This window comes from Methanobacterium paludis (genome assembly GCF_000214725.1).
Lineage (GTDB): Archaea > Methanobacteriota > Methanobacteria > Methanobacteriales > Methanobacteriaceae > Methanobacterium_C > Methanobacterium_C paludis.
Genome location: NC_015574.1, coordinates 2,215,416 through 2,273,086 on the forward strand (window position 1 = coordinate 2,215,416; position 57,671 = coordinate 2,273,086).

63 protein-coding genes (1 of these 63 only partly in view) are annotated in these 57,671 nt (G+C 37.1%); 24 read left to right on the forward strand and 39 right to left on the reverse strand.

Annotated elements, in window-relative coordinates; translation table 11 throughout:
* Positions 1-16 precede the first annotated feature (16 nt).
* The 3 genes from MSWAN_RS10500 to MSWAN_RS10510 all read left to right on the forward strand — a co-directional run bounded on the left by MSWAN_RS10500 (position 17) and on the right by MSWAN_RS10510 (position 2,491).
* Positions 17-1,237, forward strand: a complete 1,221-nt coding sequence (locus MSWAN_RS10500; protein WP_013826625.1) for an NOP5/NOP56 family protein — start codon at positions 17-19, stop codon at positions 1,235-1,237.
* Between the two features lie 158 nt (positions 1,238-1,395).
* Complete coding sequence (locus tag MSWAN_RS10505; RefSeq protein WP_394295789.1) at positions 1,396-1,686, forward strand: hypothetical protein; 291 nt, start codon at positions 1,396-1,398, stop codon at positions 1,684-1,686.
* Between the two features lie 139 nt (positions 1,687-1,825).
* Positions 1,826-2,491, forward strand: coding sequence for a fibrillarin-like rRNA/tRNA 2'-O-methyltransferase (locus MSWAN_RS10510; protein ID WP_013826627.1), 666 nt, complete (start codon positions 1,826-1,828; stop codon positions 2,489-2,491).
* Between the two features lie 98 nt (positions 2,492-2,589).
* Here the strand turns inward: MSWAN_RS10510 and MSWAN_RS10515 are convergent, their stop codons facing one another.
* The 19 genes from MSWAN_RS10515 to MSWAN_RS10605 form a co-directional block, all read right to left on the reverse strand.
* Entirely contained in the window at positions 2,590-3,249 is a 660-nt protein-coding gene (locus tag MSWAN_RS10515) for a hypothetical protein (protein WP_013826628.1), read from the reverse strand.
* Positions 3,230-4,984, reverse strand: coding sequence for a tetratricopeptide repeat protein (locus MSWAN_RS10520; RefSeq protein ID WP_013826629.1), 1,755 nt, complete (start codon positions 4,982-4,984; stop codon positions 3,230-3,232). The genes MSWAN_RS10515 and MSWAN_RS10520 overlap by 20 nt, the downstream gene beginning before the upstream one ends.
* Positions 4,985-5,052: 68 nt before the next feature.
* On the reverse strand, positions 5,053-5,718 hold the full coding sequence (locus tag MSWAN_RS10525; protein ID WP_013826630.1) for a hypothetical protein: 666 nt from the start codon (positions 5,716-5,718) through the stop codon (positions 5,053-5,055).
* A gap of 86 nt (positions 5,719-5,804) precedes the next feature.
* Positions 5,805-6,701 carry a hypothetical protein gene (locus tag MSWAN_RS10530; protein ID WP_013826631.1) on the reverse strand — a complete coding sequence of 299 codons (897 nt, stop codon included), beginning with the start codon at positions 6,699-6,701 and terminating at the stop codon, positions 5,805-5,807.
* 227 nt (positions 6,702-6,928) lie between these two features.
* Positions 6,929-8,101 carry a bifunctional phosphopantothenoylcysteine decarboxylase/phosphopantothenate--cysteine ligase CoaBC gene (gene coaBC / locus MSWAN_RS10535; RefSeq protein WP_013826632.1) on the reverse strand — a complete coding sequence of 391 codons (1,173 nt, stop codon included), beginning with the start codon at positions 8,099-8,101 and terminating at the stop codon, positions 6,929-6,931.
* A 153-nt stretch (positions 8,102-8,254) separates the two neighbouring features.
* A complete protein-coding gene (locus MSWAN_RS10540) occupies positions 8,255-8,752 on the reverse strand; it encodes a KH domain-containing protein (RefSeq protein ID WP_013826633.1) in 498 nt (165 codons plus the stop codon).
* A gap of 632 nt (positions 8,753-9,384) precedes the next feature.
* Complete coding sequence (locus MSWAN_RS10545; RefSeq protein ID WP_013826634.1) at positions 9,385-9,924, reverse strand: PsbP-related protein; 540 nt, start codon at positions 9,922-9,924, stop codon at positions 9,385-9,387.
* 71 nt (positions 9,925-9,995) lie between these two features.
* Positions 9,996-10,439, reverse strand: coding sequence for a hypothetical protein (locus tag MSWAN_RS10550; RefSeq protein ID WP_013826635.1), 444 nt, complete (start codon positions 10,437-10,439; stop codon positions 9,996-9,998).
* Positions 10,440-10,623: 184 nt separating this feature from the next.
* Positions 10,624-11,442, reverse strand: coding sequence for a prephenate dehydratase (gene pheA / locus MSWAN_RS10555; protein WP_013826636.1), 819 nt, complete (start codon positions 11,440-11,442; stop codon positions 10,624-10,626).
* A 71-nt stretch (positions 11,443-11,513) separates the two neighbouring features.
* Positions 11,514-12,728: an RNA ligase gene (locus MSWAN_RS10560; RefSeq protein ID WP_013826637.1), complete on the reverse strand. Its 1,215-nt coding sequence runs from the start codon at positions 12,726-12,728 to the stop codon at positions 11,514-11,516.
* A 39-nt stretch (positions 12,729-12,767) separates the two neighbouring features.
* Positions 12,768-13,574, reverse strand: coding sequence for a CBS domain-containing protein (locus MSWAN_RS10565; protein ID WP_265101170.1), 807 nt, complete (start codon positions 13,572-13,574; stop codon positions 12,768-12,770).
* 217 nt (positions 13,575-13,791) lie between these two features.
* On the reverse strand, positions 13,792-14,631 hold the full coding sequence (locus tag MSWAN_RS10570) for a CBS domain-containing protein (RefSeq protein WP_013826639.1): 840 nt from the start codon (positions 14,629-14,631) through the stop codon (positions 13,792-13,794).
* Positions 14,632-14,734: 103 nt separating this feature from the next.
* Complete coding sequence (locus MSWAN_RS10575; protein ID WP_013826640.1) at positions 14,735-15,685, reverse strand: CBS domain-containing protein; 951 nt, start codon at positions 15,683-15,685, stop codon at positions 14,735-14,737.
* Positions 15,686-15,866: 181 nt separating this feature from the next.
* Positions 15,867-16,682: a CBS domain-containing protein gene (locus MSWAN_RS10580; protein ID WP_013826641.1), complete on the reverse strand. Its 816-nt coding sequence runs from the start codon at positions 16,680-16,682 to the stop codon at positions 15,867-15,869.
* Between the two features lies 1 nt (position 16,683).
* A complete protein-coding gene (locus tag MSWAN_RS10585; protein WP_013826642.1) occupies positions 16,684-17,250 on the reverse strand; it encodes a CBS domain-containing protein in 567 nt (188 codons plus the stop codon).
* A gap of 11 nt (positions 17,251-17,261) precedes the next feature.
* Positions 17,262-17,963, reverse strand: coding sequence for a 7-carboxy-7-deazaguanine synthase QueE (locus MSWAN_RS10590; RefSeq protein WP_013826643.1), 702 nt, complete (start codon positions 17,961-17,963; stop codon positions 17,262-17,264).
* Between the two features lie 22 nt (positions 17,964-17,985).
* A complete protein-coding gene (locus tag MSWAN_RS10595) occupies positions 17,986-18,465 on the reverse strand; it encodes a 6-carboxytetrahydropterin synthase QueD (protein ID WP_013826644.1) in 480 nt (159 codons plus the stop codon).
* Positions 18,466-18,569: 104 nt separating this feature from the next.
* Positions 18,570-19,154: a DUF366 family protein gene (locus MSWAN_RS10600; protein ID WP_013826645.1), complete on the reverse strand. Its 585-nt coding sequence runs from the start codon at positions 19,152-19,154 to the stop codon at positions 18,570-18,572.
* 424 nt (positions 19,155-19,578) lie between these two features.
* Complete coding sequence (locus tag MSWAN_RS10605; RefSeq protein WP_013826646.1) at positions 19,579-19,956, reverse strand: PPC domain-containing DNA-binding protein; 378 nt, start codon at positions 19,954-19,956, stop codon at positions 19,579-19,581.
* Between the two features lie 33 nt (positions 19,957-19,989).
* Between MSWAN_RS10605 and MSWAN_RS10610 the strand changes: the two genes are divergently transcribed.
* The 8 genes from MSWAN_RS10610 (at position 19,990) to cas4 (ending at position 27,079) form a co-directional block, all read left to right on the forward strand.
* Complete coding sequence (locus tag MSWAN_RS10610) at positions 19,990-21,012, forward strand: DNA polymerase subunit beta (protein ID WP_013826647.1); 1,023 nt, start codon at positions 19,990-19,992, stop codon at positions 21,010-21,012.
* A 185-nt stretch (positions 21,013-21,197) separates the two neighbouring features.
* Entirely contained in the window at positions 21,198-22,481 is a 1,284-nt protein-coding gene (locus tag MSWAN_RS10615) for a homoserine dehydrogenase (RefSeq protein ID WP_013826648.1), read from the forward strand.
* A gap of 419 nt (positions 22,482-22,900) precedes the next feature.
* Positions 22,901-24,064: an ABC transporter permease gene (locus MSWAN_RS10620; protein ID WP_013826649.1), complete on the forward strand. Its 1,164-nt coding sequence runs from the start codon at positions 22,901-22,903 to the stop codon at positions 24,062-24,064.
* Positions 24,057-24,749 carry an ABC transporter ATP-binding protein gene (locus tag MSWAN_RS10625; RefSeq protein WP_013826650.1) on the forward strand — a complete coding sequence of 231 codons (693 nt, stop codon included), beginning with the start codon at positions 24,057-24,059 and terminating at the stop codon, positions 24,747-24,749. The genes MSWAN_RS10620 and MSWAN_RS10625 overlap by 8 nt, the downstream gene beginning before the upstream one ends.
* Before the next feature lie 73 nt (positions 24,750-24,822).
* Complete coding sequence (locus MSWAN_RS10630; RefSeq protein WP_227716959.1) at positions 24,823-25,185, forward strand: hypothetical protein; 363 nt, start codon at positions 24,823-24,825, stop codon at positions 25,183-25,185.
* Positions 25,186-25,395: 210 nt separating this feature from the next.
* Positions 25,396-25,683 (forward strand): ArsR/SmtB family transcription factor, encoded by a 288-nt coding sequence (locus MSWAN_RS10635; protein WP_013826652.1) that lies wholly within the window; start codon positions 25,396-25,398, stop codon positions 25,681-25,683.
* A gap of 26 nt (positions 25,684-25,709) precedes the next feature.
* Positions 25,710-26,006, forward strand: coding sequence for a hypothetical protein (locus MSWAN_RS10640; protein WP_013826653.1), 297 nt, complete (start codon positions 25,710-25,712; stop codon positions 26,004-26,006).
* Between the two features lie 260 nt (positions 26,007-26,266).
* Positions 26,267-27,079, forward strand: coding sequence for a CRISPR-associated protein Cas4 (gene cas4, locus MSWAN_RS10645; protein WP_048188106.1), 813 nt, complete (start codon positions 26,267-26,269; stop codon positions 27,077-27,079).
* Positions 27,080-27,157: 78 nt separating this feature from the next.
* Here the strand turns inward: cas4 and MSWAN_RS10650 are convergent, their stop codons facing one another.
* The 4 genes from MSWAN_RS10650 to hcp all read right to left on the reverse strand — a co-directional run bounded on the left by MSWAN_RS10650 (position 27,158) and on the right by hcp (position 30,044).
* Positions 27,158-27,481 (reverse strand): cupin domain-containing protein, encoded by a 324-nt coding sequence (locus MSWAN_RS10650; RefSeq protein ID WP_013826655.1) that lies wholly within the window; start codon positions 27,479-27,481, stop codon positions 27,158-27,160.
* 98 nt (positions 27,482-27,579) lie between these two features.
* A complete protein-coding gene (locus MSWAN_RS10655; protein WP_013826656.1) occupies positions 27,580-28,092 on the reverse strand; it encodes a DUF6448 family protein in 513 nt (170 codons plus the stop codon).
* 53 nt (positions 28,093-28,145) lie between these two features.
* Positions 28,146-28,334 (reverse strand): hypothetical protein, encoded by a 189-nt coding sequence (locus MSWAN_RS10660; protein ID WP_013826657.1) that lies wholly within the window; start codon positions 28,332-28,334, stop codon positions 28,146-28,148.
* Between the two features lie 219 nt (positions 28,335-28,553).
* Complete coding sequence (hcp, locus tag MSWAN_RS10665) at positions 28,554-30,044, reverse strand: hydroxylamine reductase (RefSeq protein ID WP_013826658.1); 1,491 nt, start codon at positions 30,042-30,044, stop codon at positions 28,554-28,556.
* Positions 30,045-30,506: 462 nt separating this feature from the next.
* On the opposite strand from hcp, the gene MSWAN_RS10670 reads away from it, so the two are divergent.
* The gene (locus MSWAN_RS10670) at positions 30,507-30,788 is read left to right on the forward strand and encodes a hypothetical protein (protein WP_013826659.1); all 282 of its coding nucleotides are present in this window, start codon (positions 30,507-30,509) and stop codon (positions 30,786-30,788) included.
* A 117-nt stretch (positions 30,789-30,905) separates the two neighbouring features.
* On the opposite strand, the gene MSWAN_RS10675 is transcribed toward MSWAN_RS10670, so the two are convergent.
* From MSWAN_RS10675 to MSWAN_RS12550, 4 genes are all read right to left on the reverse strand, one after another.
* Positions 30,906-31,562, reverse strand: a complete 657-nt coding sequence (locus MSWAN_RS10675; protein ID WP_013826660.1) for a DUF5612 domain-containing protein — start codon at positions 31,560-31,562, stop codon at positions 30,906-30,908.
* A gap of 141 nt (positions 31,563-31,703) precedes the next feature.
* Positions 31,704-32,201 carry a pyridoxamine 5'-phosphate oxidase family protein gene (locus MSWAN_RS10680; RefSeq protein ID WP_013826661.1) on the reverse strand — a complete coding sequence of 166 codons (498 nt, stop codon included), beginning with the start codon at positions 32,199-32,201 and terminating at the stop codon, positions 31,704-31,706.
* Positions 32,202-32,266: 65 nt separating this feature from the next.
* The gene (locus MSWAN_RS12975; RefSeq protein ID WP_013826662.1) at positions 32,267-32,410 is read right to left on the reverse strand and encodes a hypothetical protein; all 144 of its coding nucleotides are present in this window, start codon (positions 32,408-32,410) and stop codon (positions 32,267-32,269) included.
* A 167-nt stretch (positions 32,411-32,577) separates the two neighbouring features.
* Positions 32,578-33,198, reverse strand: a complete 621-nt coding sequence (locus MSWAN_RS12550) for an Hsp20/alpha crystallin family protein (protein ID WP_227716960.1) — start codon at positions 33,196-33,198, stop codon at positions 32,578-32,580.
* 908 nt (positions 33,199-34,106) lie between these two features.
* Between MSWAN_RS12550 and MSWAN_RS10690 the strand changes: the two genes are divergently transcribed.
* The 4 genes from MSWAN_RS10690 (at position 34,107) to MSWAN_RS10705 (ending at position 37,756) form a co-directional block, all read left to right on the forward strand.
* A complete protein-coding gene (locus MSWAN_RS10690) occupies positions 34,107-34,694 on the forward strand; it encodes a zinc ribbon domain-containing protein (RefSeq protein WP_013826664.1) in 588 nt (195 codons plus the stop codon).
* Positions 34,695-34,753: 59 nt separating this feature from the next.
* Positions 34,754-35,248, forward strand: a complete 495-nt coding sequence (locus MSWAN_RS10695) for a hypothetical protein (protein WP_013826666.1) — start codon at positions 34,754-34,756, stop codon at positions 35,246-35,248.
* 519 nt (positions 35,249-35,767) lie between these two features.
* The gene (locus MSWAN_RS10700; RefSeq protein ID WP_013826667.1) at positions 35,768-37,144 is read left to right on the forward strand and encodes a DASS family sodium-coupled anion symporter; all 1,377 of its coding nucleotides are present in this window, start codon (positions 35,768-35,770) and stop codon (positions 37,142-37,144) included.
* A 165-nt stretch (positions 37,145-37,309) separates the two neighbouring features.
* Complete coding sequence (locus MSWAN_RS10705) at positions 37,310-37,756, forward strand: universal stress protein (protein ID WP_013826668.1); 447 nt, start codon at positions 37,310-37,312, stop codon at positions 37,754-37,756.
* A gap of 42 nt (positions 37,757-37,798) precedes the next feature.
* Here MSWAN_RS10705 and MSWAN_RS10710 read toward each other — a convergent pair whose 3' ends face one another.
* A complete protein-coding gene (locus MSWAN_RS10710; RefSeq protein ID WP_083809386.1) occupies positions 37,799-39,598 on the reverse strand; it encodes a PAS domain-containing protein in 1,800 nt (599 codons plus the stop codon).
* Between the two features lie 371 nt (positions 39,599-39,969).
* On the opposite strand from MSWAN_RS10710, the gene MSWAN_RS10715 reads away from it, so the two are divergent.
* The 8 genes from MSWAN_RS10715 to MSWAN_RS10750 all read left to right on the forward strand — a co-directional run bounded on the left by MSWAN_RS10715 (position 39,970) and on the right by MSWAN_RS10750 (position 50,440).
* Entirely contained in the window at positions 39,970-40,602 is a 633-nt protein-coding gene (locus tag MSWAN_RS10715) for a TetR/AcrR family transcriptional regulator (protein ID WP_013826670.1), read from the forward strand.
* A complete protein-coding gene (locus MSWAN_RS10720) occupies positions 40,599-41,831 on the forward strand; it encodes a DUF116 domain-containing protein (RefSeq protein ID WP_013826671.1) in 1,233 nt (410 codons plus the stop codon). The genes MSWAN_RS10715 and MSWAN_RS10720 overlap by 4 nt, the downstream gene beginning before the upstream one ends.
* Positions 41,832-42,220: 389 nt before the next feature.
* Positions 42,221-43,591 (forward strand): polysaccharide pyruvyl transferase family protein, encoded by a 1,371-nt coding sequence (locus MSWAN_RS10725; protein ID WP_394295790.1) that lies wholly within the window; start codon positions 42,221-42,223, stop codon positions 43,589-43,591.
* Positions 43,588-46,602 carry an SDR family oxidoreductase gene (locus MSWAN_RS10730; RefSeq protein ID WP_013826673.1) on the forward strand — a complete coding sequence of 1,005 codons (3,015 nt, stop codon included), beginning with the start codon at positions 43,588-43,590 and terminating at the stop codon, positions 46,600-46,602. Before MSWAN_RS10725 ends, MSWAN_RS10730 begins: the two co-directional genes overlap by 4 nt.
* Positions 46,592-47,218, forward strand: coding sequence for an L-2-amino-thiazoline-4-carboxylic acid hydrolase (locus MSWAN_RS10735; protein WP_013826674.1), 627 nt, complete (start codon positions 46,592-46,594; stop codon positions 47,216-47,218). The genes MSWAN_RS10730 and MSWAN_RS10735 overlap by 11 nt, the downstream gene beginning before the upstream one ends.
* A gap of 108 nt (positions 47,219-47,326) precedes the next feature.
* A complete protein-coding gene (locus MSWAN_RS10740; RefSeq protein WP_013826675.1) occupies positions 47,327-48,613 on the forward strand; it encodes a GMC family oxidoreductase N-terminal domain-containing protein in 1,287 nt (428 codons plus the stop codon).
* A 115-nt stretch (positions 48,614-48,728) separates the two neighbouring features.
* Positions 48,729-49,502, forward strand: a complete 774-nt coding sequence (locus MSWAN_RS10745) for a flavodoxin family protein (protein ID WP_013826676.1) — start codon at positions 48,729-48,731, stop codon at positions 49,500-49,502.
* Between the two features lie 179 nt (positions 49,503-49,681).
* Positions 49,682-50,440 (forward strand): hypothetical protein, encoded by a 759-nt coding sequence (locus MSWAN_RS10750; RefSeq protein WP_013826677.1) that lies wholly within the window; start codon positions 49,682-49,684, stop codon positions 50,438-50,440.
* A 168-nt stretch (positions 50,441-50,608) separates the two neighbouring features.
* Here the strand turns inward: MSWAN_RS10750 and ehbP are convergent, their stop codons facing one another.
* The 11 genes from ehbP to ehbF all read right to left on the reverse strand — a co-directional run.
* Entirely contained in the window at positions 50,609-50,872 is a 264-nt protein-coding gene (ehbP, locus tag MSWAN_RS10755; RefSeq protein WP_013826678.1) for an energy-converting hydrogenase B subunit EhbP, read from the reverse strand.
* A 175-nt stretch (positions 50,873-51,047) separates the two neighbouring features.
* The gene (locus MSWAN_RS10760) at positions 51,048-52,037 is read right to left on the reverse strand and encodes a respiratory chain complex I subunit 1 family protein (RefSeq protein ID WP_013826679.1); all 990 of its coding nucleotides are present in this window, start codon (positions 52,035-52,037) and stop codon (positions 51,048-51,050) included.
* Positions 52,038-52,053: 16 nt separating this feature from the next.
* Positions 52,054-53,199, reverse strand: a complete 1,146-nt coding sequence (locus MSWAN_RS10765; RefSeq protein ID WP_013826680.1) for a hydrogenase large subunit — start codon at positions 53,197-53,199, stop codon at positions 52,054-52,056.
* Between the two features lie 81 nt (positions 53,200-53,280).
* Positions 53,281-53,727, reverse strand: coding sequence for an NADH-quinone oxidoreductase subunit B family protein (locus MSWAN_RS10770; protein WP_013826681.1), 447 nt, complete (start codon positions 53,725-53,727; stop codon positions 53,281-53,283).
* Between the two features lie 127 nt (positions 53,728-53,854).
* A complete protein-coding gene (locus tag MSWAN_RS10775) occupies positions 53,855-54,340 on the reverse strand; it encodes a 4Fe-4S dicluster domain-containing protein (protein WP_013826682.1) in 486 nt (161 codons plus the stop codon).
* On the reverse strand, positions 54,337-55,698 hold the full coding sequence (locus MSWAN_RS10780; protein WP_013826683.1) for a 4Fe-4S binding protein: 1,362 nt from the start codon (positions 55,696-55,698) through the stop codon (positions 54,337-54,339). The genes MSWAN_RS10775 and MSWAN_RS10780 overlap by 4 nt, the downstream gene beginning before the upstream one ends.
* Positions 55,699-55,931: 233 nt before the next feature.
* Positions 55,932-56,177 carry a hypothetical protein gene (locus MSWAN_RS10785; RefSeq protein WP_013826684.1) on the reverse strand — a complete coding sequence of 82 codons (246 nt, stop codon included), beginning with the start codon at positions 56,175-56,177 and terminating at the stop codon, positions 55,932-55,934.
* A 12-nt stretch (positions 56,178-56,189) separates the two neighbouring features.
* Positions 56,190-56,672: an MnhB domain-containing protein gene (locus tag MSWAN_RS10790; RefSeq protein WP_013826685.1), complete on the reverse strand. Its 483-nt coding sequence runs from the start codon at positions 56,670-56,672 to the stop codon at positions 56,190-56,192.
* Complete coding sequence (locus MSWAN_RS10795) at positions 56,673-56,951, reverse strand: hypothetical protein (protein ID WP_013826686.1); 279 nt, start codon at positions 56,949-56,951, stop codon at positions 56,673-56,675. It abuts the gene before it with no gap.
* Entirely contained in the window at positions 56,944-57,282 is a 339-nt protein-coding gene (locus MSWAN_RS10800; RefSeq protein ID WP_013826687.1) for a hypothetical protein, read from the reverse strand. The genes MSWAN_RS10795 and MSWAN_RS10800 overlap by 8 nt, the downstream gene beginning before the upstream one ends.
* 17 nt (positions 57,283-57,299) lie before the next feature.
* On the reverse strand, positions 57,300-57,671 hold the 3' end of the coding sequence (gene ehbF / locus MSWAN_RS10805; protein ID WP_013826688.1) for an energy conserving hydrogenase EhbF. It continues 1,122 nt past the right edge of the window; only the last 372 of its 1,494 coding nucleotides appear in the window; its start codon lies off the right edge, out of view; it ends in the stop codon at positions 57,300-57,302.

Below are 57,671 nucleotides of genomic sequence, written 5' to 3' on the forward strand. Positions count from 1 at the left end.
ATTACACATTAGATTTATGAAGTGTTATCTTACATGTTGTTTTGCAGGTTTTATAGTTCTTGATGAAAATTGTACCCTCATAGACTATGAACTTTTCCCACGGGGCAAACTTGCAGAAAGACTCACAAACGTACAAAATGGAAATTTAACCAAAGAAGAAGAGTCAGTACTAAAAAGAATCGTAAAAAAACATGACAAAGTTGTAATAGAAACCAACATTCCCCATTCAAGATATAAAAATCTCAAAGACAATCCTAAATTTGAATTTGAAACTCCTAACACTGGAGGGGAATTTTTAAGGTCAAATATAGTTGAAATCCTTCTTAAAGCTGGTTTTTTAGAGTCAGAAGATGATTTTGGCAGGATAATTCACGACCTTTCAATTGAACTAACCGAAGAAAAATTGAAGAAAGCTTCAGAAGCTGAAGACTTGCTTTTAATCCAGGCTATAAATGCAATAGACGATCTGGACGAGGCAACAGGTAAGTTAGTTGAGAGGTTGAGGGAATGGTATGCAGTACACTTCCCAGAATTTGGCAGGGTTAAAAACCATGAAAATTACGTCAGACTAATTGCAGACCACGGTCACAGAGACGCTATAATTGATTCGGGACTTTTAAATTCTGATATGGGATTTAAAAAAAGTATAGAAAGGAGTATGGGTGCTGAAATAAACGAACTGGACCTTTCTGTGCTCCAGGGTTTTGCAGCCTCGATAAAATCCACTCAAGAATCAAAAAAATCCATCACAGACTACGTTGATGCCAAGATGGAGGAAATTGCACCCAACTTACGGGATCTATGCGGTTCTTCCCTTGGTGCAAAACTCATAGCCCACGTTGGGAGTATTAAAAGGCTTTCAATGCTTCCATCCGGCACAGTTCAGGTTTTAGGAGCTGAAAAAGCTCTTTTCAGACATCTTAAGACTGGTGAGCGCCCGCCAAAACACGGGCTCATATTCCAGCATCCTGAAGTCAGGGGTGCCAAATGGTGGGTTCGTGGTAAAATTGCCAGAACTTTGGCATCAAAAATATCATTAGCAGTTCGTAAAGATGTTTTTTCAGGAGATTACGATCCCCAGATAAAGGAAAGTTTCCAAAAGAGGGTTGAAGAAATAACAAAGGCCAATCCATTCCCAAAAAGAAGTACTAAAAGCTTAAAACCGGATAAAAAAGAAAAAACAAAGAAAAGGAAGAAGAGAGACAAGTATAAAAAGAAAATCAGCGATTACTACTGAAATTGTAATTACCAGATTGCAGTGAAACTGGATTAACTCGTAGAAACTGCCTTTGTAATCTACGAATTCAACCTTTTCTTGATCTTTATACTTCAGTGGTGTATCTGTTTGAATCTTGTGTGCCAATATGGCAGTTCAAAGAATATTATTGAAAATAGGTGAGTGTATTGGTCGAGATCGTTATAATAGTATCAATTATATCAAGCATTCTTTCAATTATTCTGGCAGTTTTTGCAATCCTGTTTTCCAGGCGTGTTGAAAAACGGCTCAAGAAAAATTTCCAGAGGCTAAAATACATCATGGATGAGAACCATGAACGTACCAAAGAAGTCCTTGAAAACATAGATCAAGAAGCAGATGCCATCAAAAAAACTGTTTATGAATCTCAAAGGGAGCTTAGGGAAACTCTGGATGGTATAATGGAAAAATGTGGTATTATGAAGAAATAGCTGCATAAAATAAAATTTCAAAAACATGATACAAATCATGGACAAAAAAAGAGTAAATAAAAATTCTGTTATGGAACCATAAATAAATTTCATCTAAAAAAAGGATTTTTAAGAACTTATTCTAAAAGAGGAACTAGAAATGGATATAAAATACAAATTCCCTGGCGTATACATATTAGAGGATCATATAGCCACAGAAAACCTCAAACCAGGTATAAAGGTTTACGGTGAGAAGTTAATGGAGTTAGATAATAAAGAGTACAGGATATGGGACCCCAGAAGGTCTAAGCTTGCTGCAGCCATCCTAAATGGTATGGAAACTTTTCCGTTTAAAGAAGGTTCAAATGTTCTTTATCTCGGTGCATCAGCCGGTACAACACCTTCACACATCTCAGATATCACAAAAAATGGTCTGGTTTACAGTGTGGAATTTTCACCAAGGATGGTACGTGACCTGGTGGAACTGTGCAGAATCCGGGAAAATATGATTCCACTTCTGGACGATGCCACCAAACCTCGAAACTACATTCAGATGGTTCCAAAGGTGGACGTGTTATACAGTGACGTGGCACAACCCAAACAGTCAGAGCTTTTCCTGGACAACATGCACCTGTTTTTGAAACCTGAGGGAATAGGAATCATAATGATAAAGGCCAGAAGCATCGACGTTACCCAGAGTCCTAAAAAGATTTTCAAGGCAGAAGAATCCAAGCTAAAATCCGGAGGCTTCAGGGTGCTTGAGAAGATCAACCTCGAACCCTATGAAAAAGACCACATGGCCTTTGTGGGTGAGGCTGCGTTTTAATATTTTATAAAAAAATATTTTTTTTATTGATAAACTCAGCCAATTAGGCCCTGTTATACTTTCATCAGTGCTTATCGGGTTTCCATTACAACCATCATTCATGATGGCAGTAAAAACCAGCGGAAGTAAGTTATGTTAATCAGGAAATAAATTATTAGCGTCCAAATTATTATCCCACTATGCTTCTCTGCCCTAGGATGTTTTCCATTGACCATAAGGTATATTGGACCCAGTACTATGATTATAAGACCTAAAAATACATTTAATAAATATTTAAACCATATTACCACCACATAGAAGTCAAAATTTGCAATTGAAAACTTTATAAACATATCTATAATTGGAAAACCTATTATCCACGGAAGAAGGACAAATCCCACAATGAATATCAAAGATAACATCATATAAAACTTGATTTTTCCGGTTTTTGAATTTTTTATAATTTCATTCAAAAAAAAGTACACTATGAAAATAGGTGATAGAAAAACCGCCCCTAAAGACGTTTTCCATTCTACACTTGGGCGTTCCTTCCTTACAATATACATCGCTGAAAAAGCTAGACATGCTAAAGCAATGGTCCTTAAAATGGAAAGTGTATCTGAACTAAATCTTATATAATTTAAAATACCTGTTCCTAAAATTAGAATAAGAAATGCATAGGATATGATAGTTAATTTGGTGAATGGATAGGGCTGTATCTCATCAACATTGACCATTTTACCGTCTAAACCTTCTACTTTAGAATTTGTCGAACTCATACCTCACTTCCAATATTTTTTTGGCTTTTCTGGCAGTTTTATGGTAATGATTTATCTGCAAAGCTTTTTTGTAGCATTTCAATGCTTCTTCAGGATTTCCCATCTTCTCCATAACAACCCCTTTAGCATACAGGGATCTGTAACATTTTGGATCCAATTTTATAGATTTATTAAATAGTTTTAGAGCCCCTCCATATTGTTTCAAAGCACACAAAACCTTTCCCTTGTTGTAGTAATATTCTTCATCTTCAGTTTCCAGTTGAATGGCTTCATCAATGTACTTGAGGGCCTCATGATACTGCTTCATTTTCAGAAGAATCTCACCCTTTAAATTCAAAGCCCAATCATAATCAGCATCGATTTCCAGTGCTTTGTCCACATATTCTAAAGCTTCAGCATATTTACCAAGTTCTTCCAGAGCTGAAGCTTTGTTAGCCAGTGTATACTTATTTTCTGGATCTTTGGTGAGTTTTGCATCGTAACATTCGATTGCACGTTTAAAGTAGAATTTTGATTCATCCATTTTCCACATTTTTTCCAGTGTTAAAGCTTTAGAATGCCAATTGAGACCATTTTCTGGTTCAAGTTCTAGAGTTTTATTAAAACAGTTTAAAGCCTCATGATAATTTCCTAATTTATCCAAAACATCTCCTTTAGAACGGTATATAATTGAATCATCTTCTTTCAATTCAATTGCTTTATTAAAGCATTCAATTGATTTTTCATATTTTTTCAGTTCACTGAAGATCAGTCCTTTATCAACGTAGGCATGGTAATATCCAGAATCCAGTTCAATGGTTTTATCCAGCAGTTTCAAAGCATCTTCATATTCTTTTAAATGTTTTAATGTCCATGATTTAACAACCAAAAATTCAGGATCCTTTGGATCAATTTTTATTGCTTCATCATAAGCGTTTAGGGCATCATGGTATTTTTTAAGCATATCAAATGATAATCCCTTGAGATACCATGCAAAACCGCTCTTTGGTTCAATTTCTATGACCTTATCAAAGCACTCCACTGCTTTTTCATGCTCTTTTAACTCTCTTAAAAGAAATCCTTTATTATAATAAGCTTTTAAATAATTTGATTTGAAATCTAAAGCCCTGTTAAAACATGCCATTGCTAAATTATATTTTTTAAGGCTTTGAAGGGCATAGCCCTTGCCAATCCATGTATCCACATCCTCAGCATCCAGTTTCAAAGCCTCATCGAAACATTTCAGTGCTTCAACGTACCTTTCCAAGCTGTTAAGAGCAAATCCTTTGTATTGCCACGAATGGGCATATTTAGGGTCTTCTTTGATGGATTTGTCAAAGAATTCTAAAGATTCTTCATATTTCTCAAAAATATACAAAATTAAAGCTTTATTGTACAATTCCACACTATTATGAGGGTTTTTTACCAGATCTCTACCGTAAAATTTCAGTGCTTTTTTATAGCAAACATCTTTATCTTCATCATTACCCAATAATTGGTAAGTGTAAGCCTTACTATGCCATGCTCGTCCATTTTCAGGATAAAAATCTGTTAATTTATCAAGACATTTCAATGCATCCTCATATCTTTCCATTTTCTGATAAACATCACTTTTACCTTTCCATGCCCTGTAATTTTTTGGGTCGCTGGAAATCACCCGATTAAATAATTTCAAAGCCCTTTCTTGACTGTTCATTCCAGTAAATGTTTCACCCGCGGCCAGCAACAGTCCATTGAAACTTCTTGATAATCTCATAAACATCACCACCTTTAATTTAACAGATTGAAATTTCAATCTTAAAGTTCAAGAGCTTAATTAAGGTATTAACTCCCAAATAATCCTATAATAGTCAGGAGAATCCCAAAAATTAACACCAAAATTTCTCCATAAGATATTTTCCTCTTTGGTAGATTTCCCTGTTCCTTTTCCCAGTAACTGTTCAGTGTCTTTTGAGCCATAATTAATGGAATAACTACAGCAAAAGTTAATATCCATGAAACAATATCCATTGTGATACCATCGAAAACCCCTAATACACTGGACATATATTCAAAAATAGCCCATAATAAAAACACAAACCAAAATGAATAGATTTTAACTCCTGATTCTCGCGCATAATCATTGATATTTTTGAACTGGCTTCCAGCAAAAAACAGGTCAACTATAGGAACAAACATTGCTAAAGTTCTAAGCTTAACATGAATATTTAGGTTTTTATGGGCTTTAAGATCTTTCCAGTTACGATAAAACCAGTAAAACTCATAGAATCCTGCAGTTACGACCATGAAAAGAGTTAATCTGCCTACGGACTGAACATTGGAATATTTGATTTTATTATGGATGTTATTATCAACATTTTCTTCATTAAGTTCTCTTTTTATTTCAGATAGTGGTTTTCCAAATAATGCCCCGCAATGTTCACATCTATCCGAATCTTTTTTAATTTTTCCGCCACATTGAATACAGTAAAGCATATCATCATTAACCATTTTTTTCACCTTATTTACTAGGACAATATCCAAAAAGTTATTTAATATGGTTTGTGATTTGGTAGGATTAAATTAAAAATTCTCTTCTAGTTTGATCTCCGGTACATTCTGCTCTTTTTGTTCCAAAAAATAACCACTAAAAGTGCCAGAGCGTATAAAGCATAGATCAAAATATTCAAGAAAGGATTTAAGGTTGAATGAATTGTTAATATGGATGGTACGGTCTGAAGGCCGTAAGGGTTTGCTACCACTGATAGAAAGATGATAGTTCCAGTTTCTATTCCCACAACTGTTTCAAGCCTATTTTCCCCTAAAACTATTGTTCCCATGGCCATTACCCATATAAATGCCATTATAACACCGTTCAAAATGGAAACTGAATCAGACCCATAAGTTGAGAGGGCAGGGATGATAAGGATAAGTGAAGTAATCAATAAAGGCACTATGGGCTTTTTAGAAATCAGTCCAGCACCCTGCAGAAGATATCCTAGAAACAGTTTACTGGTAAAAGCCGTGATTGGGGCTATTATCAAAACTAGGGCTAAAATGAAAACAAAATTGTTTGGATTGAAGGTTACTTCAAAACTCCCTGGATCAATTATTGAATAGATCAAAGCCCCAAATGCCATGAGAACCAAGCTCAATCCAAAACCCTTTAATATTTTCTTCCAGCTGACATTTGAAGTCGTGTTTATCAGTGATATTAACTTTTTTCCATGAATGAACCTCATACAAAGATAAAAAATCATAAATGAAATGACCGTCAATACGAGACTTAATAAAATCCCAAAAAGGGGACTTAAAAAGAAATTAGATGTGGAACTTGCAACATCAGACCCTGTATAAAGAAGGGAGTCCAATATAATTGTAATCAGTACTGCCAAAACTATTGGACCAACCAAATTTATAATAATGGTTAAAATGTATCTCCACCAATCGTTCTTACCCTGAGAAGCATTATCCAAAAATGTTATCCTTGACATGAACATCACCCTTTTATTAACTGTTTTTTAACATGAATCAGGATTAGGACAATTCTTAAAAAAGGGATATGATTTGATAAAATTATTTTATGCAGAAATCAAAATTATTATAGAATTGCCCAGATCTCCCAAAATGTCTTAATTAACATCTCGTATTAAAAAGGCAATATTTAATACTTCCGATTTAATTCATAAAAAAAAGCAGTTAATAGTAAAATAAGAAAAAATTAAAGATTCTCAAGGATTTTGTCTAGTATTCTCTGGGCAATTTCAGATTTTGATGTTAAAGGAACAGTCAAAACATTTCCATCAAGGATTATGACCTCATTTTTATCTGATCCGAATCCTGCACCTTCTACTGCAACATCGTTTGCAATCATGAGGTCTGCACCAGATTCTTCCATTCTTTTACGGGCGGATTCTATTAGTTCCTCATTTGAAACATTGTACTCTGCTTTAAAGCCCACAAGATATATTTTAGGGTTAATTTCCTTTACAGAACTTATTATTTTAGGTGTTCTCTTGAGTTTAAGTATTAAATCTTCATCTGATGAGATTTTACCTGTAGATTCTGCAGATGAATCCACTGTGAAGTCTGAAACTGCTGCAGCTGATACAAATACATCAGTTTTAGGAAGGAGTTTTTGAAGCTCGTCCTGCATTTCAGCTGTAGATTCAACTTCAACCACGTCAAATAGCTTTGGAACACGTGTTTCCATTTTTCCGCAGAGCATCGTAACCTCAGCTCCACGTATGAATGCATCTTTAGCTATTTCAACTCCCATTTTACCTGAGCTGCGGTTTGTTATTCCACGAACAGGGTCTATTTCCTCGAAGGTCGCACCTGCACTTACAAGAACATTTTTACCCTTGAAGTTGGATTTCTGGCATTCAGGTGAGTTCAGGCAAAGTTCTCTGAGGGCTTGAAGGGTTATATCGTGGATATCAGGGAATTTAGCTTTTCCTTCCTCTTTTTTAGGTTCCAGGAAAATTATTCCCTCATCCTTAAGTTTCTGGATGTTTCTTTCAACTGCGGTGTACATGGATTCGTGCATGGATGGAACAAAAATAATTGGGGTTTTATGCCCAAATGCAGTTATAAGAAGTGTGTTTATAGGATTATCCGCAATTTTATAGGCAAACTTGCTTATAACGTTTGCTGTGGCCGGTGCAACAAGTATGAGATCTGTTTGCGCGTATTTAACGTGTTCAATCTCGCCTGTAAGCTCCACCACCACATCTTGGCCTGTTGCAAACTCCATTGCATGGGGGTGGATTATACCACATGCATCATCACTCATGAAGCATTTTACAGTTACTCCCTGCCTTTTAAGTTCTCTAGCAAGTTTTACAGATTCTATTGCAGCTATACTTCCTGTAACACAGAGCACGATTTCCATATGACCATCGTCCAATCAAATATTATTAAACTGAATTTTAATACAACTGAATTGTACTTTAAAATGCACAACCGAGTTTGTATTAGTTAATCCTTATGGTATGTAATTATTCCTGAGGGGTATGTAATTACTATAATTTATAAAAAATTATACTTAATCCCTGTCAACAACCACAAGGGTTTCTTCACCTGTCAACTGTTTTATGATGTCATTTAGAACATCCAGTCTTCCTGGGAGTTTCCTTGAATCTTCCCCCATAACCCTTATTTTGTATTTTTGATCCCCATCAGTTCCGTAAACTATGTTTATACCGGATATCCTTGCTGGGGCAAGTATGTCTCTTGCAACTGATCGGAGGTCTGAGTTTTCGCCAACAACCCTTATTTTCTTTCCAACGGTCCTGGAAATCTCCCTTACAATTTTTCCACTCTTTCCTATGAGTTTTCCGACCTGATCTTTCTCTGTAACGATTATGACGATATCTCCAATTTCGATGGTTCTTTTGAATCCAATCTTACCCTCACCGACTTTGAAAAGTATCTTTGCGATGTCCAAATCAAGCTGGGTTATCTCACCTGTCCTCAGCTTTTTCTCACACCCTTGACATAACATTCCACTTTTCAAACAGACATCGCATACTGGCAATACCATTTACATTCCTCCTTTCTTATTATTTTGATGATCATCAAAGTTTTTAAATTATAAACCCTCAAATTAAATTATAAACCGTGAAAGATGTCATGAACACGTTTTTCACTTAAAACTTGTCATCTATATTTAAAAGAATTTGTTCATGAGCTGCTTTCTGGATAGTTTATCCATGAAATAATAGTTTATTCAATTAAAGTCGTAGCAGAACCTACCTTAAACTCATTGAGAGTTCAGATATTCTTCATTTTGTACATCGCACGGATGCAGCTAAAATAAAAGCAGATTAATATGGGCTCTTTTAAAGACTCTTGCTCTTTCTTATAAAGATGTTATCTATAACAGATATAGTTGTATTGTCGCCACTAATATATAATTTTGCATGGTGATGGAAAAATATACCACGAACCTAATCAAGTATTAAAAAAATATTAGGAAACTATGTTAGTTTTAAGAAATTATGAACGACGTTTATTTTTAAATATTAAAAAAGGGGTTATTGGATTTTAAAAAATGAATCACAATAAAAGTTAAAATCCACTCAATAAAAGTTAAAAACCTAAAATCCCCCAATTAAACCTTCAATAAAAAAAATTAAAGGTTAAAAACCCTAAAAAAAATAAAATGGGTTTTTACTATGATGCTTTGAAGCTGTCTATGATAGTGTCGAAGTTAGACTGCTGATTCTGGAAGTCTGATGCCAGTGAACTGCACAGTATAACATAAATATTGTTGTTTTGTGAGATCCACACCGCCTTCATCTCCAGTTGAGCTCCAGTTGATGAGTTGGTTGTGTAAACGTTTTCAAGGGCATTTGATCCGCTAACAGTTATGTTTCCTTCAGACACCCGCTGGTAACTTGTGTTGTTGAAAAATGTTGCATAGTTTGAATTATAAATAGTTTGAAGGCTTGATCCAGTTGATGCGTTTGATTTCTGGATAACAACTAAGGTTGTTGGGACTTTGGTACTGCTATCAACAGTATTTGGATCTGCAACTGCTGCAACAGCATTTGGAGATGTTGCATTTGCAGTTTGCCACGACGATGGGTAGTTGAATGAAACATTATTTTGAGAGTAACTTGTCACGTTTGTCTGATTCTGGTTTGAAACGCATCCAGAAGCAGATACAACAACAATTAAAAGAGCTAATACTAAAAAAGGATATTTTTTCACTTTATTTCACCTTCTCTTACCTCAGAATTTTAGTAACTTGATCATGAAAGAATAAAAAAGGGGATTATTAATCACGGTTGAGGAGTACTATTTGTAGTTGTAGTTGTAGTTTTTGTGGTTCCACTATTTGATCCTGTGCCTGAATTCGTTGCATTTGTTGTGGCTATTTTAGTTGTGTTGGTCTTGGTCGTGTTGGTCTTAGTTGTGTTGTTGGTTATGACACTTGTTGTGTTGGTAGCCACCGGAAATGCGCTTGCATTTATAAACATTGAAACACTTGGGGTTTCTGCTGGGGATTTCATGAAATATACCCCTAAACTTGTGCCTACCAGGAAAGCTACAACCAAGAAAGCTATGGCAGCCAATTTTACCCTGGAAGTTTCCTTCTTTTTTGCTTTTTGGGCTCTTTTGCTCAGGGATCTTCTTTTAGAAGCCTTTGGTGAAGGCATTGTTACGAACTTCTCAATGAGTTCCTCTTTCTCCTCAATATCCTTCTTTTCTTTCTTCTGAGTCACCCACTGGTCAAGGGACTGTTCATTTTCATCTCCCTTTCCCTGAAGTTTTTTAACCCTTTCTACAGCAAGAACCGCACCTAATTTATCTTCTAAAACCTTTTTTTCGATAATATATTGCCGTTTAGATAATTTACCCTGTGTAAATTCTGTTTCAAGCTTTTTTAAGCTTTTAGTAAATTTTTCTTTATCTGAAACTATGTAAATCCTCTCCTTCTGTAGGATATGAACCTAATATTTTTATATATTCTACCTTGGATTTTATGATATTTAAAATATTCCCGATTTCAGGATCGGCTCTGTGGCCTTCAAAATCTATAAAGAAGATATATCTTCCCAATTTTTCTTTTGAAGGTCTTGATTCTACTTTTGTAAGATTTATATCCTTTCTAGAGAACTCTCCAAGTATTTCACATAGTCCTCCAGGCTTATCTTTCATAAGGGAGAAAACAACGGAGGTTTTATCCCTACCTGTCATGCTGTGGTCCCCGTGATCAATCACAACAAAGCGGGTTACGTTGTTTTTGTAATCTTGAACATCATCCTCTGCAATTTTCAAACCATATATCTGTGCCGCCCTCGCTGTTCCAATTGCTGCGGCATTTTTTTTACCTGAAACAAGCTCTGCAGCTGCAGATGTGCTTGGTGTTGCATGGGTCACAACCCCGAGCTTGTCCAGAAATTTCCTACACTGGGAAAGCGCCTGGATATGGGAGTAAACAATATCAACATCTTCCACCTTAACATCCGGGTTCACAAGAAGCTTATGACTTATGGGGATTGTTATTTCATTTCTTATCTTCAGATCGTAATCATGAACCATGAGGTCCAGCGTCATACCAACGGGGCCTTCTATAGAGTTTTCAATGGGTACAACACCCAGGTCAACCTCCCCTTTGTCAACGGCTTCAAGAACCCCGACTATGGAATCAAAAGCAACCAGCACCCCCCTGAGTTTGGAGGCCGCTTCCTCTGTAAAAGTCCCTGATGGACCTAAAAATCCTATTTTTTTGGATTTAAATCTATTTTGATAGTTAGAATTTCTTTCATCCGATGTTGCTATTGGTTTTGTAAGTATCAGTATAGGCCACCCCTAAGATAATTTGTTATCCTGTCAGTTGTAGATTGATGTATTCTCCTTATAACTGCTTTCCCATCCTCGAAGTTGTGAACGGTTGCAACCACTCCAAGGTCCTGAAGGTGGTGAACAAACTCTGCAGCCTCCTCGTAACTATCAACGTGAATGACCAGATCCTCCCCTGCCACCTTCTCCTTAGAAACATGTTTTATTGTATTAAGCATTGGGTACAAAATGGCTTCACCAAGTCTCTGAGCCCTCTTTTTAAGATCCTCTCCGGATTCGTCCAGTTCATAGGCTTGAAAACCTTCCCTTATCACTCTGCTGAAGAAAAATGGCCTTCCAAAGTCAAATGGATATGTGAATGCATATTTAAGCTCGTCTGCATGTGCATGTGATGATGTGTACTTCAAAGGAGGTATCTGCATCTGGGGGTCCTTCATAACCACGCCCTCTCTGTTTGTTTGTTCAAGGTTTTTTATGATACCCCCCACCTCAAAAACGGCTTCATCAACACCATAAATTCCAAAGAGTCTTACAGATGGCAGACCATATTTTTCAAGCATCCCCCTCTTGTCATGCAGGGACATTGGTTGGTTTGTTACCTTCTCCCTGAGATCAAATATCCTAAACCCCAGACTGCCAATCTCTTTGTAGTAATGTGTTACATAGGGATTTTCTGTTCCAACCATCTCACCACATATTACCAGTTCAGGATGATCCTTGAAAAAATCAGTCATATCCATGATTTCAGGTGCTTTTCGAGTGGTGTATGGACATATGTACCCTCCTCTGGTAAATGCAATTATTCTACCGTTTACAAGGGCTATTCTGACGTTGTACCCGTTCATCTTTTCTTCAACGGCCACTTCATCCGTAAAATGATCCTTCAAGGTAGGGGATAACATCAGAGTCCTTCTTATCTTTGGAAACCCTCTTATAACCTCAATTTCATCTCCAAAACATATCATGGTTCCGGATTCTATATTGTGTATCCTTTTTCGAAATTGAAGGGCATTCACACCTTGAGAATCGTAGAATTTTATATTTCCCCTTTGAAACGACCTTTCCAGCTGATGGGACTCTAAACCAACAATTTTTGAGAGTTCGGTTTTTACGAAGGAAGGTAAGGTATGGTCGTAGCTAAAGTTGCATGATCGACATTTAAAAAAAAAGTTTTTATGGGAGTTTGTTCTCCCAATCGTTACATCCATTTTGGAGTTACAGTTTGGACATTTTATCTGCGGTGAAATTCAGTAAACCTCCTCCATCTCCACGATAAGATTCATTAGATCCGTTTTTGTGATTATACCTGCGAGCCTGTTTTCACCGTCTGAAACTGGAATTCCACTGAAGTTGTTCTCAAGCATCAATTGGGATGCCTCTTCTATTGAAGCATCAGAAGTTATTGTTTTCAGGTTCTGGGTCATTACATCACCAACAAGAAGGTTTCTTATCCTTGCTGCTTGATGTTTGTCTGGAACGACTTTTCTAAATGAAACCATGGCATTTGCTATGTCTTTGGCAGTTACGATGCCTTCAAGTTCATTTCCTTCAGATACAGGTATTCTTCCTATTTCTTTGTCTATTATGCATCTTCTTGCGTGAACAAGCCTGTCTTCTGGGCTGACGGTTACAACGTCTTCTGTCATTCTGCTTGCAACATCTGTGTTGTTGAATGGTTTTCCCTGGCATATCTCTATGAAGTCTGTTTTTGTGAGTATTCCAACTATCTCACCGTCATCCACAACAGGCATTCCACCGATCTTATTCTCAATCATGGATTTTGCAGCTTTTCCTATGCTTCTGGCACTTTCAACTGTTACAAGGTCTGTGCTCATTACCGTTGAAACATGAAAATGGGATGGTGCAAGGTTGCCGTACCTTGATGAACTCAGGCGGATGGCTATATCCTTTTCAGTTAACATTCCCACAAGTTTTTTGACGTTGTCACTGTTGGTATTCACAACAGGCAGCCTTGAAACTTTATGTTTTTTCATGAGTTTCAGTGCATCGTGGATGTTTTGATCTTTATCTATAAGAAAAACTTTTTCTTTCATTATATCTTTCACATGCATCTTTATACCTCACTAAATTGTTTTAAAAGACTCCTGGTTTATTTTTAACGCTTTAAATTTTATTTTCATGATATACTTTCTTTAATGAACTTATTTTTATAATTAAAATTGTTTTTTACCTTTTTTAAGGCTTATTTAAAGGATAAAACATGAAATATCCCATCTTATGGGATATATCACTGAAATATCCTTCTCAATCTCACTGGATACCCTTAATTATGTCTGTTTTGGTTATTATCCCCACAAGAACATCCCCTTCAACAACAGGAACGCCACTTATATTCTTTTCATCCATTATATCTGCAGCTTTGGAGGCATCTTCATCTTTAGAAATTTTAACAAGATGATTTTTCATTATATCCCCTGCTGTGAGCATTGAAACCATTCTAACATTCTTTTTGCTTTTTCCTTCAGAATTTCTTATGAAGTAAATTTTTTCAACACTCATTCCCGTTTCAGGATCCTCCACCTGTGCAAATGATATATTTTCAGGCGTTATGATACCAACAGGTTCATTGTCACGGATTACAACAATTTTACCTATTTTATGTTCCTCCATAATACCTATAACATGTGCTATGCTATGATTTTCATTAACGGTTATAACATCAGGAGTCATAAGGTCAGAAACTTTCCAATGCCCGTTAAATTTATCAGTGTAGAATTTGAGAAGGTCTGTTTTGGATAGTATTCCCACAAGGCCTTCTTCATCCACAACAGGTATGGAACTTATGTCTTTTTTTAACATGAGTTCAACCGCATCCCTGAGTTCGTCCTCAGGCGTTAGTGTAACTGGGTCAGGGGTCATGACCCTCCTGATGGATATTTTATCTATAGGCCTCATTTTCCATTTTGGCCCGTTTCCCCTCATTTTTTTGGTTAAATCCCGCTCTGTAACCATTCCAACGGGTTTATCTTCGTTGTCAACCACAACAATTCTGCTAATTCCTTGTTTGAGCATGAGTTTTCTTGCATGTTCAACTTGATCGTTTTCCTGAACCACGCTCACTTCATCATTCATTACATCTTTAATTTTCATGATATCCTCCGCCTAACGGATTTAAATCCCATAAAAACATTTGATTGAATCTCTACTTGAAATTCAGTGAAAATAAAAGAATGAGGGCCCACCCTCAAACCTTTTATTCCCATTGCATGCTTAGGGCCTTCAGAATATCGCTCTCTGTTATTATTCCTATTAATTCTTCTCTCTGGACAACAGGCAGTCCTCCAATTCCTTCTTTTCCCATGGCATTGCAGAGGTCTCCAAGTCTCGTTCTTTCGGTGGTTGCTATGACATCTGTATGCATGATGTCTGTGATCGTTGTGTTCAAAATGTCCTCTGCGCTGTTTGAAACCATCCTGTTGATTAGGTTGTTTTTTCCGATTAATTCAAGAACATCTGTGGCTGTTACTATACCTACGATCTTATCCTTTTCAGGATGGGATGTTCTTCTTTCTTCTCCAACAACTGGGATTCTTCTCAACTTGTTCCTTACCATTATCTTTGATGCACCTTCTATTCTGGTTCCAGGGGTTGTTGTTATGACTGGTGTGGTCATGAAGTCTTCAACAACCTCGTCTGTGAGAACTCCTGCAAGTAAGGTTACGAAGTCTCTTTCTGAGACTATTCCAACAATTTTTTTGTCTGAATCAACCACAGGAAGTGCTCCTACACCTTTATCAATCATTTTGGTAATTGCATCATTTATAGAGCTTTTATAACCTAAGATTTCAACGTTTCGTGTCATTATCTCCTTCACGGATTCGTTAATAGCTCCCAAAAAGTTCCCCTGATACTTTTGCTCCACTATCTTGTACTTGTCGCCTCCTCCTAAAAAGTCCAGGATGTCCATGGATGTTACAAGTCCCAGGATTTTTCCTGTTCCAGGATCCGTTATTGGAAGCCTTCTGAACTTGTTTTTCACCATCGTTTCAGCGGCTTCTTTTATGGTGGTGCTTTGAGGGATTGTGACCACCTTTTTCTTTGCGATGCTCATGACATCGCCTTCGTGTTCTGAGGCGTGGGATTCAAACTCCACTGGGCCTCTGTCCATAGATTTTACTATATTTATAGTTTCTTTTTTTCTCATCAATACACCTCTTGTGAAAGATGAACGTCAATACCATTTACAGTACCAATTCTAATGAAACACTGTCTTACAGTACCATAGCATAGTCTTACAGTACTATGGCTAAAAAATCTAAAAAACGATCTGAAAATTCGAAAAATAGTTCGAAAAACGTGACGTGGTAACATGTTTATCGTGAAGATCAATTTAAGTACGATCCTAAAATATCTTCCCTTGAAACTATACCTACCAAATCGGCTTCTTTTGCCCGATTAGGCTCTTTTTTTACGTATTTTGGGTTTGTGACAACTGGAATGCGGCCAATATCATATTCCACAATGAGTTCGGCAGCTTCTTTAACTCCAGTTTCTGGTGTAACAACAACTGGTGGGGTTCTCATGACCCTTTCAACGCGGATGGATCTTTTGGACTCGTTGGATTCTTTATCTATCTTGACATGTCCTGAGTTCAGGATGTCCTTCCGGGTTATGATTCCTATCATCTTCTTCTTTTTAATGACTGGAAGCCCTGAAAATCCAGTTTCATCCATTTTGTTCCAAATCTTGGATAGAAAATCGTCATAATTACAGGTCACAACGTTCTTTGTTGTCAATTCACTTAGTGTTTGGACTCTGGGTTTTTCGCCATTATACAAGAATTTTTTAATTATATCTCCAATACTCACCATTCCAACAAGATTCATATTTTCTGTTGATTCCACAACCGGTGCCTGTATTGTCCCTGCGTTTAACAATTTTTTTGCGATTTCTGAAATGTCCATTTCAGGGGTTGCAACGACTTTCAGATGCTCCATTATCCCACGAGCATCGATGCTTGACTTTGTTGAAGTTATGTTCATCATGTCACCCCGGGTTATTATTCCCTCGAGGCGATTTCCTGAAACAACTGGTATGGATCTAAACCAACCTTCTCTGAAGATTGATCTTACTTTGGTTGCGTAGGTGTCAACAGAAACAGATACAGGATCAGATGTCATTATCTCTCCCACGTTGTTCACGTTAATCACCTTCTAAATCTTCTTTACACTCCTCACAAACGAATTTGCCATCAACCTCATCAAGATATTCAAGGTAATTTCCACATATTTCACAGGTGCCAGGTACAGATTTCTCCATATCTGTGTATTCTGCAGGATTTTCCATCCTGGCATTTTCAACGAGTATATCAGTCAGCTCAGGTGAGACCATCAGAACATCTGTTGATGTTAATATACCAACAAGACCGCCATCATCTACAACAGGAAGTCTTCTTATATGGTTTTTTGCCATTAACCTTGCAGCCTGGTTAAGTTCACTTCCAGGATCGATCATTATGAGGTTTTTGGTCATAATATCACCTATAGTTATTTCACTAGCTTGAATATCCCTTGAAACAACCTTGGAAATTATATCACTCTCTGTGATCAATCCTTCAGGTTCAAGTTCAAGATTGCTTTTAACTATAAGACTGCCTATCTTGAATCTTGTCATCAAAAGAGCTGCATCAGCAATAGTTGTCTTTGGATCTGCCGTAATTACACTAGACGTCATGGCGTCATGTACTGTGACCTTTGTATCCATCTCCATATAAAAACCTCCTACCTCACCTTTAGAAGTTTATGAACTTGAGGGATGACTAAAACATCCAGATACTCTCCCGCTTTTTCAGAGATTCTAAACAATTTACGTTCTTCATCTGCCCACAAGCCAAGGGGACTTACAGGTTGAATAACCATTGACAAATTGGAGGTATCGGGAACCTCACGAGCTATTCTCGATGCAATATAACCTACCAAGTCAACTTTTGTTGAGGGCATCACAACCACTTTACTGTATGTATTTATCCCCTCATCTCTTAATATCTTTATGGATTCAAGTTCGCAACCAAACAGATCATCCCAGTTTGAGGATGCCTCATGTTCAGGCAACTTAATATCAACCGATGCATAGTCAATTAAATCAACTATTTTGGCTAATTCTTTTGGTAAAGAACCATTTGTTTCTATTAAAGCTTTGAAATTGTGTTTTTCCAAAAATTCCCTTATAAAATCTGCATGCAACAACGGTTCTCCACCTGTAAATGAAATAGAATGGAAATCCGGAGTTATAATTTCGTTTACCCTTTCGAAAAGTTCATCCACTGAAATCTCTTCACCGTAGAGTGGATCCTGATTTTTGGAGGTGTCGCAGTAGTTGCATTTCAGGTTACATCCTGAGAACCTTACGAAGATTTGTCTTCTCCCGATAAGAGTTCCTTCACCCTGAATGCTTGAGAAAACCTCACTTATATGTGCTTTCATTTTTAAACATCACCCAACTGTTTTACTCGGCGTTTTTTGTGAAATAGGCTCCCTGTCCTATTCCCTCATTCACACATATCTGAACGCTTGAAATTTCGCCCAGTTCTTTCAGTTGCTGGTAGAGTTCCTCTGCAAAGTACTGGGAAAGATCCTCTGCAGATGTTGATCCAAGATCAAGGAGAACACAATCCTCAACTGGTAGCTTGTATTCTTTTTTGCCGATTGAGAATTCCACAGAATCTTCAAGATTTTTAAAATCCATTTCAGGATTTTTTATTGGAATTAAAACTCTGTGGTCAAGTTTTTTGCATATATCCCTCACTATGCTCTTCACCTTCTTGAAATCAACTACGAATCCGAATTCTCCTGATCGTTCTCCCTCCACCACAACATCGACTATGTAGGAGTGGCCGTGTATTACACCGCAGGACTCATGTTTTGGGATTAGATGAGCTGCTGAAAACCTTAAATTGGCATGGATCCCGTTTATAACAATTTTCATTTTATACCCTTTTTTATCTTTATGTTAAGATCTTATTTTCAACATTTACTTTCAACCATTCTATTTTTATGATATCAGTTTTTATGATATCATTTGGTTTTATTTTAAAATACCCTTGTCTTGGTTATATCACTTTCAATGGATGAAATTTCCTTGATGTAGTTTGAGCATACTTCATCTGCAACATCAGGAATATTCTCCCGTTTGAGAACTGAACCGCATTCTAAAAGGCCTGCAGTTTCAACATCATCAGGTGTTCCCCTTTCTGTGAGGTTCAAAGCAAAGTGTATCTTCATACTGCTTACAGAACATGTTGCTATTGAAACACTGAGCTTTCCATCTTTGTCACCCTTCTCAACGTAGAGATCATCCCCGTCCCTACGGGTTTTAATTCCATGGTTATCCAGTATGTCCTTGACTATCGTTACGAAGAGCCGCTGCCTATGGTAACATAGTCTCATATCAGCAGGCTGGACATCGAAATGTTCTATTATGAAGTTAATCATTTCCCCGCCTTTTATTTCAATACCAACATCTTCGTAGTCTATTAACTCATCTGACCTGATTTCCATTGGGCCTATCCAGCTAACTATGCTGGAATCCTTTATTCCGAATTGTTTGAATGCCCACATTGGCTGGATCTGGCTTCCATCGTAACTTGTGCCGTTCTCGAGTTTTAGATGTTTCATTTGCTCACTTTTCTTGATTTAACCTATTAATCATCTGTTTTATTAAATTTAACTTAATGATCCATTTCTTAATTTAACTATTTGACCATCTGTTTATTTAATTTTTGGATTAACTTTGTTATCTGCTATTTTAATCTAGGTATTTATAGAATCAATTAAATTTAATGGTTGAATTAATTTTAATCTGCTTTTGAATAGATTGATTAATAATTATTAAACTTCGATATTTATTTTTTAATATTTTTTTAATTGTGAAAATTTTTTAAACTACCCAAATCTTGAAAATCACAAATCTTTGTTGAAAATCTTTTTGTTGATTTATTGAGTTAAAAATTCAGAGATACAGTGGCAAAGTCAATGTTGCATCCTACTGGAATCAGTCACGCTGTGGATCAGTTGAGTTGAATCTATTCATACTCATCGATTATCTAATAACAAGCTCTTTATATCCTGTTTTTGGATCAAAAACTCTTTTTAAAGGTTTATCAACTTCCATTATGCATATTTCAGCCGTTGTGTGAACTATGCATCCTGTTTTTAGGTGCCCACCAAAAACAGCCCCATCAGCATCGGAGATTGCAATGTGGACGTGGATCCCGTTTTCAGCTATCGTGCCCTCAGCAGATACTATTTCAAATGGACCCTTGAAAACTTTTTCATCTGAATTTGACATCCTTAAAACAGCATGGCTCAAACTTCCAACTATACAAAGGATTATTCCTGATTTTAAATCGTTTTTAACTCTTATATTTTCTATGCCCTTTTTCAGGTCCTCGTTGGGTAAGATTCTCGAAACTATCATATTTAATAGTGGTGTCTTCAATTAAATTAATCCATGAGAGTCAGACCCAGAGATTTTATACACACAGAGGACGATCTTTTCTTTGCAACAACGAACTATCTCCATCCAAAAGACAGAATATTATCCTTTTTAAGATATATCCCTGATCCAGAAGGTGAGCGGTCATTAAACGGTACCAGGTACTCCAAAGTAGATACAAAGCAGGCGTACGAATTTTTAAGCCAGAATTTTCCAGAGTACCTCTTTAACTGTGAAATAACCAACGTGCAAATGATGGGCGTGCCCATTGATAGAGTTAAAAAAGTTATGCACCCAAATGACCGCCTTAAAGAAATAATGAACAATCCATCACCGGATAAATTACTTAAAAAAGTCAAAAAAGTTGCCCAAACCTTCCATGACCATGCAGGGATTCCATACGATAAAATGGGGATTTCAGGATCCACATTGCCCGGGCTGTACGACCCCGAAGTTTCCGATATAGATTTTGTTATATACGGACTTGGCAACCATAGAAAAGCCATGAAAACCTTTGAAGAAATAAAAAATAGTGAAAACGGTATTCTCAGGGAAATTGGTCCAGAATACTGGATGAGACTCTATAAAAAGAGGATAAAAGATGCTTCTTTAAGCTACGATGAATTCATGTGGTATGAAAACCGTAAAAACAACAGGGGCGTCATTGAAGGCACACTATTCGACATACTGGCAACAAGGGACTGGGACGAGATAACAGGAGTATACGGGGACACCACCTACGAGCCAATGGGAACCATAGAAATCGATTGTACAGTATCAGATGCTCTTGGTGCATTTGACAACCCTGCAGTTTACAAGGTGGAAGATGTTAAGATTTTAAAAGGTCCTGAAGTGCCTTTAGATGAAGTTGCATCTTTCACACACACCTACGCAGGTCAAGCAAGGGAAGGAGAGAAAATAAGAGCCAGAGGAAAACTTGAAAAGGTTAAAGGACGCAAAATAGGTTACAGGCTCATAGTGGGAACAACCAGGGAATCCATGGGAGAGTACATCAAATTACAGAATTTAAAACTGTAAATGCAATGTAAAACTGTAAATGTAAAACTGTAACGAATTATAGTTTTAGCTTGATCATTCCAATTAAATATGGTTTAAACTGTGTGACCTGTCATTAAGGATTAAATCTTATAAATATAACAATTGTAATATAATTAGAGGAATAATATAAATAAAAATAACTTGAATAAAGACGGATGATTTTAATGAAAGACAACGTAAACATAGGACTCATAGGTTTTGGGACCATAGGAAGCGGAGTTGTAGAAACCTTCAATCAGAACTTTGATCTCATCAACGATAAGGTCAAAAAGGATGTTAAGCTTAAAAGAGTGGTTGATCTTGACATAACCACAGATAGGGGTGTGAAAGTCGATCCAGAAGTGCTTTCAACCGATGTAAATGATATTTTAGAGGATCCAGAAATAGACATAGTTATAGAGCTTATGGGAGGTTACCAACCTGCCCTCAAATTCATATTAAAAGCTCTTAACAACGGTAAACACGTAGTAACCGCGAACAAAGCTTTACTTGCAAAGCACTGGGAAGAGATCATTGCAGCTGCACGTGAAAACAACGTCAGGATCTGTTTTGAGGCCAGCGTAGGTGGGGGAATACCTCTTCTCCAGCCGTTAAATGAAAGTCTGGCTGCAAACAATGTAAAGGAGATCTACGGTATAATAAATGGTACAGCCAACTACATACTCACCAAAATGACAGAAGAAGGTAGAGAATTTGAAGATGTCCTGAAAGAAGCTCAGGAAAAAGGATACGCTGAAGCTGACCCCACCTTTGATATTGAAGGTCATGACACAGCCCAGAAACTCATAATTCTCACAATACTCGGCTTCGGAATTTACGTGAAACAGGAACGCTTCCATGTTGAGGGAATAACCAAAGTAACACCAGATGATATTCTTTTTGCAAAAGAAGAACTTGGATGTTGCATAAAACTCCTTGCAATCTCCAAGCTGGTTGATGGAGAACTTGAAGTCAGGGTGCACCCGACCATCGTCCCTGAAGACCACCTTCTATCATCTGTTAACGGTGTTTTCAACGGAGCTTACCTGGTTGGAGATATTGTCGGCCCTGTGATGATGTACGGTCAGGGAGCTGGTATGATGCCAACTGCAAGTGCAGTTGTTGGAGACTGCATTGATATAATCCAGAACATGACAAAACCAGTTGCCTACGGACCAGAAAAGAGCAAAGTGAAAACAGTGAAGGCTATGGAAGATGTAAGGTCCAAATATTACCTCCGACTCACAACGATAGACCAGCCCGGTGTTCTTCACACGATATCCGGAATATTGAGCGACTACAGCATAAGCCTGGAATCTGTGAACCAGAAACAGACCGCCAAAGGAGAACCAGTTCCTATCTTTATGGTGACACATGGAGCCCTTGAGAAACATATGACGGCCGCTGTGGAAAGGATAAATAAACTGGACTTTGTTAGAGGGGAGACTGTTTTTATAAGACTTTTATAATGTTTTAGAGCATTTAAAAGTTATAAACCATTCTTACCATCGGTTTTATTTTATTTTTTTATTTAACTATTTTATATTTTTATTTTTGTTTCTAGACATTTCATTGACTATTTTTTATTTCCAACAAACGCTGCAACTATTTTATAGACAAAAACGCTACAAAAACATATTAACAGTGCAACTCAGTGTAACTCGATGCTTTAATTTTTTATTTCATGTGTTGTTTTTAATAGGAATGATTTGTATATAGGATTTGCATATAATTTGTAACAAATTTTGAAATAGTTACTTAAATATCATTTCTAAAACAATTGGCCAAGAATTCTAAAACAATTGGATCCTGAGTATCGATTGTAAAAATTCTTATAAGAAATATAAAAAAATAAAATTCTTTTTGGATGAAACAGGAGTTTTGAATCATGAATTATATAGGATTGATTGTAAAAAATCCATTTAGAAATAAAACAAGAACTACCCTTGCGATTATTGGAATTGCGATTGGAATTGCAACCATTGTGGCATTGGGTCTTGTCACAAGTGGTCTTCAAGCATCCACACAAAGCACCCTTAAAGCAGGGGCAGCTGAGATTACCACAACACAGACTGGTTCAAGTGGTTTTGAGTCATCAGGCAGTATTGATGAGAAGCGCGTGACAGATATTCGGAACATAAATGGAGTCAAAGATACCGCAGGAATTTTAAGAACAACTGCCAGTTTAAACAGTTCATCAAGCTCGGGTTCATCAAGCTCGGGATTTGGTTCCAGTAGCAGCCTTTCTGTTAGTGGTATAGATAGCAGCAAATTAGATCTTGTCGGCATATCCAGTGTTAACGGGACAGTTTTCTCAAACGGAAGTGCAAACGAAATCATAATAGGCAAAACCGCTTCTCAAGAACTTAACAAGACAGTTGGAGATACTATTACCCTTTATGGTAAAGATTTCAAAATTACCGGAATATTTGAAACTGGAAGTTTTATGCAGGACAATGGGGCCTATATGCCTTTGAATACCCTACAGAATCTAACCAGCAATGATAATAAAGTCAGTACCGTAGCTGTTAAGGTAGTTGACAATGCAAACGTTACAGATGTAAGCCAGAGCATTGAAAATGCTTATCCTAATGAATTATCTACAATAACAGCTGCAGATCAGGCCAGTAGGACCAACAACGCACTAAGCGCCATCAATACAGCTACATGGGCAATTTCAATTTTGGCCATAGTTATTGGAGGTGTTGGAGTTATAAACACCATGATAATGTCTGTATATGAAAGAACAAGAGAAATAGGCGTTCTAAAAGCTGTGGGATGGAGGAGCAGAAGAATACTTGGAATGATACTAGGGGAATCCATAGTTCTCACATTAATGGCTGCTGTGGTCGGTACTGTAGTGGGCATATTAGGTGTTGAGATCCTGTTATCCTATTCAGCAACATTCGGAACCATGATTAAACCCGTGTTTACACTTGATCTATTCATAAGGGCCTTTGGAATAGCACTTCTTGTAGGTTTAGTTGGGGGAATTTATCCAGCGTACAGGGCTTCAAGATTAGCACCAACGGAGGCGTTAAGATATGAGTAACTGTGAAAACATCATAGAAATAAAGAACCTCAAAAAAAGTTACGACAAAGGGAAAATAAAGGCATTGAACGGTGTAGATCTTGAAATTAAAAGGGGAGAATTTGTTTCCATAATAGGACCTTCAGGTTCTGGAAAATCAACCCTCCTTAACATGATCGGAGCGTTAGATGAGGCAGGTGAAGGTTCAATTAGCGTGGCCGGCATTGATTTGACTCAAAAACAGGATTTAAGTAGATTTAGATCGGAAGAAATCGGCTTCGTGTTCCAGTTACACAACCTAATCCCCAATTTAACCGTGCTTGAAAACGTTCAGATCCCAATGCTTGAAACCCATATTTCAGGCAAAAAAATGGAAAAAAGAGCTTTAGAACTTTTAAAATCCGTGAATCTCGCAGATAAAATTAACCAAATGCCAACCAAACTTTCTGGAGGGGAAAGGCAGCGTGTTGCCATAGCAAGGGCTTTGGTCAATCATCCATCCATTATTTTGGCTGATGAGCCAACAGGAGCTCTCGATTCAAGAACAGGAGACGTGATATTAGATCTTCTTAAAGATATCCACAAAAAAGAAAATGTGACACTTGTAATTGTAACACACGAACCTGCTGTGGCTAATATGGCTGATAGAATTATAACCGTGTTGGATGGAAAAATTAAAGACGAAAAAATGAATATTCAATCATAAAAAGGATATTGGATCCGGTGATAATCCAGTGGAGAAATTCCCACATCTTTTTACGAAAAACTGATATTTATTGTTGGGGCTTAAACTCAATAACCATTCTAAAAATAACGCGATAATAAGTGTAAAAAAGGTTAAAATGATAGTAGAATTTTTAGGGTATACAGGAATTAAAATTGCAGCCATTGGTATAGAAATTGGAAATGTTGGCATTTTATCGTGTTTGCTTTATCTCTACCTTAAAAGTTACAAACAGATAAAGATTGGATTTACATTGGGACTTATGCTATTTGCTTCAGCTCTTTTAATTAAAAGTATTTCTAGTATAGGTTTGTTAATTGTGGACACAAATACATTAGTATGTAGTCCTGTATTCATAAGTGGCATTATAGAATTTATAGCTCTTTTAATACTTTTAAAAATAACATGGGACTATTAAATTCACAAGCACCAGTAATCTTCCATTTAATTGTAACAAATTTTGAAAAAATTTATAATATTAACTACTTCTCTTTTAAGCTTTGAAAGTAGCATTCTATAACTAGACGAAATACATCTTAAACAGGATATTTAACTATATATAAGAACTAAAACCTTAATAAAATCTATCTTAAAAAACCTTAAAATCATGTTAATTGAGTGATAAGTTATGAAAAAGGTGCTTTGGTGGTTAATCCTTGGTACGAGAGGAGGATTAAATCGTGCCAAAATTATTAAAAAATTAAATGAACGACCTTACAATGCACATCAGCTTGCTGAAAAATTAAATTTGAACTATAGAACTATCAGGCACCATATAAAGATCCTAGAAGATAGTGATCTGGTCAGATCCACCGGAGAAAAATATGGTAAGATGTATTTTCTTTCAGAGACTATGGAAAAAGGTTATAATGATTTTGAAATTATCTGGGAACAGGTAAAGGATGAAAAAAAATAAAAAAATATTAACTGTAGGGGTTAAAAATGGTGTTAGATCTATTAGGATATACAGGAATTAAACTTGTATCCATAGGCATAGAAATTGCAAATATCTGTCTTTTATCAGGTTTGCTCTATCTTTACATTAAAAGTTACAGGCAAATAAAGATTGGATTTACAGTAGGACTTATGCTATTTGCTACAGTTCTTTTACTTAGAAGTCTATTTACCATCGGTTTTATAATGGTAGACAATACCGCATTAGGCAGACCTATTTATATTGGAGGATTAATTGAATTTATAGCCCTTTTAATACTCTTAAAAATAACATGGGACTATTAAATTCTAAACTACTATTTTTTAATTCTTCATGCAGTTTTAACCTGTATTTACATGGTTCTATTTCACGGTTTCGTATTATCATCAAAATTGTTTTTGAGGGATTGTTTTATCATCAAGATTTGGATTGGTGAGTTTCATTCAAAATTGTGATGGTGAATTCTCACCATCACTAGATGTTATAGAGGTCTCCTTAGACAAATAATACTCTTACATCAATAAGTATTAATACTTGTTGGTCTTTAAGTATGAATGGTGTTAACATGATGATCAACGTATCTTCAATCTCGGAATATATCTACTGCCCAGTAAAAAGTTATATAAAACATACAGAACGTCTTGACATCCAGACAACCCCCATGATAACTGGAAAACTCGTACATGAAGTCAGAAGAGGGTTTGAAGAGCTTATAAAACGAAACATGTGGTCTGTTAATGAAAAAATGGAAATTAGGGATATTTTCGAATCGCTCTTTGAAGATGTACCCGAGTTTGTGGAGAACAAAATCCAACGGTACCACGATGCCAGGCTGATCGACCTCGAGACAAAAAAGAAGATTTGCAGAGATTTAAAAGGCGATGTTGAACTTGATTCCTGGACTGTTGCCATAAAAACCCAGAAAATAATCAGAAAGACCAGGAAAACTGGTGCAGACATTGTTGACCTTCTTTTTCCCCCATTACTCCTTGAATTTTCAATAGAAGACTCTGAACTCAATTTAAGGGGACAGTTGGACAGAATAGAAATAGTAGATGGGGTTTATTATCCAGTTGAACTCAAAACGGGCGTGCCTCCTGTGAAAGGGGTTTGGAAATCAGATGCCATTCAAATAGCCGCCTACGCCATTTTGATGGAACAAGAATTCAACAAGGAGGTTCCAGTGGGTTTTGTGGATTACATGGGTGCCGGCCAGAGAATGCCCGTCCTGGTGAACACCAGTTTGAGGAATGACCTTGTAAACGTGCTTGAAGATATGAAATCTATGTTTAAAAATGGAGAAATTCCAGAATTAATGCAAAACCCTAAAAAATGTGTAAAATGCGATTACGCTGATTTTTGTGAGTACCGGGCTTAAATATATAAAAATAAGAAAAATGAGAATTAATTGAAAATTAATGCCTATAAATCTTTAAAGGTTTGTTTTTAAGGTTATTTAAGACCGTACCATGGTCAGAATCATCTTAAACCTTTCAACAGCATTCAAAGCATGGGGGTCGTTTGCAGGCATGATGATCATTTCACCAGCTTCAACAAGGTTTTTATTGCCTGAAATTATTATCTCAGCTTTTCCATCAATCACCTGAACCATCGCATCAAATGGTGCTGTGTGTTCGCTTAATCCTTCGCCCTTGTCAAATGCGAATATTGTTACGGTTCCAGTCTCCTTTCTTATGATCTCCCGGCTTACAACTGCACCGTCCTGATAATCTATCAAATCTTCTGTCTTCAAAGTCATTGCTTTCAGTTCTTCCGGCATGATGACACCTCAAATATCTTTGGTAATGTAAATAAACTCTTGTAATGTATTGAACCCTACAATGGTTTATAAAATTTATAAAGAATAACACTTTCTATTTAATCTTCTCCACAGCTTTCAACGTACCTGTAGAGATTGTGTGAAAATAGGATGAAATCCAACATGGAGTTTACATAGGCTCTTGCAGAGACCATATCGTTCAATTCATAGTCTTTCTCAAATATTACGCATCTAAACCTTCTTTCAAGTTCTTCACCTATGAAGTTAAGTAAAAACCCCCTTAGATCATCCAGATCTTCGGTTTCAATCGCCATGTCCGCCCTTGAAATCACAGGACCACAGTCAAGTCCTGCAGATTTTAATCCTGTGTAAGGTGCTCCCTCTCCAAGTCTATGGAGTCTAACTGCTGTTTCAAAAAACCAGTAGTCTGCAAGCTCTGCTGCTTCCCCACTGAGTTCTCTTACTTCCATGGTCTTTGTAAAGGCATCTTTCAGCTCATTTTCAAACTCTTCTTTTACGAATGGAAGTACGTAGTTAATATTTTCCATTTCCAGAGCCAGTTCTGCAGCCTTAACAACTGGCCCTTCCATGTTGTCACAATGGGGTGTCATTATATCACCTCAAATTGCATTTCAGTACTTATAATACATTTAATAAAATTTACTTATCTCTCACAATCAAAACAAAGTTCTGTGTCCCTGTTTGTTTTAAATAGTTTCCCACATTTTTTACATCTAACACTTTTAAGTGAAGAATCTTTGTCAACAATATCAAGTGCACATGAACATTTCCAACCCATTTTACCCTTTAAAGCGGCTTCAAATGCTTTATCCTCATCAATTTCTCGATTCATTCATTCACCTCTTAAAATATTTAAATTTGTTTAATCTACTATTAAATGAACATAGGGTTAACTAGTGTATTAACCCCCCTAATTAACCTAATATATCTTTAATGTTCATTATACCTTAATATATTTATTCCAATCCCTATCGACTATATTTTATGCCCATTACCATACAATATGAATTCTAATATCCCCAATAGCTTGAATATTCTTTATATAGGTTTATTAACCCAATATATCCTTTATATCTTGTTCAGGGTCGCCAATCGGTTTTAGATCGTAATTTTCAACTAACACCTTTAATATATCCTCATTCGCCCATGCAGGAATTATTGGACCAAGATACATTCCTTTAATACCTAGTGATAGCAGGCTCCAGAGTATTGCAGTTGCTTTCTGTTCCATCCAGCTTAAAATGAATGTAATTGGTAGATCGTTTATCTCCAATCCAAAGAGTGTGGACAATGCAGTTACAATTTCTATTCCTGCAATGGCATCGTTGCACTGGCCCAGATCTATGAGTCTTGGAACTCCTTCTATATCTCCAAGCTGCAGGTCGTTGAACCTGTACTTTCCACAGGCAAGTGTCAAAACAACTGTATCCTCAGGCAGTTTCTTAACAAACTCTGTGTAGTAGGTGGCCTGGGGTTTGGGGGAGTCACATCCACCCACAACAAAGAAGTGTCTTATTTTACCGGCTTCAACAAGCTCCTTTATTTTATCCGCCAGGGAAAGAACGGTTGAAACACCAAACCCCGTTGTGAATACAGTTTCCCCTGGTTCTTCCTCGAGCTCGGGTAGAGATTTGGCCTTTTCTATTAAGGGGGTGAAGTCATAGCCTTCTATATGCTGGACACCCGGAAGTTGTGCAACCCCTGATGTGAACATCCTATCACTGTAACCATTTTTAGGGAGGAGTACGCAGTTTGAAGTTCCAAGTATTGCAACAGGATACTTAGTAAATGTGTTTCGCTGGTCAAACCATGCTCCTCCAAGCTGGCCAACGAGGTGGTCGTACTTTCGAAGCCCAGGATATCCATGGGCAGGCAAAAGTTCAGAGTGGGTGTAAACGTTTATACCAGTTCCTTCGGTCTGTTTAAGAAGTTCTTCAATTGCTTTCATGCTATGGCCCGTTGCGAGAATTCCATGACCTTTAACAGCCCCTACTCGAACTTCTGTTGGTGTTGGTTCGCCGTAAGTTTCGATATGGGCCTTCTTCAGAAGCTGCATTGTTCTTATGTTCATGTGCCCAGCTTCCAGAGCTAAATTCAAAAAATCCTCGGCATCGAAGTTTACGTTGGTTAAGGTTGAGTAAAAACCTTTTTCCATGAATGCGTCTACTTCTGGGTCTGTATACCCCAGTTCTCGGGCGTGGTAAAGGTATGCGGCTATTCCTTTAATAGAAAAAAGTAAGTTATCCTGAAGCCTTGCAACTGTAGAGTTTTTACCACAAATTCCCCTCACAGTACAGGCAGTCTCCTGAGCAGTCTGGGAACACTGGTAACAAAACATCGCAGGTTTTTCTTTCTTTTCTTCTTTCTTTTCTTCTCCTTCTTCAGTAACTTCCTCGAACTGGTCTTTACCAACTCCACATATTGGACAGATCCAGTCGTCTGGCAAGTCCTCAAAAGCTGTTCCAGGTTCTATTCCTGCATCTGGATCTCCCTTTTCAGGGTCGTATACATACTCACATAGCAAACATTTGTATTTTTTCATATTTTACCCCCTTTATTCCAATTTAAAATGTTTTTTTAAAATTTAAGGGTTATACAGTTGAATAATATTTTTGATTATTTCTTTAAATTAGATTTTTTCGAGGTTTTCAGATTTTAAATATTATAATATTTTTTCTCAATAAACTCGTATACCGCCATTCTTATAATACATTTGTAGGTAAGAATATGCTACGATTGAACATATACATTTTACCCTAGACTTTCATAGCAACAACGTTCAAATAATAAAAAAAGAGATTAAATATCTTTAAATTAATTTATAAGCTTTATTATATGCTAAAACTGTTAAAATATTTTTTTAAAGTCTCATTTATACAAAATGATAAAACTTTTGATTTTAAACTTTTTTTAATAGACTCTAAAAAAATTAGGAAGCCCTTTAAACCCCCATTGTATAAAAATATAAATTCTATTATGATCATATTAAAGGAACGGTGATACTATGGATGAAAAAGCAGAGGAACTCTTAAATAAATGTAAAGAAATGGATGATGCAAGTGTTATGGGTTCTTGTAAGGTCCTTCTGGAAATGATGAACAATAAAGATGTTAAACTAGATGAAGACATGGATCAAAGCTACATTTCCATGGCTGAAAATCTCTCTCCAAAGGACGTGTCAAAGGTTCTTTCACTGGCCCTCAAAATAAGGGAAAGTGGAGATATAAAAGACACCGAGCTCAAAAATGCTGCAAGCATACTTATAAGAGCCATAGAAATGAGTTAAACTATTAAATAACTATTTTAAAATTAGACTTTTCCTAACCTTTTTTTAGCCAATTTAAGGCTTATAATTACCTAAAAATCCTTGAAATTAGGATAGTTAAATTAAACACGAAGTTAATTAAAACTTTTTATGTCTAACCCTTTCTATGTCAAAGACTGCCGTATCAGCAATAGCCATAACAGCCATAACCCCTGCCTGAACAGGGTCTGTTACAACAAGATCTGCCTCCTGTGTAACGCTTCCAGGCATGTTAAGGCTTATAACTACTACGTTGTGCTCTTTTTTTATCCTCTCTATCGAATCTGAGATCCTGCCACCCATCAAGGACCCTGCAAGCACAAGTGCCCCCACTCTGGGAAGCCTTCCAACTGCCAGTACTGCCTCTGCAACTTCATTTTCGCCCACAAGAGGAAGTGTATCCACACTTATCCTTTCTCCCCTTATATTGTGCCTGTCAGACTCCGTTATAGCCCCTAATGCAACCTGAGAAACCTGTGCGCCTCCACCTATTATTATGATCCTTTTACCGTAAATTTCACCCATTGACCTATGGGTTTGGACATCCAATACCTCTTCAAAGTTTTTGATGTTCTCTATAAACCTTTTAACGTTTTTTACACATTCAAGTTCCATGTAGATGGACGCTGAATCTGCATCTTCCATAAAAAGATGAGTGTAAGTTATGTTAACACCACATCGAGCCATCATATCTGTTATGTCCCTTAAAACTCCGGGTTTGTTCTGGGCTTTTATGTTTATCGCAATTTCTATCATTTAAATCACTTGAAGTAATCAATTAATCTTATTTAAAGTAATGTAAATCAAATGGAGAATTATTAAAATTTTTTATGTTTTATTAAACTTTCAACTGTTAATTCATTATGTTTAAATTTGTTACATTAAATTATGTTTAAATCAATGCAAAGATTTTTTACCCGTTATTTCGGTTATATTAACCTTTATTATGGCTAATTTTTTAATAGATTCTCTGGAATATTCAAAAATAGTTTTGTTTGGCTTTTCAACATCTTCGTTTGAAGATCCTTCGCCGGAATACTTTGCCATTATTATGTTTAGGACCCTTATTTTATCTTCAACTTCATCAAGGAACTGAGCATCTCCAGATCCTACAACACTGAGATAATTCATGGTCCAGTTGCATGGTTTTTCAGATTTTAAAAGTTCTATTTTTGCATCGACCTCGAAGCAGATATTGTTGTTCTTTTTAATAACATCAATCTTCTTCCCTTCTCTTGCAGAATGAAAGTATAAACAGTTATCCTTAAAAGCAAAGTTCATTGGGATAATGTAAGGCTTGTTACCATCACACAATGCTACTCTACAAACAAGGGCTTTCTTGAGTAGAGATTTTATTAATTTAGCATCTTTTATCTCTTTATCGTTCCTTCTCATCGTGCTTCCTTAATTAAAGGTGATGTGAATTATCCCAAAATTCAAATTAATCAGGAGTTAATAATTTAAAATACATTTAGCTCGGTTAAAAGTCTGTTTCTTTCTTCTTTTAGTTCTTTTAACGTATCGGGATTGCCACCATTTTTTTCAATGTAGGCTATGGTGTTTGTTAGGGCTTCAAGGTTTGTTTCAATTTGGTTTATGGGCATGATCTGTAACTCCTTCTAAAATCTTCTAAAAATGATTCTTTAATTTATTGGTTGTTTACTCTCTTTATAATATTTGTCTCATCATTGATTTTGGAATTTAATGTTAAAAATCCTATCCATAATTTAGAAAAAAATAAAATATGTTAGATAATATTAGTTAGATAAAGTTATTCAATATCGACCCTATGTACCTTTTTTTCAAGTTTTGGAAGTTCAATTGTTAAAACAGAGTTATCAAACGTTCCAGTGGCTTCTTTAACTTTTACCCTTGCTGGAAGTGTGAGTGCTATTCTTGTTTCGCCGTAGTTCCTCTCTTTCTGTATGAAGTTGACGTCTTCTACAGAAGTTTCTTCCTGGAAATTCGCCGTGACCTGGACGCTGTCTTCTGTAATTCCGATCTCAATGTCCTCCTTTTTCACACCTGGAAGGTCTGTTTTGATTATTATGCTGTCATCAGTTTCCATCATGTCTGTAAGTGGTTTTTGGATAGATGAAGTATAATCTGATATTGCTTTTCCAAATTCTTCTTGTCTCTCTTTGAAACTTTGTATTATATCGTTGAACACATTCTCTGCCTGTGTTCTCCTTGTTCTAATGTCTTCCTTTATATCTCCTTTTTTCTCAAGAGCCTCTTCCTGAGCCTCATCAATTTTACCCTTAACCTCCTCAGCCTTCTTCACAGCTCCTTCCTGAGCCTCACCCATCTTACCCTTAACCTCCTCAGCCTTCTTCATAGCCCCCTCCTGAGCCTCACCCATCTTACCTTTAACCTCCTCAGTTTTCTTCATAGCTCCTTCCTGAGCTTCACTAACTTTACCCTGGATATTTTTCTTCGTTTTAACTGTACTTTCTTTAATTTCCCCCATATCCTCTTTAATTCTCTCTTTTTTCTTCTTAACGCCTTTTTTATCTACCATATACTGATCCCTCCAATCCTTAAAAATCCTTAAAATCACTTCATGTGTTTATCTAACCTTTAAAATATGCTTTTAGTCATAAAAAAAACTTGTTGATGCATTAATTTGCTAAAAGTACAAAAATTAAAATTCAAAGAAGAAAATAATCGTTCGTGAAAAAAATTACCTTTAAAAACCACGAAATCATTTGCATCTTCTTTTCCAATCAATTCACCTGACATTTTATGTTTCACCAATCCTTATCATTAAACAATTTAAAGTAGTGAAGTTAATCGTCACGTTGTGATGTTATATTTGTATTGTATGACTCATAAATATTGGTGCTAATTTGAGGATAGGGAATTTTATTTAAAAAATTTATTTGGTATTATTATTTTACGGGTTGGGATTTACAAAAAAATTATGCATAACACTTGAATCTAAGTTATACTCTAAATTCCGTGTAATTGATATTTCAGGGCGTTATACCTGTGATACTCAGCCAAAAATTCTTTTAGTTCTAGAAATTCTATTTCTGTAAATTTGTTATATTATCCAATTCAACTATTGAACAATGTTATAAATTATGCCCTTTTTAATTAACAAAAATATAAAAAAATAAATATCATTTAGATCAAAATATTATATAAATTTTTTTTTAGCTGATCAAAAATTCTATTAGTTGATCAGTACCCCCATATTATCTTAATTTTTAACTATTGTTCAAGGATATATGCAGGTAATAAAACAAGCGAAGTTAGTTATAGAGGCAATTGATGCCTCAAAGGAGGTGTATTGAAATGAAATGCTTGAAATGTGGGCATGAAAATGATGTAGACACCCAATATTGTGAAAAATGCGGTTCAGATCTAAAAAGAGGAGTATCCCGCCTGGAAAACTCAAGTAATGATGGGCTAAAATTATCTTCCCCAGTTTTCATTGTAGCTTTTGTAATTCTGGTGGCAGGATTGGGATTGGTGCTGACCTCCGGCACGTTACTGCAGATGAATACCGGAGCTGCAGCTGCCAACATCCCAACAGTTTACGCACAATCCTCTGAAATTGTTACAAATCAACCCACTTGGCATCAAATAGCAACTTACACCGAACCTGATAGGGGTGTAATGAATTTCAACATTCAAGGGCAAAAATTCAAGGTAGTTATGTCTGCAACACCACCATTAGACAACCAACTGAATATATTAAATGTCGATCTGTTAAAGGACAACAGCGCCTTAACCAACGGCTTAATATCATGGAATCCCACAGAATCCATAACAACAAAAGAAAGAACCATCGAAGCTTTTACAGGACCTGGAAATTATCAAGTTAACATATACGTCACAAAACTTAAAAACTGGAAGGTTACTGTTTATGATTACTATTAAATGGGATGAAAAAGGTGTTCTGTCCAGGATGTGGATAAAAAGCGAGGGGAGGCATGCTTATGCAAATGAGGAAACCCATTAAAAAGAGAATTAAAAAATATAGAAAAAAAGAGTCAAACAAAGTTTTGATTTTTACTTGTTTAGTTCTATTAGCTGTGACAGTTTTAACAGTTGGGATGTTGTTACAGTCACCTAGTGCGGCAGCTCAGACTAATTCAAACGGGCCCAAATTAATTGATTCTGGATCAACCATTGGATATGATACATATGCCTATGGCAACTTTAAGTATGAATGGCGAACATATGAGTACAACAATCAGCATTTCATAATCCAAGGCACATTATACCTACAGGATGAAGGCAGAACAGTCAAACAAACGCAGGATGTAAAGAAATTTTCGGATGAAACAGTTGTAATACTAGCAATACCCAAATGGACTGGAAAAAATAATTATGAAACTGTAACAACTAACTGGGGCTATTACACTGTTACAGATTATTACTGGAATGTACTCAGACCTCGTATGGTGATCAGGGGTCCTTATGGATTATGAAAAATGGAATAAATCGAAATCTCATTTTAGGGCTTAATTGAACTGATAGTTTAGAAAAAAAGCCCTAAAAATTTTTATTTTAAGTATGTCAGACATTTAATTATTTATATATGAATAACTAATAATATTATATTAAAATATTAAAAATAATGAGATTATAATTAAATATGCCACATTTATTTGAGATTTTTAAAATTATTTAAATAATTCAAGTGTTTCAGGGCGATCTGCCTTCATCAAACCTAAACAGTTTTGAAGTACACTTCCCAATTTGTTAAACTTAATGAAGTGCAAAAAATTAGGATTTATTTAAAATAAAAGCTTTACTGAGGATAAACATCTTCTAAATTAAAATAAGAATGAACAATAGGAATTCAGTCATAAACCTCCATTATCTAAAAATTGATTAATCAAATGATTAATCATTATAAAATATGTTTATACGCTAATGCATCACTAAGTTTACTGTTTGTAAATAAGGAGGCTTAAAAACAAACGTTTTAGTATGGAGGTAATGAAATGAATATTAATAAGAAGGCTATGGGTTTTGTTGTGGCTATTTTGGCCTTCATAGCGATTATGTTAATTCCTATGCATGGTTTAAGTTATCCTGGTCGTGCTGCAATTGCACTTTTGGTTTTCGCCATTGTAATGTGGGGTACTGAGACTGTCCCCCTGCCTGTGACATCCATCATGATCATGTTCTTGCTACCTTTACTGGGCATAGAAAGTTTCACTAATGCCGCAGTAGGGTTTGCAAATCCTATCATCTTCTTGATGATTGGTGGATTCATTCTGGCAGAGGCTATTCGTAAAAGTGGACTTGCAAAACGTTTCACATATTTTTTACTCTCAAAACTGGGCACAAGCCCAAGTATGAGTCTTTTTGCAGCCATATTCTCAACAGGACTCTTGTCTGCCTGGATTGAAAATGTTGTGGCATTTGCAATGCTACTCCCCATCATCAAGGAAATCATACCTTTGATGGGTGTGAAAGATGCTGAAAAAGGAAACAGTAACTTTGCTAAGGCCATGGTCTTAGGTGCTTCATACGGTTCCCTGGCAGGTGGATTCGGAACAGAAATAGGAACTGCACCGAACCTGATGGCAGCTGCCTATACACATTTACCATTTGCTAACTGGATGGTTTTCGGATTCCCACTTGCAATAATATTACTTCTGGCTATCTGGAAAACTCTACAATGGGTGTTCCCACCAGAAGTTGAAGGAATTATCGGTGGAAAAGAAACATTAACCAACACACTCAGCAAACTCGGATCCATGAGTAAAACAGAGAAAATAACAGCAGTTATCCTATTTTTCACCATAGGTCTATGGGTTACAACAGGATTCACAGGACTCGACAGTTACTCTGTAGCACTTATCGGTGCAGCACTCTACTTCATAACTGGTGTTATTGACTGGAAAGACGCTCAAAAAAACATCGACTGGGGATTAATCATCTTCTTCGGAGGTGCTTTAGCCCTTGGAGCCGCACTACTAAACTCAGGAGCTGCAACCTATCTGATACAAGATGTGCTTGGAATGCTCGGAGGTAATCCAGCGACATTAGTTATCATGCTCGTGTTGATGGTTATTGCTGTGATCTTCACACAGGTCATGTCCAACATAGCACTTTCAGCTATTCTTGTGCCGATTGCTGTGACTTTAGCTTCTGCTCAGGGTCAGCCCATTGGTATTTATGCTGTGCCTGTGGCAATCGCATGTTCACTGTCTTTCATGTTCCCAATGGCAGATCCAACAGTTGCAATGGCATATGGAACAGGTTACGTCAACGTCAAGGAAATATTCAAAGCAGGACTACCTATGGTCATAATAGGAATCATAGTGAGCATAGCTGTTATACTCACAATTGGAATACCATTCCTGGGTTAACTAACAAAAAAAAGATAGAGCAAAAAATATAAATTTAGAATTGAATTGGAAGAGGATTTGCAGTAAATCATTAATCTGCAAATTTAACCTCATTATTTTTTTTACGAAAATTTCAATCCAAAAATATTTTAAATGTAGAACAGATTTGTTGGGAGGAATCTCAAAATGAATACGAGAATATTGTTACCTACAGATGGTTCAGAAAATGCAGAAAGGGCAGGAGAATATGCAATATCCCTTTCAAATATTAGTGGTGCAGATATCATTGTTTTAAACGTGATTGACACCGACTACTTGGATGCACTGCCTCAGCAAGATCTCAAGGAAAGCTTAGGCAAAGAGTTGAGAGAAGAAGGAAAAAAGGCTGTTGAACGTTTTAAAGAGAGTTTAGAAGATAGTCAATGCAATGGAATGTGCAAAAACATTAACTTCACCATTCTTATCAAAGAAGGCAAACCTGGCGAAGTCATACTTAAAACCATAGATGAAGAAAATATAGATCAGGTAATAATGGGAAAATCTGGTAAACATGGTTTAGAAAGGTTTCTGCTTGGAAGGACAACTGATAAAGTTGTAAGAGAAGCAAATGTACCTGTTAACGTGATATCTTAAGTTATGCCTAAAACTTTCAAACTATTTTTAATGACATTTATCTTAATTTTTTTCCGGCTTTTTGTGCTGGGTGATATCTCTCCAATAAACAGAGATCCCCTCGTTCAATGGGTAAACACTGACATCGAACCCGTGATCATTCATGCGTATGCATTGCGCTTTAAAATACTGGATTTCCTGTTCATCCCTTGCCCTGCGGAAGGCCGTTTCATAATTGGTTCCAACAAGTTCCGGGAATCTTTCCCACAAGTTTTGTCCCACCAGTTCATCGGGTTCAACACCCACGTATTGGGCAGCACGCTGATTCACATAAATAAAATTCCAGTAATGATTCAAAGCAACGAAACCATCTTTTATACTATCTAAAATCTCCGTTATTTGACTTTTGCTGTGAATAAGTTCTTGTTCTGTCTTTTTACGTTCAGTATCATCAAATACATAACCTTTAACCTGAACAATTTCACCTGAATCATTAAAAATACCAACTACATTGGCAACGACATGAATCCTCAACCCATCGGATCTTCTCTGCCAACTCTGATAACCCTTGATCTTACCCTCACTCTTCAGACGAGTAACCATATAAGGCCAGTCAAAGGGGTTAGATTTCGAAATATTCCACTGAAGTGCTTTTTTACAATCATCAAAGCCGTAAATTTCTGCAAATGCAGGGTTACACTCAATGATTTCACCTTTAGGCGTTGCAATAAAATCACCAGTCAAATCTTCATCAAAAAGACGACGATACTTCTCCTCACTCCCCATTAAAGCATCTTCAGCCTCTTTACGTTCAGTATCATCAAATACATAACCTTTAACCTGAACAAGTGCACCCGAATCATTAAAAATACCAACTACATTGGCAACAACATGAATTTCCTTACCATCTGGCCGTACATGCCACCTTTGATAGCCCTGGATCTTACGCTCATCCCTCAAGTGATCGATAAGAGTAGCCCAGCCCGCCGGGTTGAATTGTGAAATTTCTGATCGAACAGCTTTTCCACAGCCTTGAAAGCCGTAAATTTCTGCAAATGCAGGGTTACACTCAAGAATTTTCCCTTCAGGCGTTGCAATAAAATCACCAGTCAAATCTTCATCAAAAAGACGACGATACTTCTCCTCACTCCCCATTAAAGCATCTTCAGCCTCTTTACGTTCAGTATCATCAAATACATAACCTTTAACCTGAACAAGTTCACCAAAATCATTAAATATCGCTACAACATTAGCAACAATATGAATTTCCTTACCGTCTGGTCTTTTGTGTGTGGATTGATGACCCTGGACTTTGTGCTCAGTTTTTAAGCGTTTTATTAAATTTTTCCAATCATCAGAGTTGAACTTAGAGATGTCTGCTTGAACGGCATCTTTACAGTTATTAAAGCCATATATCTCTGCAAATGCGGAGTTACACTCGATTACCTTACCTTCCGGTGTTGCAATAAAATCACCAGTCAAATCTTCATCAAACCAACGCCTGTATTTTTCACTCTCTTTAAGAGATTCTTCAGACTTTTTAACCTTGGTGACATCCTGAATTTGCACTAAAAAGCCAGCATCAATAACAGAAATATTCCAATCAATAAAAATTGTTCCAGACTTTGTTAGAGTGGAAAAACCTGTATTTTTAATATTTTCAAAATCTAATGGAGCTTGAAATTTAATTGATCCTTCTTTAACTAATTTTTCCCTTTTTTGAGCTATAGTATGGTTTTCAAATAGATCAATACCCGAAGTTTCTTCAGAAATTCCGGTTATTTCTAGTGCAGATTGATTAACATCCACTAATTTACCTTCTTTGTCATAAAGAAGAATTCCTATAGGGGATTTATCAAATATTTCCCTGAGGTTACTGTAATTGCTTTTAACCTTTACTCCTCCTCAAATTTAGTTAATTTATGATCTAATTATAACTTTATCATTGTTTTTGATAAACTAGATCATTGAATAAAATTATATGATAATCATCATAATAAAGCAAATTGACTAAAAGTCACCATTCTTGCCATACCTTCTTTAACATGTTCGGTTACTCTGCACATACGGATTTAGCATTATCACGATGGAAAATTTGATTGATTATCTTTGAGATATATCTATGTTTTCATGCTTTTCAGATTCTATTTTTAAATATACGAACGAACGTTAGTTTTATATATTGGATTGACAACAGTTTAACTAACAAGCGTTAGTTAGTAAACGGTGACCATATGACAAAAACATCATCCAATAAAAATGGGAAGATATCAACCAAAGAAAAAATATTTGATGTTTCAGTCGATTTATTCTCGAAAAAAGGATTTGATGCAGTATCAATCCGTGAAATTGCAAGGGAAGTTGGCATAAGAGAAAGTTCAATTTACAACCATTACCCCAGTAAAGAAACTATACTAAATGTAATTTTCCAATACTTTAAGAAAGAATTAACTAAAATGAGACCTCCTGAAGCCGTAAATATTGAAAAATTAACTCCAGATATTTTTCGAGAGAGAGTTCATCTCACACACATGCTTTTTCGAACACCCACCATGGAAAAAATATTCAAGATCATAATCAATGAACAGTTTAAAAACGAAAAAGCCAGAAAAATCGTTTTACACAACCTGATTGAGGAACCCCACAAGTTCACAGAAAAAGTTCTTGATAATATGAATCAAAGGGGCATCATCCGTCCCCTTGACCCTAAAATTATGGCAGTGGAATTTCAGTACCCAATATTCTCCCTATTTATGGAGTATCTCCTCCTGAAATCCAATAATTTAAATACAGAAGATGTTGAAACCCGACTCAAAAGCCATGTAGACTTTTTTTTATCAGTCATAACTCCCGAGGTTGAAAAATGAAAATTAAAACCCCCTACTCACTTAAAAGCGGGGCTGAAAGCTCCAGTGAGTATTACATGGAAGTTTCAAACTTCACGGATCATGTCTTATCTGAAGCAGAATTCCAGATTGGCCGTGTTATTGATGATATTGATGACTACGGAGCACAAAGTTTGTATAAACCCCCTTCCAGGGATTTAATGGTCTTTGAAGCCCTCATGATAGGGGTGCTTTGGAGGGCCTATATCAAAAGGGCAGTTAAACTTAACTGTGAATCCCAGAAGTTACTTGCAACTCTCTCAAGAAAGAGAAATGAGAATGAAAAATTGAAACAAGTGATAGATCATGACCGGGGGGTTCTTGCCACTTCAGTTCTACTTCCTGAAGACCCTGAAACTGAAAAAATCTCGGAATTAACAACAGAAAATCTTAACAAACTCCTGAAATGGCTTGAAGCAACTGGCGAATTTCAACAGGAATTAAAACACATTAATACATGGATGAATTTTTTAGGCAGTTTAAATCCTCAAAAATCTTCTTCACATCTTGCAAAGATTTTCATGTTTGCAGATTGGTTTGAATACGCAAGCAGTGAAGTTTTGGGTAGATACACCTGCAACCTTGAAGAATTTGTTGATGAAAACCTTGAAAAACACCTTTGGAATGAAGATATCATACTGTTTACAAGGAAAAGGTCTGAGTATCACATGAACATGTTTGGGGCAGAGGTTATGAGTAGGAACTTCAAAGAATCATTTAAAAGCAGACCTAGAAAAGCTCTTTTACTACCTGGATGCATGCGTTACCTAGCTGAGAGTAAGTGCCTGGCTTCAAAGACCAATCTTGGAATGAAGTGCGCAGACTGCAACCCAAACTGCAAGGTTAACTCACTCAGTAAATTGGGTGAAAGGAATGGATTTGAAGTTTACGTTGTATCCCACGAATCTTCTGCATTATCCCAGAGTACCCAGAAGGATAGAGATGAGCTGGGAATAGTAGGGGTTGCATGCGTCACGAATCTCATATCCGGAGGTTGGAAATCAGAATCCCTTGGCATTCCAGCCCAGTGTGTTCTTCTTGACAGCTGTGGATGTGAACACTGGGTAGACAGCAGCGAAACAACCGGAATTAATGAAGATAAACTTGTGAAACTTCTCGATATTGAAACAGGACCTTGTAAAGAATATTGGCATTGTTCGGCACATTCAAATGGACATAAAACCTGTTCTCATCATGTTTCCATTGAATGAATAAGAGACATGAAAATAAAGTTTCGGAGTTTGCATACGGAGAGGATTTATGGCCATAAATTTAAAGACATGTTAATGAGGTTAAAATGCTTGAAACCGACGGCACTGCATTACATGATTCAAGAAATTGAAGAAATGCTGAAGGCCATTAAGTAATATTCTCCTCTCCATACAATGTTTCACTGTTACAGGAGCAAGAATTTTGTGGACAGTTTTGCATACATCTGTTAATGCCTAATTCTATTTAAACATCAACATATACTCATCAGAATTATAATAGTACAAATAAAAGTGGGTTAAGATAAAAATTGAAACTATAAATATCGTTGATCATACAGAATCGATCAAGTTAATGAAGTTTTAATGAAAAAATTTCAACTACAAAAAGGGTGAATGAATTGGATGTACCCAACCTAACAGACCGTCAAGATCGTGACGATAAATTAAACATTGACCATAAGAATTTAAAATCCTCCCATAATCGGGAACAAAATTTTAAGCAGAGTGTTCCAAAGGTTCTTCTGGTTGGTTACAACGGTGCCAACAATACAGGATCTGAAGCTCGGCTCATCTCCATAATAAAGGATGTACGGGCTGTTTTAGGGCCAGACGTTTGTATAACCATTCCAACTCTCAATGAGAAAAATCTGCGCCGTTACATCAAGGAAGAAGCCAACCTTAAAATTGTGCCAATTCCATCAATTTTCTTCTTTGCACTTAAAAAGCTTGTAAAAGAGCATGATCTGGTTTTACTTGTTGAAGGAAGCTGTTACATGGACACCTGGACTTCAGCTCTTCTTTGGGCTTTTTTATGGACAACAAAATGTGCAAATTCATCTAAAATACCTTGTATTGCTTATTCAGTGGATGCTGGAGATTTATCTCCTTTAAATAAGTTCCTTGTTAAAAGGGAAGCAAGTAAAACCGATCTGATCATAACCCGAACCAAGTTAGCTGCAGATAAACTAAAAAATATAGGGGTCACCGCACCTATAAAAAATACAGCAGATAGCGCTTTTACCTTCCAAAAAGATGATAATGACGAAACCATCATTCAAGATATCTGGACAAAGGAATCTCTCCCCAAGCCAGAGAAGAGTGTTGTGGGATTTGCAGTGGTAGATTTTTACCTATGGCCTGTTGTTATAAGACCCTGGGGTAAAAGCAAAGACCGTTACAAGTGGCCGTACTACTTCTCCCGTTCAAAAAAGAGAGCTAAAAAAAGTGACGATCTATCTGCCAGGTGGGCTGCTTTAGCCGATAAAATAATAGAAAAACATGGAAAAAGTATTGCACTTATTTGTATGGAAGAACTGGATGAACCTCTTGCACTTAACATCATAGGTAAAATGCAGCACTCTGAAAATGCGCATATCTTTACTTCAAACGAGTTTAACACCTCTCAGATGACAGGAATACTGCAGGGCCTGGAATTATTGATTACATCTCGTTACCATGCAGCTGTTTTATCCCTTGAATCACCCGTACCGCAAATAGCAGTTGCACACGACCCCCGTCTAAAAGGACTTTACAATGAACTGGGAATTGATAAGGAATACCTTTTTGATTATAGACTTGAAAATGCAGGAAAAATAGTGTGGGATAAAGTCGAAAAACAGGCGGATGATCTTCTTGGAAATCCAAAAAAGATTAATAACAAGTTAAAACAGGGTTACAGCCAGCATTTAATGGGAGCAGAGAAAAATCGGCAGTTGTTAAAGGAATTTTTGATTGAAAGAGGATGGGAGGTGAGACCGTGAATAGCGTGGTTTTTCTCACAGGAGCCACTGGTTTTCTGGGAACACAGATAGTCCGCAGGTTGGTTAAAAAGGAAAATTGCCACATTATCGTTCTGGTAAGGGGCGAAGATGATGAAACAGCAAGAAGAAATCTTGCACGTGCCTGGTGGGAATGGCCCGAACTTTTGGAATTACTTGACGAACAAAGTGAAAATCTTGACATACAAGATAGAGTACCATATAAAGAACCGTACGAAGCACTAGATAAAGAACTGGATAAACTACCAAATAAAGCGTTAAATAAAATACACAGATTAAATGATAAGAAAGTCCAGTTCATGAGGGGAGACATTTCCAAGGAAATGCTCGGCCTTGAAAAGGAATCATACGAAGATTTGACACATAAAATCACCCACATAATTCATACAGCCGCGGATCTGCGGCTTAACGCCCCATTAGGAGAACTCAGGAAAATCAATGTTCAGGGAACTGTTAATGTCCTTAAATTGGGTGAGGATGCCAATCTTGACCATGGAATTCAACGTTTCTCCCATTTATCCACAGCTTACGTTGCCGGCGGACGGAAAGGTTTTGTAGATGAAGATTCACTTACAGATGAGTATGGATTTCAGAGTAACTACGAAAGAAGCAAGTTTGAAGGAGAAGTTGAGGTAGCTAAATCTAATCTGCCCATATCCATATTTAGACCGGGTATGGTAGTCGGTGATTCACAGACAGGTTATATAAAAACTTTTAACACAATATACGTCATTTTACGGCTTTACCTTAATGGAAAGCTGAGAATTATCCCTGTTTCTCCCTCTCTTAAAATTAATATGGTGCCTGTGGACTACGTTGCAGATGCTGTTAGCAATTTAACCTTTGATGCCAATGCAGAAGGCCAAAATTTCCATTTAACCGCACCCTATGATTCCCTTCCAACTGTTAAAGAACTTGTTGATTTCATCACCATATGGGCAAAGAATAATCTGGATTTTAAACTTCCAAAGCCTATTTTTTTACCTTTTTCATCTTTAATACCAGTGGTCTCAAGTTTGCAGAAGTTAACGGGTTCAAAGCATGGAATCATTAAAACAGTTACCACTCTCGCACCCTACTTCAACGAAGAAAGAACCTTTTCCCGGAAAAATATTGAAAAGCTAAAAGGACCTTATGAACTTCACTGGAGAAATTTTTTACCCAAAATCTTGGATTATGCAGTTTACATGGGTTTTTTCCATCGTTCCAATCGAACTGTTCACGAGCAAGTCTTGTTCCGACTTAAAAGTCAGAGCAGACCCGTTGATTATTACGATGTGGTGGACAGCAGATTTAACAGAAGATCTTCACTTGATGTCAGAAATGATATGATCAAAGCTGCAAGATCACTCAGTTTGATGGGAATAAGTCCTGGGGACAAAGTGGCAATGGTTGGGTTTAACAGCACTCGCTATCTGACGCTGGACGTTGCCATAGGATTATTGGGAGCTGTGAGTGTTCCATTATACTATACTAGCCCCTTAGAGGAAATTAAAGAAATTTTGAAGGATTGTGGAGCATCTGCATTTTTTATAGGTACTCCCAATATCCTGGAGAAATTGGGGCAATTTGAAGATGTGGAAAAAATTCCATTGATCTCATTTTGCAGGGAATCTATGGAACTCCCATCTAATGTTATGGGTTGGAAAGAATTTCTGGACCTTGGAGAAAATGAATCAGATGACTTCGTGCAATCTGTGGCTCCTGTGGATTTCAACAGCATTGCAACCATTCGTTACACCTCCGGAACCACTGGTAAGCCTTCAGGCGTTACCTTCACCCATGGAAATTTGAGGTGGATGGCTGAATTCATTGCTTCAATGCCCCCATGGATTGACAGAACCCATGAAGTTTCTTATCTATCATTTTTACCCATGAACCATGTTGTAGAAGGTATTTTAGGAACTTATGCTCCTTATTATGCTCCAGCACCATTGAAACTTTATTTCCTTGAAGACTTCCATGATCTGCAGACCACACTCCCCAAGGTAAGACCTACCATATTTTTCTCGGTACCCAGATTCTATGAGAAGGTTTGGTCCCATATAATGCAAAGTAAGTTGGGACAGGTATATGTAGATACAAAGGTAGGCTTTAAAAAAGATATACTTCAAAGAATATTGAAAAGAGTCATCCTTAAAAATGCAGGTCTTGATGCATGTGCCCATTTAATTGTTGGTTCTGCGCCGGTAAGTGAAGATCTCCTCATGTGTTACAAAGAGTTAGGTATTGAAGTTCACAATGCCTACGGCCTAACTGAAGCACCACTTGTTACCATAAACCGTTTGGGAGCCAATAGAATAGGAACTGTGGGTGAACCACTCCCCTGTACAGATGTTAAAATAAAAAGTGACGGCGAGGCAATTGTACGTGGGCCTCAGGTAACAAAGGGTTACTTCAATGATAAATCCCGTAACGATCTTTTATTTAAAGATGGCTGGCTTCTTACAGGTGATTACGGTTATCTAACTCCTGAAGGAAGTCTTATGATAACAGGACGTAAAAAAGAACTGATAGTCAACTCTTACGGGAAAAGTATCAGTCCATTGAAGATTGAATCAATGTTAAAGGATATAGACTGTGTATCTGAGGCCATGGTGTTTGGAGATGACAAACCATACTGTATTTCGTTGATATGGGTAGATGAAGATGTAAAATTAGAGCACATTGATAGAGCCATAAAAAAAATGAATTCTAAGCTTTCTCATCCAGAAAAGATAAAACGGTGGGCAGTTTTAAAAAACGATCTATCCATAGAAAGCGGTGATTTGACAGCAAACCTCAAACTTAAAAGAAAAAACATTATTAAACACTACCAAAATCTTATAAAATTTATGTACACAAATTGGGATTTTGATAAATATTCGGGTGAATGCGCTCCAGAAGGGGAATACCTTAAAAAACATAGTAGGAGTAAGGAAAAAATCCCCGAAAACATCTTGAAACTAGGCACCATACATTTAGGAAGTGCAAGGAACTACCATGAGCATTAAACTAAAAATATTATCCATCTGGGTTCCACAATGTCTGTTGGTTAATGAACTGGACAGAGTTGCAGAGGTAACAAACGAATGTCTGGATAAACTACTGGAAGAGTACTCCCCAGAATCATTGAATCTTTTGGAAGACTTAATTATGGAGGGAAATCTTGAGCAGAGGAGAGTTTTAATGGCTGAAGGTCACAATGCTCGTGTAAATGCACTTATTGAAGTCCTTGGATATGAAAAAGCCATGGAACTTGGCAGAACTGCACTGTTCAAAGCAGGCTACACGCTGGGATTAGAAGCACGTAGACGTCTTGGTGTAAGTGAAAACATTCCGGACACTATTAAAGCTGCACAGATACTGTACAAAGTACTTGGAATAGAATTCAAAGTCGAAAAGCTAGAAAAAGATATGGTTTTAAGGGTAAAAAGATGCTCACTTGCCACCTCATACTCGCCTGAAACTTGTAGAATGATGAGTGCTGCAGATGAAGGTGTTGTTCATGGTTTAAATGAAAATATAAACATGTTATTCAAAAAAAGGATAACAGAAGGTGCAAAGGAATGTACAGCATGTATAAAATCTAAAATTGATTATGAACTAAAATTATCTAAATTTGATTGAAACTAACTGAAACTAATTTAAACTAGCTAAAACTAATTAAGATTATTAATTTGAACTTTATTTAATAACTTTAATAAGTTTAATTGAGTTATAACGAGGAAAAAAGCTATGAAAGCAATAGTTGTAGGATCGGGTGCAGGAGGAGGAGCAGCTGCACGTGAATTAGCCATGAATGGATTCGATGTCACTATACTTGAAGCAGGAAAAGCATTCAAACCCTTCACCAGGCGTTTGACAATGACCGAACCCATCAGAAAGGCGGGTCTTCTTGGAAGCGAAAAAACCATCAGCCGTATATTTCCTTATATGGATGTAATGCGTTCTGAACGGGATCTGGTACTTGTGAGAGGCATTGGTACAGGCGGCTGCACCACTTTATCCTGCGGTAATATGGTACGAGCTGATCATGGGTTAAAAGAGATAGGGCTCGATCTTACACCGGAATTTGAAGAGCTTGAAAAGATCATAGGTGTGCAACCATTTCCAAAGAAAAGATGGAGGCCTTTAACCAGAACTATGTTTGAATCCGCCAAAGATTTAGGTTTAAACCCACATCCAACTCCAAAAGCTGTTGAAGCCCGTTTGTGTACTTCTTGCGGACTTTGTGAAATGGGATGTTCAACTGGGGCACGCTGGGACTCAAGGCGGTTTTTAGACGATGCCCTGAAAATGGGCGCCCTGCTCCGCACATCGTCCCCTGTGCAAAGGATTGTAATTGAAAATGGACATGTAAAAGGTGTTGTTATTAGATCTGGTCGTTCAACTGAGACTATTGAAGGAGATGTGGTTGTGCTGGCTGCTGGGGGAATTGGAACAGCCCAGATATTGAAAAACTCAGTTTTACCTGCAGAGGACCATCTCTGGGTTGATATTGTTCTTACACTTGGAGGAGTTTCTAAAGGGGCTAAACAACTTAAAGAACCTCCTATGGTATGGTACACAGAACACGACGACTACATATTATCCCCCTACCTTGACGTACTGTCGCACTGGTTCCACAAACCATGGAGAAATGTGCCATTAAACGATCGGGTTGGTATAATGGTAAAAATGGCAGATATGGAGGAAGGTACTGTTTCTAAAGATGGATCTGTGCATAAGAATATTTCTTTGCAGGACAGAAACAAAATCGACACGGCAGTTTCCCATGCAAAGGAAATAATGGAATCATCAGGTGTTTCAGGTCCATTTGTAAAGGGAATGTACAACGGAGGCCATCTTGGTGGGACAGTTCCCCTGAAAAAAGAGGATGTACCTTCAATGAAACCTTCATGGCTGCCGGAGGGATTGTGGGTCGCTGACCTCTCACTTGCTCCTCGGTCACAGGGTCTCCCAACCATATTGCTGGCTTCGGCCATGGCTTTAAGGGTGGCAAGGAAAGTTATACAGGATTAATCCGTATGGATGGTCTCTGATATGACAAAAACATTATTGGTAACAAAAGATATTCCGGATTAAGTGGACAACATAGAAAAAAAGATACACAATGTATGCACAAAGGAGATGTCAAATGAAAATATTAGCAATAATTGGAAGCCCCAAGGGTAAAGGTAACAGCTACAAAGTTACAAAAGAAGTTGAGGAAAAAATGAATGGCATGGAAGATGTAACTTTTGAATATCTTTTCCTCAAAGACGTTGATCTACAAATGTGCCGTGGCTGCTTTTCATGCGTCATTAAGGGGGAAAATTTCTGCCCTATTAAAGATGACAGGGCCGAAATTGAGGATAAAATGCTTAAATCAGACGGTATCATATTCGTAACACCGTGCTACTGCCAGAACGTATCAGCACTCATGAAAAACTTTATAGACCGTTTGTCCTATGTATTCCACAGGCCGCGCTTTTTCAACCAGAAAGCCATGGTTTTGGCCACAACAGGAGGTGCAGGGTTAAAAGAAACTTTAGACTATCTATCCAAGCTTGAAGTTTGGGGATTTGGGCCCGTAATTACGCTTGGTGCCATTTATCCACCATGGCCCGCATCTGAAGGTCTTAAAATTAAAAATAATAAAAAAATAGTTGGATCTGTAGAAGAGTTCTACAAAAAACTTAAGGGACAAAAACATCCTTCTCCGGGATTTAACCAATACATGCACTTCCGTTTCATGAAAATGACCTCAGACATGAAAGAATATTTACCTGCAGATAACGAGTTTTATAAAGATAAAAATGAGTTTTTTTATCCAGTTAAAATTAATCCTTTCAAGAAAGGGCTTGCATCACTCATGATAAAAATTGCCATGTTCATGATGAGAGATATGGGCCCTGAGGAGGTTAAATAAGATTTAATCTTTTGATATTCTTTTGATACTCTTTAAATTATTTAAAAAATAATTTAAAAAATAATAATTTCCACCAGTCATAAAAAAGAATTAAAGGATTTTATGAGATTATAGATAAATTTTTTTAAAAAATAGATTAATAAAAAAATAAAATAGGTTATTTTTCTAAAGGTGTAACCATGAACGACAATAAAACAAGATTTCTTATTCTGAAATACCTCAAGAAGATTCATGATGAAGATCCCTCCCTTGGTGCAAACAGAGCTATGATACTCCAAGAATATCAAATTCCAGATAAAGAACTGGGAAAAAACATGGAATATCTTAAAAATGCAAAATTAATCGATATAGAGCAACACCTTGGTGGTAACTTCATTGCAAATATTAAAGATAAAGGAATCGACTTTCTCACTCAAATGGAACAAAATATTCATGATCAAAAAATGGAAAAGGTTGATAAAGGTGAAGAGGGCGTAATTCCTAATCTAATTACAGAAACAAAATACTACGTTGATTCAAAGTTAGAATTGATCGATCCTGAGATATTAACACGTTTAAATTTTATTTATGAAGATTTGATGGCTCAAAATCATGAGTATGGTTTTGCAAGAGTTGCTTATGACTGTAAAGATGTGCTTCTTGAGTTTTTAAATGCAGTACTTGCTGAGGATTCGGAAAAAAGCACTGAAAAACTCCCCAAAGATGATCAGACAAGAATTAAGTTAGATTATACTTTAAAAAAATGTGTTGAAGATGAAACACGTAGCCTGCTCTTATCAGAGAGATTTAATTACATAATAAGCTATTTTAATGCATTAACGGAGTTTATGCAGAAAGGTGGGAAACGGGAGATGGCTTTAACTCTAGAAGATGCAAAGTCCTGTCTATTTTACACATACTTCTTCATGCGAGACATATTAAAATTGATGAACTATTAAAACTGATGAAGCCCGTAAAAAATTAAGTAAAAATAAATGGTAAAATAAATTTCAGTTTCAGACATTTTAAACATATTAGGAAGTTACAAATTTTAAAAAAAAGTCTAAAAAAGAATTTGTAAAAAAGAATTTAGTTTTTAAAAATAATTTAAAATAATTAATAAAAGATTAGGATTTATCCACGATCTGGGCATCGAGTTTGGCCTTGGCTCTTTTGAATGCCGTGAGAAATGTTTCTTCCTCCTTTAGGGGTGTTATCTCAAGGCCTAATTTACGATGTTCTTCGATCCAGTCCACTGAAAATATAGGGATATCAATTTTTATGGGTTCTTCAGTTGGGTTTACAACGATTATGTTCCTGTAGGGGAATTCTGTTTCAACTATGTAACCTCCAACACTTATGATGTGCTGTGGTCTTACAACGAACTTCATTTAATCACCAGATGAGTTTGTTTTTGAATCATCATTAACGAATCTTTTTTTTTAATTTTTGATCTAATTTTAAATTATAGGTTTGAGCTAGTTTACATGGACTGATTTTCCTTTAAGATACCGTTACTTTAAGATCACTAAGATCACCCAAAAAATGGAAAACCAGTCTAGGTTTCTAGAGGAAAGTTACAACCAGTGCAGCAACTCCCAGGATTGAAGAACCTACAACCACAGGATAGAACTGTCTGTAGGTGAATATTGGCGAAAATGCACTTACACTTGCCATCAATATCGGGAATATAAGTACAACAGCCAGACTTACGATCGAGTGCCAGTCCATGAGGTTTGGTGGTATGCCTAAAAACAGGGTTGTAAATAGGGTTGCAAGAACAACCATCAGGAAACCCCTGCTTATATAAACATATGCACGGGATTTAGACGCATATTCTAGTAAAGGTCCTTCTATAACATCTGCTTTAGCTTTGAGTATTGAGAATGGGTACTCGTTGAGGAGTATCATGTAACCTACGAAGAACACCGCCGCCCCAATTATACCTGCTAAACTAAAAAGCACAGGTCCGTGAATCTGTTGGTATGCAACTATGTCACTCATGTACAGGCTTTTAGTCATTAAAACCGGTACAAAAATTGCTATGTATAATGGGAAAGAACCGAATGCTATAAGACGAAATGCCCTCTTGGTACTGAGTTCCTCCAGGTATGACCTCTGTGTTTCCGGATGTTTGGCTCCCTTAACAATGTCAGGAAATGCCATTCTAAGTGATAGAACTGATTTTGATAGTGAGCCCATGAACATGTATATGACTTCTTCTATCTTTAAAAGTCCAATTATTCCAATTATACTTGCAAAAGCGGCAAAAGAGTACATCTGGGGCATCATAAAGAGTAATATGAACACTACAGATAAAATACTTATAATTGGCAGTGCGTTGTACAGTCTGGGCATTTCAGTGTTTGGGGTTATAGTTTCCTTGAAGAAGAATTTGATTGGAGCCATGAAACCTGGGCTTGATAGGGGCGGACCTATCCTCTGCTGGATCCTTGCTTGTACGAACTTCCTTTCCAATCCTGGAAGCCATAAACCGACGAAAAACGCCACTATAAATGTTCCGATTACAGCGATTATTGAGTTTATAACTGTCATCTGCACTTCTCTCCTACTATTTGTCCATCCTGATTATTTTTATTGCACGGTCTGTGCATGTGAAGCATGGGTCGCACTGAACAATTGAAAGCTGGGCATCTGTTACATGCTGGCCTACGCAGGCGTACTGCATTGCACCAATGTTTGTAATTGAAGGAGTTCTTATGATGGAATGTCTGACCCTTCCGTCCTCAAGAGCATAGGAATGGTAAAGTGTACCCCTTGGCACCTCAATGTAACTTTTGGTAATGGGTGTATCCTGCATCTCCCAGCTCCTGTTGGTTATCTTACCCTCGGGTAAGTTTGAAATTGCCTGTCTTATTATTTTAATAGACTCCAAAACCTCAAATACACGAACGAGAAGGTTTGATTTAACATCCCCATCGTCCTGAGTTATAACATCAAATTCATAGGGGTCGTAGATAGCCATATCACGGCGCAAGTCCTTTTCAACGCCTGTTGCACGTAGAGTTGGGCCGCTGGTACCAAGTTTAATGGCATCTTTTTGAGATAAAACTCCAACACCAGTTATACGGGACATTATCATTGGATCTGACACGAACCTGTCTGCAAAAGCTGTTATTTTTTCTTCAACTACATCCATACCCATTTTGATCTTCTGTATCCTCATATCATCCAGTTCACAGCGCGGCCTGATACCACCTATGATCGGTGCACCGTACTGAACCCTGTTACCCCCGATCATTCCCAGAAGTTCCATAACAGTTTCTCTGATATAAAACATCCTCATGGAAAATGTTTCATGGCCTAATACCTCGCATCCGTGGGCTAAATACAACATGTGGCTGTGCAGACGTTCGAGTTCTTCCATTATTATTCGGATGGACTGTGCACGATCCGGTACCTCAATCCCAAGAGCTTTTTCAGTTACCATGCATGAGTTCCAGATGTGGCTGTTGGAACAAATTCCACATATCTTCTCTGTGAGACTGTTTGCCTTTTCAACAGGAAGACCTTCCATTATTCTTTCAACACCCCTATGGTTAACTCCTACTGTTATTTCAGCATCTTTTACTATTTCATCTTCAACAAATAATCGCACCCTGTAGGGTTCTAGTGCTGCGGGGTGCACTGTTCCCATTGAGATCTCTGTCTCTATTACATTCCTATCGACCTTTTTATCGGTTCCCTGATTATCCATAAAACTACACCTTTTTAAGCACATTTTTTGGCATTATAGCCGTTATGCCCCTGTATTTATTAATATTAATTTTAATTTTAATCATTTAGCATCAAGTAATTTCGGTAGAGCTGCAACTACTCCAGATAATATATCCTCAGGTCTCACCGCACATCCTGGTACCTTTGCATCAACGGGTATTATATTATCAACAGGACCCATGATCTCTTCTGAGGGTATATCTCCGTGGATATTTTTGTATACTCCACCCATAAGTGCACATGCACCTGCAGCCACAACAGCTTTAGGTTCGGGAATGGCTTTGTATATTTCCCTTAGAGGTTGCTCATTAAGTTTTGTTACCGGGCCTGTAACCACCAGCACGTCAGCTTCCCTTGGATTCCAAGTTAAGAAGACTTTATACTGCTCTGCATCGTATTTTGGTGAAAGTATGCAGTTCACGATCTCTATATCGCAGCCGTTACATCCTCCTGTGTACACAAGCATTACATGCACGGCTCTTGCCCTAGAATATGATTTTAAGCTCATATCATCCCTCTTTAAGGTTATTTGTGATTTTTAATGGTTTAGTTTTTAATTTTATTTATTGAGTTAAATTTTTGTGGTGACTCAATTAGTTTAATCAATAAATTTGATCTTTAATCAGATAATCTCTTTAATCCTTCCTCTTCTTTATTATAGTTGAATCCGAAAGGAACTGGGCTATAAATGCAATTTTATCGTCTGATATTTTAACCGGCTTTTCAAGGAGCTTTGATATATCTGATTCCACCACACCAACATCATTTGGGTGTATGGTTCCTGCCTCTCCAAATAGGGCGTATAATGGGCAGAAATCGTGGCAGTTGTAACAGTGAACACATTTTAATTCGTCAATTTCAGGTATCTGCCTTTTTACGAGACCTTCCATTAGTTCAACTGGTTCTTCAATGGGTATCATAGAAATTGCATCGGTTGGGCATGCATTGCAGCATCCCCCACATCCTATGCACGGTACCTCGGCCACTTTATCCGTTGGAACTATTTTACCTTCAAGGATTTTATTTCGTAACTCCATATCCGTAACACGGTCCGATGCAAAAAGAATCCTTTTTATATTGCTGTATGCTCCCTCCAGGAATATTATGATTAAATTTTTCATTGTGATACCTCAAACTCCCTTTCAAATAGTATAGCCCTTGCAGGACATGCATTGGAACATGCACCGCAGTAGGTGCATTTAGAATCATCTACGACTATTTTACCATCTTCTGTCTCTTTTATGGCATTTTCTGGGCATATTTTAGTACAGAGCTTGCAGTTCATGCACAGCTTGTCCTCAACCAGTGTGAAACCGTCTTTTATGGACTTTTTGTACATTGTGGTTTTTGGAATAGCATCTGCCGGGCAATGAATGGCACATTTCTCACAGAGTATACATTTTTCCGTATCAACCTCAATTGAACCTTTTTTAAGAGTTATGGCATCTTTTGGACACACTTCCGCACACACACCACAGGATATGCAGTCTTCTGATACTTCACCAGTCCATGCGACGTTCTGGAAGCTTCTGGCCTCATTGACATCACAAGCTTTAACACATCTGCCACATGATACACAGAAACCTTTTATTTTACGTTCTGGCTCATCTGCAAGTCTGATTGTTCCTACAGGACATACATCAAGGCAGTCCATTGTGCTGCATTCCTCGCAGAGGGTTGGGTCGTAGCGCAGTTTTCCATCAACCATTTTTAAAGCACCATGAGTGCATGCCTCAGCACATAAGCCACAGTTCAGACAGGAAACAATTTTACCTTCTATCTCTTCATCTGGTTCCGGCTTCCTGATTTTAACTTCAAAGTCATCGATGTAGATCGCCTTGTTAGGGCATTCTTTTACACATTTAAGGCATAATGTGCATTTTTCAGGGTCTATGGTCGTGTCTGTTATCGCACCTGCAGGACAGACATCCTCACACACACCACACTGTGTACATTTACCTTCAAGGTTAACATCAACCATTATGGCATCTGTTGGGCAGTAGTACTGGCACCTTCCACAGAGAGTACATTTTTCAGGGTCTGTGACCACGTTTGTCCTTTGAGCTTTCTCTTCTTCCTTGTGGACCTTAACTGTTGGTTGAACTGTTAAGTTTAGGGATTCAAGGAACTTGAGCTGTCTGTCCTCTATGACATCATAAGCATCGATCCTTGCTTTAATTGGACAGGCGTCCACGCATATTCCGCATCTTGCACATATTCCCTTTACAACTCCGTCCTCTATGTGTATACTGTTTACGGGACAGGTCATTTCGCAGACTCCACATGCATTGCACCTTGCCCTGTCAACCACGTATCCACCATATCTGTTCTTGAATATGGCTCTGTTCGGACAGGCTTCTGCGCATGCTCCACATGTGATGCAGCTGAATGCTTTGCCTTCTATGAGTCTTATTGCGCCTGTTGGACATTCTTTAATGCATTCTCCAAGGCCTTCACATTTTTTAGTTGATAAGAACATGATCCTTCTACTCCATTTCATTTAGATGATGGTATGAGACTTCAAATTAGATTTAAAATCCTATTTTTTTTAATTTCCTTGAGATCTTATCCCAATTTCGTTCTCGAATTATTATTTTTAAGTTTATTTCCTTCCTATTATTATTTGTTCAAAAATTTTTTAGAAAAATTTATAAATTATAATTTTTTTTAATCTTTCCCAATTTCAATTTATTACAACTTTTTTTGCCCCTATTACCTTCCAAAGGTTAATTTTCCTACTATTATCCCTGCAAGTGCTGCAAGGAGACCGTTCGCCAATTTGGAGTCAGTGTAATATGGGAAAGGACCTAGTTGGTATGCCATAAGTAATGCTACTATGATCAACACCACGAATACTGACGCTCCAAATTTGAGCTTGCTGTCTGGGTTTTGCTTAATCCTTGTACCTAATATGAATCCAATTATGAATCCAAGAACTAATGGGCCTATGTAAACCATTTTTAACTCTCCTTAGATCTCCTTAGTGTCTATGTAATCTTCGCTGGTTCCTTTGGCTCCGAGAAATGCTATTACTACCGCTGATAAACCCACCATCACCTTAAGGCCAACAACGAAGTTGAGGTATGGTATTATACCCGCATGAAGTGCGTCAGGGTAATTGAAAAGTGTACTTATTGCTGGTGGCACTATGTGGTAGATGTCAGTTCCTAGGTTGTAGAGGAAGAAACCCGATGCAAAAAGTCCAGCAAGTCCGAGAAACACATATCCCAATGCCCCTGCACTTTCAAGACCTGCCATGAAGTTGTGTGAAAGTTTGAATGGGCTTTCATCTAATCCGTATACAACAAGACAGAAAATTAATCCTGCGGCTATCATTGCCCCACCCTGAAAACCTCCACCGGGTGTTATGTGTCCTCCAAGGATTGTCAGTGCTCCGTAACACATCATTATGATTGAAGCTGGAAATACGAATATTTTAAGTATTGTACTCATTTATTTCCCCCCAAGTTCTACTTTTCCCCTTCCAAATACCAGAAGAGTTACCACAACGGCTGTAACAAGTATAAGAGCTTCCCCAAGAGTGTCATAACCCCTCCAGTCAAACACGATGTTGGTAACCATGTTTGGAGCTATCTGCGGCCCTATCCAGTTGTAGATATAGCTTATACCAGGATAGATCATGTTGCTAAAGTCGTATGTTGACTCTAATAACGCAACAGCAAACGCAACCATTGAAAGTCCTGCGATCAAGTTTCTGAGCCCTTCAGACATTTAAATTCCCCCAGTAAAACAGTACTGTTACAATTCCAAGTGCCAGTATCACATAGAAAGTCATGCTAGCAAGTGAGTCGTTTTGCTCCCTTTTCAGCTTTGGCATGATTGGCATCACAATTATGGCCATGAATATCAGCGCCAGAACCACAAATATCATCAGAACCCTGCTTACAAACCTTAACATGACCGCTGCGATTAGAAGGGTTGAGATAAGGGTTATCTCAGCTGTAAGTATCGATGAAGTGAATATGTTACTTATGGGTTCTTCTTTTTGAGCTTCTCCCTGAATTTCTTTTATTCTTCTTCTTATCAAGTCATATATGTTCATAAAATCACCCTTATCATTTAGACAATACTAGCTGCCAGAGGCTGCAGATAACCTGTTGCTAATTGTGGGAAAAGACCGAATGTTATACAGATCACCAGAAACGCAACCATTGCTATTATAGTTATTTTTGGTATTCTTTCTTCCATTATCTCAAGATTTTTTGGTTTAGCCCTGAGATAAATTGCATAAAATGCTTTCATAAATGTCATGAATGTCACGATACTCAACAGTATCATTATAACACCGAGTTCAGGCAAACCAGCCTGTACCGCTGCTTGACATAGCATAAGTTTACTCTGGAAAGCATTTAATGGAGGAACGCCTGCCATTGCAAATCCTGCAAGCAGCACAAGAAATGCTGATTTTGGTGATTCTACCATCATACCACC

Coding starts and splice junctions, on each gene's coding strand:
- MSWAN_RS10500 (WP_013826625.1), top strand. CDS start 17: ATGAAGTGTTATCTTACATGTTGTTTTGCAGGTTTTATAGTTCTTGAT.
- MSWAN_RS10510 (WP_013826627.1), top strand. CDS start 1,826: ATGGATATAAAATACAAATTCCCTGGCGTATACATATTAGAGGATCAT.
- MSWAN_RS10515 (WP_013826628.1), bottom strand. CDS start 3,249: ATGAGTTCGACAAATTCTAAAGTAGAAGGTTTAGACGGTAAAATGGTC.
- MSWAN_RS10520 (WP_013826629.1), bottom strand. CDS start 4,984: ATGAGATTATCAAGAAGTTTCAATGGACTGTTGCTGGCCGCGGGTGAA.
- MSWAN_RS10525 (WP_013826630.1), bottom strand. CDS start 5,718: ATGGTTAATGATGATATGCTTTACTGTATTCAATGTGGCGGAAAAATT.
- MSWAN_RS10530 (WP_013826631.1), bottom strand. CDS start 6,701: ATGTCAAGGATAACATTTTTGGATAATGCTTCTCAGGGTAAGAACGAT.
- coaBC (WP_013826632.1), bottom strand. CDS start 8,101: ATGGAAATCGTGCTCTGTGTTACAGGAAGTATAGCTGCAATAGAATCT.
- MSWAN_RS10540 (WP_013826633.1), bottom strand. CDS start 8,752: ATGGTATTGCCAGTATGCGATGTCTGTTTGAAAAGTGGAATGTTATGT.
- MSWAN_RS10560 (WP_013826637.1), bottom strand. CDS start 12,728: ATGGATGTAACGATTGGGAGAACAAACTCCCATAAAAACTTTTTTTTT.
- MSWAN_RS10565 (WP_265101170.1), bottom strand. CDS start 13,574: ATGAAAGAAAAAGTTTTTCTTATAGATAAAGATCAAAACATCCACGAT.
- MSWAN_RS10570 (WP_013826639.1), bottom strand. CDS start 14,631: ATGAAAATTAAAGATGTAATGAATGATGAAGTGAGCGTGGTTCAGGAA.
- MSWAN_RS10575 (WP_013826640.1), bottom strand. CDS start 15,685: ATGAGAAAAAAAGAAACTATAAATATAGTAAAATCTATGGACAGAGGC.
- MSWAN_RS10585 (WP_013826642.1), bottom strand. CDS start 17,250: ATGGAGATGGATACAAAGGTCACAGTACATGACGCCATGACGTCTAGT.
- MSWAN_RS10590 (WP_013826643.1), bottom strand. CDS start 17,963: ATGAAAGCACATATAAGTGAGGTTTTCTCAAGCATTCAGGGTGAAGGA.
- MSWAN_RS10595 (WP_013826644.1), bottom strand. CDS start 18,465: ATGAAAATTGTTATAAACGGGATCCATGCCAATTTAAGGTTTTCAGCA.
- MSWAN_RS10600 (WP_013826645.1), bottom strand. CDS start 19,154: ATGAAACATCTAAAACTCGAGAACGGCACAAGTTACGATGGAAGCCAG.
- MSWAN_RS10605 (WP_013826646.1), bottom strand. CDS start 19,956: ATGATAGTTTCGAGAATCTTACCCAACGAGGACCTGAAAAAGGGCATA.
- MSWAN_RS10610 (WP_013826647.1), top strand. CDS start 19,990: ATGAGAGTCAGACCCAGAGATTTTATACACACAGAGGACGATCTTTTC.
- MSWAN_RS10615 (WP_013826648.1), top strand. CDS start 21,198: ATGAAAGACAACGTAAACATAGGACTCATAGGTTTTGGGACCATAGGA.
- MSWAN_RS10620 (WP_013826649.1), top strand. CDS start 22,901: ATGAATTATATAGGATTGATTGTAAAAAATCCATTTAGAAATAAAACA.
- MSWAN_RS10625 (WP_013826650.1), top strand. CDS start 24,057: ATGAGTAACTGTGAAAACATCATAGAAATAAAGAACCTCAAAAAAAGT.
- MSWAN_RS10635 (WP_013826652.1), top strand. CDS start 25,396: ATGAAAAAGGTGCTTTGGTGGTTAATCCTTGGTACGAGAGGAGGATTA.
- MSWAN_RS10640 (WP_013826653.1), top strand. CDS start 25,710: ATGGTGTTAGATCTATTAGGATATACAGGAATTAAACTTGTATCCATA.
- cas4 (WP_048188106.1), top strand. CDS start 26,267: ATGATGATCAACGTATCTTCAATCTCGGAATATATCTACTGCCCAGTA.
- MSWAN_RS10650 (WP_013826655.1), bottom strand. CDS start 27,481: ATGCCGGAAGAACTGAAAGCAATGACTTTGAAGACAGAAGATTTGATA.
- MSWAN_RS10655 (WP_013826656.1), bottom strand. CDS start 28,092: ATGACACCCCATTGTGACAACATGGAAGGGCCAGTTGTTAAGGCTGCA.
- MSWAN_RS10660 (WP_013826657.1), bottom strand. CDS start 28,334: ATGAATCGAGAAATTGATGAGGATAAAGCATTTGAAGCCGCTTTAAAG.
- hcp (WP_013826658.1), bottom strand. CDS start 30,044: ATGAAAAAATACAAATGTTTGCTATGTGAGTATGTATACGACCCTGAA.
- MSWAN_RS10670 (WP_013826659.1), top strand. CDS start 30,507: ATGGATGAAAAAGCAGAGGAACTCTTAAATAAATGTAAAGAAATGGAT.
- MSWAN_RS10675 (WP_013826660.1), bottom strand. CDS start 31,562: ATGATAGAAATTGCGATAAACATAAAAGCCCAGAACAAACCCGGAGTT.
- MSWAN_RS10680 (WP_013826661.1), bottom strand. CDS start 32,201: ATGAGAAGGAACGATAAAGAGATAAAAGATGCTAAATTAATAAAATCT.
- MSWAN_RS12975 (WP_013826662.1), bottom strand. CDS start 32,410: ATGCCCATAAACCAAATTGAAACAAACCTTGAAGCCCTAACAAACACC.
- MSWAN_RS12550 (WP_227716960.1), bottom strand. CDS start 33,198: ATGAAGAAAACTGAGGAGGTTAAAGGTAAGATGGGTGAGGCTCAGGAG.
- MSWAN_RS10690 (WP_013826664.1), top strand. CDS start 34,107: ATGAAATGCTTGAAATGTGGGCATGAAAATGATGTAGACACCCAATAT.
- MSWAN_RS10695 (WP_013826666.1), top strand. CDS start 34,754: ATGCAAATGAGGAAACCCATTAAAAAGAGAATTAAAAAATATAGAAAA.
- MSWAN_RS10700 (WP_013826667.1), top strand. CDS start 35,768: ATGAATATTAATAAGAAGGCTATGGGTTTTGTTGTGGCTATTTTGGCC.
- MSWAN_RS10705 (WP_013826668.1), top strand. CDS start 37,310: ATGAATACGAGAATATTGTTACCTACAGATGGTTCAGAAAATGCAGAA.
- MSWAN_RS10715 (WP_013826670.1), top strand. CDS start 39,970: ATGACAAAAACATCATCCAATAAAAATGGGAAGATATCAACCAAAGAA.
- MSWAN_RS10720 (WP_013826671.1), top strand. CDS start 40,599: ATGAAAATTAAAACCCCCTACTCACTTAAAAGCGGGGCTGAAAGCTCC.
- MSWAN_RS10735 (WP_013826674.1), top strand. CDS start 46,592: ATGAGCATTAAACTAAAAATATTATCCATCTGGGTTCCACAATGTCTG.
- MSWAN_RS10740 (WP_013826675.1), top strand. CDS start 47,327: ATGAAAGCAATAGTTGTAGGATCGGGTGCAGGAGGAGGAGCAGCTGCA.
- MSWAN_RS10745 (WP_013826676.1), top strand. CDS start 48,729: ATGAAAATATTAGCAATAATTGGAAGCCCCAAGGGTAAAGGTAACAGC.
- MSWAN_RS10750 (WP_013826677.1), top strand. CDS start 49,682: ATGAACGACAATAAAACAAGATTTCTTATTCTGAAATACCTCAAGAAG.
- ehbP (WP_013826678.1), bottom strand. CDS start 50,872: ATGAAGTTCGTTGTAAGACCACAGCACATCATAAGTGTTGGAGGTTAC.
- MSWAN_RS10760 (WP_013826679.1), bottom strand. CDS start 52,037: ATGACAGTTATAAACTCAATAATCGCTGTAATCGGAACATTTATAGTG.
- MSWAN_RS10765 (WP_013826680.1), bottom strand. CDS start 53,199: ATGGATAATCAGGGAACCGATAAAAAGGTCGATAGGAATGTAATAGAG.
- MSWAN_RS10770 (WP_013826681.1), bottom strand. CDS start 53,727: ATGAGCTTAAAATCATATTCTAGGGCAAGAGCCGTGCATGTAATGCTT.
- MSWAN_RS10775 (WP_013826682.1), bottom strand. CDS start 54,340: ATGAAAAATTTAATCATAATATTCCTGGAGGGAGCATACAGCAATATA.
- MSWAN_RS10780 (WP_013826683.1), bottom strand. CDS start 55,698: ATGTTCTTATCAACTAAAAAATGTGAAGGCCTTGGAGAATGCATTAAA.
- MSWAN_RS10785 (WP_013826684.1), bottom strand. CDS start 56,177: ATGGTTTACATAGGCCCATTAGTTCTTGGATTCATAATTGGATTCATA.
- MSWAN_RS10790 (WP_013826685.1), bottom strand. CDS start 56,672: ATGAGTACAATACTTAAAATATTCGTATTTCCAGCTTCAATCATAATG.
- MSWAN_RS10795 (WP_013826686.1), bottom strand. CDS start 56,951: ATGTCTGAAGGGCTCAGAAACTTGATCGCAGGACTTTCAATGGTTGCG.
- MSWAN_RS10800 (WP_013826687.1), bottom strand. CDS start 57,282: ATGAACATATATGACTTGATAAGAAGAAGAATAAAAGAAATTCAGGGA.